The sequence below is a fragment of the Puerhibacterium puerhi genome, from assembly GCF_009846865.1.
Classification (GTDB): Bacteria; Actinomycetota; Actinomycetes; order Actinomycetales; family Cellulomonadaceae; genus Puerhibacterium; species Puerhibacterium puerhi.
This window is the reverse complement of record NZ_WUWN01000023.1, coordinates 1-50,020: the sequence shown is the minus strand read 5'-3', so window position 1 is coordinate 50,020 and position 50,020 is coordinate 1. Positions and strand designations below refer to the sequence as shown.

Below are 50,020 nucleotides of genomic sequence, written 5' to 3'. Positions count from 1 at the left end.
GGTCGCCGCGCAGCCCGCGCGTCTCGGTCGCGACGACGGCGTGCAGGCGCGCCCGCAGCGGCAGCGGGGCGGCGTCGGGCAGCGCGGCCAGCGTGCGCTCCGCGGCGGCCGCGACCGCGGCGGCCTGGGCGGGGTCGTCGGACCGGCTCCAGGTGCCCGGGACGTCGTAGGCGGTCAGCACGCGCGCGGTGAGCTCGGGGTCGCCGAGCTGCTCGGCGGCGTGCACGACGGCGACGCGCCCGCCCCGCGCCTGGGCCAGCTCGCCGGCGACCGCCAGGGTGCGCAGCAGGTCGGCCGACGCCTCCAGGCGCGCGCGGGTCCCCGGGCCGTGCGCGTAGGCGCCGGCCACCTCGTCCCAGACGTCGGCCGGCCCGGCGCCGACCTCGTGGCGCAGCAGCCGGGTCTCCAGCCGGGCCAGCTCGGGGCCGGGGTCGACGCCCAGCGCGTCGGCGAGCGCGGCGCGTGCCCGCCGCAGCACGGCGAGCGCGTCCGCCTGCCGGGCCGAGCGGTACAGCGCCAGGGCCAGGAGCCGCCAGCCCTCCTCGCGCCAGGGGTGCGCTGCGACGTGGCCGTCGAGGTCCGCGACGGCCTCGGCGCCCCGGCCCAGCGCGACCAGAGCCGCGGCCCGGCGCTCGACGGCGACCAGGCGCAGCTCGGTCAGGCGGGCCCGCTCGGCCCGCGCCCAGGCCGCGTCGATCCCGGCGTACGGGGAGCCGCGCCACAGCGCCAGCGCGTCGTCGACCCGCTCGAGCGCGATCCCCGGCGCGGCGCCGCGGGCGCCGGCGAGGGCCGCCTCGAGCCGCCGGGCGTCCACCGCGTCGTCGGGCAGGCGCAGGGCGTAGCCGGGGCCGTCGGTGACCAGGAGCCGGGCCGCAGCGCGCGGCGCACGGCCGGGCTCGAGCGCCCGCCGCAGCGCCGCGACGAACGTGCGCACCGCGGCGAGACCGTCCGCCGGCGCGCTGCCGCCCTCGAGGCGGCGCGAGCCTGCGCCCCACAGGTCCTCGACGAGCGTCGCCGCCGCGACCGTCCGGCCGCGGGCCGCCACGAGCCGGCCCAGGACCTCGCGGTGGCGCGGGCCGCGCAGCGGCGCCGGGGCGCCGTCGTCGGACCACGCGGCCACGGGCCCCAGGACGCCGACCCTGACCACCGCACCTCCGTCGCTCCTCGACGCCCTGCCGGCGTCGCTCGTCCGCTGCTCGTCGACTGCTCATCGACTGCTCATCGACGCGGCCCAGCCTAGGGGCGCCCGGATGGTGTCCCGCGACGCCCGTCGCCTCCGCGCCCCGTCCGGCCACGTCCCCTCAAGGAGGAACCATGACCCTCGAGATCCCCGGCTTCACGTCCCGCCGCGTGCAGGTGGCCGACGGCGTCGCGCTGCACGCGGCCGTCGGCGGCGCGGGCGACCCCGTCGTCCTGCTGCACGGCTTCCCGCAGACCCACCTGTGCTGGCGGCGGGTGGCCCCGGCCCTGGCGGCCGACCACACCGTGATCGTGCCCGACCTGCGCGGCTACGGGGCGAGCGACAAGCCGGCCGCGTCCGGCCCGGACACCTACTCCAAGCGCACGATGGCCGCCGACGTCGTGGCGCTCGCCGCGGCCCTCGGCTTCGAACGCTTCGCCGTCGCCGGCCACGACCGCGGGGCGCACGTGGCGATGCGCGCCGGCCTCGACCACGCCGACCGCGTCTCCCACGTGGCGCTGCTGGACGTGCTGCCGACCCCGGACATGTGGGACGTGCTGCACGGCGCGGACGCGGCAGTCGCGTTCCACCTGTACCTCATGGCCCAGCCGCCGGGGCTGCCGGAGGCGATGATCGCGGGCGCCGCCGACAGCTTCTTCGCCTTCTTCCTCGACGCCTGGACCGTCCCGGGAGCTCCCGCGCCGTTCGACGCCGAGGTCCGGGCCGCCTACCTGCGCGCGTGCCGCGAGGCGGTGCCGTCGATCGTCGCCGACTACCGGGCCTCGGCCGGGATCGACCTCGAGCACGACCGCGCCGACCGCGACGCCGGACGGCGCCTGGCGATGCCGGTCACCGTGGTCCAGCAGGACTGGGGCGCGGTGCTCGGCTACGACGCCGCGCAGCTGTGGCGCCCGTGGGCGGCGGACCTGGAGCACCGCACCACGCGCGCCGGCCACTTCATGGCCGAGACGGCTCCCGGCGAGGTGGAGGCCGCGCTGCGCGCGCTGCTGGCGCGCTGACACCCCGCGCTGACACCCCGCGCGGTGGAGCGCCGGTGCCCGCCGTGGTACGACGTCGGCATGCGCACGACGGCGGGCACCCTCCTCGCGACGTACCTGCGCGCCCAGGCCGCGGCCCTCGCCGCGGCAGAGGCCGACGTCGTCGCGGGCGGCCCCGAGTGCGTCCACGACACGCGCGTCGCGGCCCGCCGGCTGCGTACCGCGCTGACCGACCTGCCGCGGCTGCTCGACGGCGACACGTCCGCCGACCTGCCGGGCCGCCTGCGCGCGTGGAGCCGCCGGCTGGGCGACGTCCGCGACCTCGAGGTGCAGCTCGCGGCGCTGGAGGAGCTCGGCGCGGACGCCGCGCGTGCGCGGGCCCGCGACACGCTCGGCCCGCGCCTGGCCTCCGCGCGCGACGCCGTCGTCGAGCACCTCGCCACCCCCGAGCACCTGCGGCTGCGGGCCGACCTCGAGCACGTCGCCGCCGAGCCGCCCCTGTCGGCCAAGGCCGACCGCGCGTGGGAGGACGAGCTGCCGCGCCGCCTGGCGAAGGCCGAGCGCCGCGTGGCCCGCCGGGCCCGCCGGGCCGCATCCGCCGCCGGGCCCGCGCTGGACGACGCCCTGCACCGGGTCCGCAAGGCGGCCAGGCGCGCCCGGTACGTCGCCGAGGTGGCCGCCCAGGGCGACGGGGCAGCCGCCGACGCCGCCGCGAGCGCCGCCGCGCGTCACGAGGCCGTGCACGACGCGCTCGGCACGCACCACGACGCGGTCGTGCTGCGCCAGGTCCTGGCCGAGCTGCGCGACGACGCCGTCGCCGCCGGCGAGGACCCGCAGCCCTTCGACGCCCTGGCCGGCGCGGCGCGCGACCGGGCGTCGGCGGCGCTGGCCGCGCTCGCGCTCGTCGCGCGGGCCGGCACGCCGGGGGGCTGAGCGAGGTCGAGACCGCGACCGTGACTCACCCGCGCCGGGTGCTTCGCCGACGGGCGTCGGCTGGGACGATCGGCGCCATGACCGCCGTGGACTGGGTGGTGCGCGAGGTGGACGTGGCCGGCAGCCCGGTCACCGTGCGGGTCAGCCCGCCCGTCGCGGGGGCGGTCCCGCTGGTGCACGTGCACGGGTTCGCCGTGTCCGGCCGGTACCTCCTGCCGACGGCGGCGGCGCTGGCGGACCGGGCGACGGCGTACGTCCCCGACCTGCCCGGGCACGGGGCGAGCCCCGGCCCGCGGCCGCCCCTGTCCATCCCGCACCTCGCCGACGCCCTGCTCGGCACGCTGGACACGCTCGGCCTCGACCGCGTCGTGCTGGTCGGCAACTCGATGGGCGGGCCGGTGAGCCTGGAGGCGGCGCACCTCTCGCCCGACCGGTTCGTCGGCGTCGTGGTCGCCTCGCCCGCCGGCGGCGCGCACAACCAGCCGTTCGCGCGCGCCCTGGTCCAGCTCGCCCGGGACGCCGTGCGGGAGGACCCCCGCATCGCCCGGTACCAGGTGCCGGACTACCTGCACTACGGCCCGGTGGCGGCCCTGGCCGCGTTCCGCCAGCTGGTCCGCTTCCCGTCGCTCGAGCGGCTGCTGCGCACGCCGGTGCCGACCCTTGCCGTCGTCGGGTCCCGCGACCCGCTGATGCCGCCGCCCTACCGCGTCCGCGAGCTCGCCGCTCTCGGGCCCGAGCACCTGTCGGTCGTCGTCGTGCTCGGGGCGCCGCACGCCATGAACTTCAGCCACCCGGCGGAGCTCGCGCACGCGGTGCGCAGCTGGCTGGACGGGACGGCGGTCGGCGACGTCGGGCCGGCGGCGCGCACCCGGGTGGTCCGCACGGGCGTCGCGCCGCCGGTCACCCCGCCGGCGGTCTGAGCCCGACCGTCACCAGGGGGGCCGGGCGCCGGTCGTCCGGTCGTCCGCTCGCCCGGCCGGCGGCGGTGGCGGGCCGGCGGTCAGCCGTCCCCGGCGGTGGCGGGCAGGCACAGCCCCCCGGGGAAGATGTGGGAGCCGCCGTGCCGGCGGCGCTCGAGGCACTGGCCGCCGAACGCTCGGTGGCGGCACCGCTGGGCGTGGCACACCCAGCAGCGCGCCGTGCCGTCGCAGAGCTCCCAGACGTGCTCGCAGCCCATCGCACTTCCTCCTCGGGGTCGACCCCCTCGGCGATGAGCAGGCACTACTGGTTCGGGCCGACGCGCGCTGTCGGTCTCCTTGTCACTCTAGGCGCGCTCGCCCGCGCCGCATCCCGGGCCGACGGCCCCACGTTGCAAACCGGACATGTCATCAGAACACGGGCGAAACACGGCGTCCCTACTGTCGCGGCACCCGGCACGGCAGCCGGCCCGGCAGAAGGAGCACCATGACGACCTCCCCGCAGCACCAGATCGCCCGGACCCTCGTCGAGGGGCTCGGCCGCCGCACCTTCCTGCGCGCCGCGCTGGGCGCCGGCGCCGGCGCGGCGCTCGCCACCGGCACCGCCGCGAGCGCCACCGCCGCGACCGCGACCGCCGCGAGCGCGACGTCGTCGGGCCTCACCGGGGGCGCCGGCAGGGCCGGCCGGTACACGGGGGTCCTGCAGCCCGGCACGGGGCGCATCGCCGGCGACGTCTACCTCGGCTCGGAGGTGGACGAGGTGCTGTGGGGCTACGTGCCCTCGGTGCACGCCACCCCGGTGGCCCGTGTCCGCTCGGGCGGCACGGTCACCATCGACGCCGTCTCCCACGAGGGCATCCTGGAGGACCAGGGCCGCGACCCCGTCGCGTGGTTCGGCCAGCAGGGCGTCGGGCGCCGCGAGGTGCTCGACGACGCCGTCGCGATCGCGGCGGGCTACTCCCGGCACGAGCGCAGCTTCGACGTCGACGGCCCGCACGTCATCACCGGGCCGGTGCTCGTCGAGGGCGCCGAGCCGGGCGACGTGCTGAAGATCGAGACGCTCGAGACGACGCCGCGCGTGCCGTACGGCGTCATCTCCTCCCGGCACGGCAAGGGCGCCCTGGCCCGCGCGGCGGGCGGCGGCGCGCCGGCGGGCATCGGGCTCGACGAGGTCATGCCGCCCGTCGCCACCGACGGGCGCGCCACCGGCATCCCGACCGACTACGGCAACGTCTCGGTGTTCGCCCGGATCCAGGGCGACCACGCGGTCATCGGCTCCGGCCGGTCGCGCCTGCGCTTCCCGCTGCGCACCTTCTTCGGCACCATGGGCGTCGCCCGGGCGGAGAGCACCGGCCTGACCGCCCCGGAGGCGAACTCGATCCCGCCCACCCTCGGCGGCGGCAACATCGACATCTCCCAGCTCGGCACCGGCTCGGCGTTCTACCTGCCGGTCGCCGCCGAGGGCGCCCTGTTCTACGTGGGCGACCCGCACATGGCGATGGGCGACGGCGAGGTGGCTCTCACGGCGATGGAGGGGTCGCTGCGCGGGACCTTCCGGCTGACGGTGTGCAAGCCGGGCTCCGGCGACGCGCCGTCGGTGGCGTACTCCTACCCGTTCGCCGAGACGGACGAGGCGTGGATCCCGATCGGGCTCTCCGACCCGGACGGGTCGGTGGACGGCCAGTCGAGCGACCTGGACGTGGCCATGCGCCGCGCGGTCGTCAACGCCCTCGACTTCCTCGAGCACGACCACGGCGTCGACCGGACGGTCGCGTACGCGTACCTGTCCGCGGCGGCCGACTTCGTCGTCTCGCAGGTCGTCGACCGCACCGTTGGCGTGCACGGCCTGCTGCGCAAGGCCGACCTGGCCTGAGCCCACGGCGGCGAGCGCGGCCCGAAGGTGCGTACGGGGACCGGCGGCTCCCACGATGGCAGGACGGGTCCGAGGCCCCGGGCCCGTCCCTCCGACCGAGGAGCCCCCATGTCCGCTCTCCGTCGCACCCTCGCCGTTCTCGCCGCAGCAGCCGGTGCGCTGCTGCTCGCCGTCGGCCCGGCCACGGCCGCCCCCTCGGAGCAGGACCAGGAGTGGATGGTCGTCGCGCACCAGGGCAACCTCGCCGAGATCGCCGCGGGGCAGGCAGCCTTGCAGCAGGCGACGACCGACGTCGTGCGCCAGCACGGTCAGATGCTCGTCGACGACCACACGAAGCTCGACGCCGACCTGACCGCCGCCGCCGAACAGCTCGGCGTCACGCTGCCCTCCGAGCCGACCGAGGAGCAGCAGCAGACCCTCGCCTCCGTGAAGGCCCAGTCCGGGGAGGCGTTCGACACCGCATGGGTCGAGTCCCAGATCGCCTCGCACCGCGCGACGATCGCGGCCGGCGAGGAGGAGCTGGCCCAGGGCAGCGAGCAGTCGGTGAAGGACCTGGCGAGCGCTGCCGCGCCCGTGGTGCAGGAGCACCTCGACGCGCTGCTGGCCACCGCCCAGGACCTCGGCGTGCCCACCGGGGTTCCCGCCGGCACGGGCGGGCAGGCGGCGTCCGCCTCCCCGGTGCTCGCCGTCGCCCTCGTCGGCGCAGGCCTGGCCGCGGTGGTGCTCGCGGGCGTCGTCCTGCTCCGGCGTCGCGCGTGAGGCCGGACCGGGGCCGCAGGCACCGGCGCCCGGTCCCCGTTGCGGCGGCCCTGGTCCTCGCCGCGGCCGGGGCGGGGTGCGTCGCGGTGGGGACGGGCCTGCTGGCGAGAGCGCCCGCACTGTCCGTCCCGGACGTCGCCGTGGCCGGCCCCACCGCCGTCGCCCCGGTCGCGCCCACCCCGCCCCGCGCGCCACGGGACCCGTCCGCTGCGGGCGCCGAGGTGCGCCCGGCGGCGAGGCCAGCGGCACCGGCGGTGGCGGGGCCGGCGCGCCTGAGCGCGCCCGACGTCGACGTCCGCGCGGAGGTCGTCCCCGTCGGCCTCGCGCCGGACGGCGCGCTCGAGATCCCGCCGGACCCGGACGTGCTGGGCTGGTGGTCCGCCGGCGCCGTGCCCGGTGCGGCCGCCGGCGCGACCGTCGTCGCCGCCCACGTCGACGCCGCGGACGCCGGGACCGGCCCGATGCTCCGCCTGGTCGAGGCCCCGGTGGGCACCGTCGTCGACGTCACCACGACCGACGGCACCACGGTCACCTACCGCGTCGTGGAGCGCCGGTCCTACCCCAAGGCCGACGGCCTGCCGCGCGACCTCTTCGCCTCCGACGGGCCCCCGCGGCTCGTCCTGATCACCTGCGGCGGCGTCTTCGACCGTGCCGCTCACCACTACCGGGACAACGTCGTGCTCGTCGCCACCCCGGGACAGGAGCCCGGCGCGTCGGACGCCGCCGGCGGCTAGCGCTCCCGCCGCTCCCGCCGCTCGCGCTGCTCGCGCTGCTCGCGCTGCTCGCGGCCGACCCGGAGCAGGTTCGCCTGCGCCTGCGCCCGCCGCGCGGCGTCGACGGCGCTCTCGTGCCAGTGGGGGGCGGCAAGGGCTCGCGGCGGCCGCCGCGCGGCCCGGGGACCGGACCGTGCCTGGCCGGCCTCGAGCCGCTGGGCGACGGACGAGCCGACGCTCAGCACCGTCGGCGGAGCGGCCGGCGCGGGCCAGGCGACGAGCAGGTACTCCTCGCGCGGCCCTGTCGCCACCAGGTCGTACTCCAGGTCGCGGCCGCGGGCGTGCACCCGCAGCCGGAACCAGTCGGCCCCCGGCGGGTTGATCGCGAACCGTGCCGCCGGCGCGGCGTCGTACGTCCCCGCGGCCACGACGACGTCCTCGACGGCCCGGGCGCTGATCTCCACGACGTCCTGCCAGCCGTCGGCGACGTCACCGGGCGCCGCGTCGCGTCGCTCGACGGCCACCGCCACCGGCCCCATGACGATGCCCGTGACGATCCGCGGCTGCCCGGACGCCATGCCCGCGACGAGGCCGCCGACGACGTCGGCGGGACGGGGCCCGGCGGCGACGCCGCGCAGCTCGACGCTGCGCTCGTCCGCGCGGGTCACGTAGTGCATCGCCTCGTCCCTCCGAGCTCGCGCCCTCGGCCCCGACCTGGGCGGCGCGGTCCTCCCAGGATGCACCGGGCCACCGGTCGTCGTCGCACCGGGCGCGCGGACGACGTGGCACGTCACCCGAGGAGCCAGCCCTGGACCAGCGTCCCGGCGAGGTAGCCGAGCAGGGCGGAGGCCGCGAGGTCGACGACCAGCGCCGGGACGACGGCCCGCCTGGGGACCAGGCCCCGCTCGACGCCACGGCGGAGCGCGCGCTGGAGAGTGCACGCCGAGAACAGCGCGAAGAAGCCCGCCAGGAAGACCGGTGTCGACCCGACGCCGGGGGCCACCAGCAGGCCGACGACCGACAGCACCGTCACGCTGCCGAACGTGATCTGCATCGCCCGCACCGCGTCGGTCGGGTCGGTGTCATCGGCCACGAGCTTCCCCCTCGGTCCCGGGCTTGCCTGCGTCTCTCACCGGCCGCACGCTCCGGCCACGACGAGACCACCACGACGAGACCACCACGACGCCGCCGTGACGCCAAGGGCGGGGATGGCTCTTCACCCCCCGCTCAGGTCTCAGGACCGCCGGCGGAGACCGGCGCATCCCGACCGGACCCTCGTCCAGCGCTGCGGTACGTTGAGTGCGCGTCGGGCGCCTCGTGCGTCGACGACGTCCTGGAGCTCGCCCGACCTGCGCCGATGGGAACGATGACGAACAGCAGCGCGCCGCGTGCAGCAGTCCTGCACGTCCACGGGTACAACGACTACTTCTTCCAGGACCACCTGGCGCGGGCGTTCGCCGACGCCGGGTACGCGTTCTACGCCGTCGACCTGCGCGGCGCCGGCCGGTCCTGGCGCGCGGGCCAGGTGCCGCACTACGTGAGCGACCTGCAGGAGCAGGCCACCGACGTCGCGCAGGCGGCCCGCGCGGTCCGCGCCGAGCACCCCGACCTCCCCCTGGTCGTCCACGCCCACTCCACCGGCGGGCTCACCGCGAGCCTGTGGGCGCACGCCCACCGCCGTGCCACCGGCGCGGCGGCCGGTCCCGACGCGCTCGTCCTGGACGCCCCGTTCCTCGACCTGCCCGGCTCCCCGCTCACGCGCGGGGTCGGCACCAAGGTGGTCGACACCCTCGCCCCGCTGAGCCCGCTGGCGCCGCTGAAGCGCGAGCCCTCCTGGTACGCCACCCACCTGCTGGCCGACAACGGCGGCCGGTGGGCGTTCGACCCGCGCCTCAAGCGGCCCGAGGGCCTGCCCGTACGCGTGGGCTGGATGCGCGCGGTACGCCGGGCCCAGGCGCGCGTGGCCCAGGGGCTCGCGATCTCCGGCCCGGTGCTCGTCGCCGTCTCCGCGGCCTCCGGGCCGGACGCCGCCGACAACCCGCACCTCGACGCCCAGGACACCGTGCTCGACGTCGGCCAGATCGTCGCCGCGGCGCCACGGCTGGGCAAGGACGTGACGCTGCTGCGCGTGCGCGGCGGCGTGCACGACCTGAGCCTGTCCGCAGACGCGCCGCGCCGGGCCTACCTCGCGGGCGTGCTGCAGTGGCTCGACGCCCGCCTCCCCCGGCCGGCGGGCCACGAGGCGGCGCAGGCCCGCGGCGGGGCCGCCGCGTGACGCACCCGTACCTCGACACCCGCCTGCCGGACGGGCGGCCCGGCGTCGCCGCGCTGGCTCATCGCGGCTTCGCCCGGCCCGGCGGCGTCGACTCGGGCCTGGAGAACTCCCTGACCGCGTTCCAGGCCGCCGTCGACCTCGGCTACCGGTACGTCGAGACGGACGCGCACGGCACGGCCGACGGCGTGGCCGTCGCCCTGCACGACGCCGCGCTCGACCGCACCACCGACGCGCGCGGCCTCGTGGCCCAGCTGCCGTGGGACGTGGTGCGCCGCGCGCGCATCGGCGGGGTGGAACCCGTCCCGCGGCTCGAGGACCTGCTCGGCACCTGGCCGCACCTGCGGGTCAACGTCGACGTCAAGGCGGACTCCGGGGTCGCTCCCACCGCCGAGGCGATCGAGCGCACGGGCGCCCACGACCGGGTCTGCGTCACCAGCTTCTCCGCCGCCCGGCGCCGGGCCACGCTCGCCCGGCTGTCGCGCCCCGTCGCCACCAGCGCGGGCACCACCGAGGTCGCGGGGTTCCTCGCCGGGGCGCGCCTGCGCGTCCCGGCGATCGCGCGCGCAGCGCTGCGCCGGGTCGACGCCCTGCAGGTGCCGGTCGAGCAGCGGGGGCTGACCGTCGTCGACGCCCGCACCGTGGCCGCGGCCCACGCCGCCGGCCGGCACGTGCACGTGTGGACGGTCAACGACCCGGCGACCATGCACCGCCTGCTCGACCTCGGCGTCGACGGGATCGTCACCGACCGCGCCGACCTGCTGCGCGACGTCCTGACGGCCCGCGGCCTGTGGGCCTGAGCCGGCGGCCGGCCGCCGCGGCCGGCACCGAGCGGCCACGGCCGCCACGGGCGCCGGCGGGCGCGGCGGCCGTCAGACGCCCAGCTGCACCGGCACGCCCGGGCGTCCCGTCGGCGGCTCCTTGGAGATCTCGGCGTACGCGGCGGCCAGCAGCGCGGGGTCCGGCCCCTCGAGCCGGGTCGGCTTGGCGACGTCCTCGAGCACCACGAACCGCAGCAGGTCGCCGCGGGTCTTCTTGTCCCGGCGCATCGCGCCGAGCAGCTGCTCCCAGCGGTCCCCGCGGTAGGTGACGGGCAGCCCCAGCGAGGTGAGGATGGCCCGGTGCCGGTCCACGACCTCGTCCGGCAGGCGCCCGCCGAGCCGCGCGAGCTCGGCGGCGAACACCATGCCGACGGCGACCGCCGCGCCGTGGCGCCACTGGTAGCGCTCGGCGAGCTCGATGGCGTGCCCGAGCGTGTGGCCGTAGTTGAGGATCTCCCGCAGGCCCTGCTCGGTGAGGTCCTCCCCCACCACGCGCGCCTTGACGGCCACCGACCGCTCGACGAGCTCGGCGAGCACCGCCCAGGTCTCGTCGGCGGTCGGGCGGGTGCCCCACTCGCGCAGCGCGTCCGCGTGCTCCTCCACGAGCTCGAGGATGCGCGGGTCCGCGATGAAGCCCGTCTTGACCACCTCGGCCAGGCCCGCGACCAGGTCCCAGCGGTCCAGCGACTCCAGCGCCGCCAGGTCGCACAGCACGCCGGCCGGCGGGTGGAACGCGCCCACGAGGTTCTTGCCCTCGGCGGTGTTGATGCCGGTCTTGCCGCCCACCGCGGCGTCGACCATGGCCAGCAGCGTCGTGGGCAGGTGCACGACCTTGATGCCGCGCAGCCAGGTGGCCGCCACGAACCCGGCGAGGTCGGTGGTGGCGCCGCCGCCCACGGAGACGATGGCGTCCGAGCGCGTGAAGTCCGCCTGGCCGAGCACCTGCCAGCAGAACGCCGCCACCTGGGCGGTCTTCTGCTCCTCGGCGTCGGGCAGCTCGACGGCGAACGCCTCGTAGCCCTGCGCGACGAGGTCCTCGCGCACCGCCTCACCGGTCGCTTCCAGCGACGCCGGGTGCATCACCAGCACACGGCGCACGCCGCGCCCGAGCAGGCCGGGCAGCTCGCCGAGCAGGTGCCGGCCGATGACGACGTCGTAGGGCTTGTCGCCGTGCACGGTGACGCGGGCGGGGGACGTCATGCGGAGGGCTCCTCGGAGGTGGTGGGTGGGACGGCTGAGGGGTCGCGGGCCTGCTCGACCCGGTCGGCCACCTGCGCGGGCGTGAGCCCGTCGGTGAGCACCCGGACGGTCGCGACCCGCTCGTAGACGGGGCGGCGGGCCTCCATGAGGGCCTGCCACTGCGCCCGCGGGTTGCCGAGCAGCAGCGGGCGCGACCGGTTGAGGCCCACCCGCGGCGCGGCGTGTGCGAGCGAGACGTCGAGGAAGACGACGGCGCCGCCCGCGGCGGCGTAGGCGGCGAGCCGCTCCTGCGTGGCGGGGTCGAGGACGGCGCCGCCGCCGAGCGCCAGCACGCCGTCGTGCGCGCCGAGCGCGGCGGCGACCGCCTCGCGCTCCAGGGCGCGGAACGCCGGCTCGCCGTCGTCGACGAAGATGTCCGAGATCGGCTTGCCGGCCGTCGCCTCGACGTCGTGGTCGGTGTCCCGGAACGCCACGCCGCGGCGCGCGGCGAGCGTCTCGCCGACCGTCGACTTGCCGCTGCCGGGCGGCCCGACGAGCACGAGCACCGGGCGCACCTCGCCGGCGTCCGCCGTCCGGTCGGTCACCGCAGCAGCTCCGGCATAGCCTCGAGGTAGGCCTGAGCGTTGCGGCGCACCTCGGCCACCGAGTCGCCGCCGAACTTCTCCACGGCGGCGTCGGCGAGCACGAGCGCGACCATCGCCTCCGCAACGACCGCGGCCGGCGGCACGGCGCACACGTCCGAGCGCTGGTGGTGCGCCGTGACCGGCTCGCCGGTGGCCACGTCGACGGTGCGCAGGGCGCGCGGGACGGTCGAGATGGGCTTCATGGCGGCGCGCACGCGCAGCACCTCGCCGTTGCTCATGCCGCCCTCGACGCCGCCGGCCCGGTTCGACAGCCGGTGCAGGCGCCCGTCCTCGCCGCGCACGATCTCGTCGTGCGCCTCGGACCCGCGCCGGCGCGCGGTGCGGAAGCCGTCGCCGACCTCGACGCCCTTGATGGCCTGGATGCCCATGAGCGCCGCCGCGAGCCGCGCGTCGAGGCGGCGGTCGCCGTGCGCGTACGTGCCCAGCCCGGAGGGCACCCCGTAGGCGAGCACCTCGACGACGCCGCCGAGGGTGTCGCCGTCCTTGTGGCACTCGTCGATCTCGGCCACCATCGCCGCAGACGTCGCGGCGTCGAAGCAGCGCACCGGGTCGGCGTCCAGGCGCGCCACGTCGTCCGGCGTCGGCACGGGCGCGCCGTCCGGCACGTCCACCGGCCCGATCGCGACGACGTGGGACACCAGCCGCACGCCCAGCGCCTGCTCGAGGAAGCGCGCGGCGGCGGTGCCGAGGGCGACGCGGGTGGCGGTCTCGCGGGCGCTGGCGCGCTCCAGGACGGGACGGGCGTCGGCGAAGCCGTACTTGCGCATGCCGATCAGGTCGGCGTGGCCCGGGCGCGGGCGGGTCAGCGGCCGGTTGCGGGCGACCTCGCGCGCGTCGCCCGTGCCGGCGTCGACGAGCAGCGCCTCGGCGGGCACCGGGTCGGGAGCCATCACGTCGACCCACTTGGGCCACTCGGAGTTGCCGATCTCGATGGTCAGCGGGCCGCCCTGGGTGACGCCGTGGCGCAGCCCGGCGAGCACGCGCACCTCGTCCTGCTCGAACTTCTGACGGGCGCCGCGGCCGTACCCGAGGCGTCGGCGGGCGAGCGCCGCCTGGATGTCGGCGGTCACCAGCTCGACCCCGGCCGGCAGCCCCTCCAGCACCCCCACGAGCGACGGACCGTGCGACTCCCCCGACGTCAACCAGCGCAGCATGCGCCGATTCTCCCACGGGTGTACCGCACCCCGGGCGACCGTCTCAGCCGGTCAGACGGCCGGGGCGAGCTCCGCGCGCAGCGCGGCGTCCATCGCCGCCAGCGGCGCGCGCCGCCCGGTCATGAGCCGCACCTGCTCGGCCGCCTGGTGCAGCAGCATCCGCTCCCCGCCGACGACGACGCCGCCGGCCCGCTCCCACGCCTGCGACAGGGCGGTGGGGCGCGGGTCGTACACCACGTCCAGCAGGACGCCGCCAACGCTCCCGGCCGGCCCGCGCCCGCGGGCGTCGAGCGCCTCGGCCAGCCCGTCGGCAGCGTGCGCGGGGGCGGTGGACACGACGACGTCCGCGGCGCGCAGCACCTCCTGGGAGCCCTCCGGGTCGAGCAGCGCGAATCGCGGCTCGACGCCGAGGCGCTCGGCCGCCTCCTGCAGCCCGGCGGTGCGGCCCAGCGAGCGGACCAGCACGTGCGGGCCGGCACAGCCGAGGTCGCGCAGCGCGGCCAGCGTGGACGCCGCGGTGGCCCCGGCCCCGACGACGACGGCCTCGCCCACGGGCCGCTCGCCCAGCCCTTCGCGCAGCGCGGCGACGAGCCCGTGCACGTCGGTGTTGGTGCCGGCCAGCACGACGCCGCACGCGGCGGGGCGCACGGTGACCGTGTTGACCGCCCCCGTGGCGCGGGCGACGTCGTCGACCTCGTCCAGCAGGGGGATCACCGCCTGCTTGAGCGGCATGGTGAGGCTCAGGCCGGCCCAGCCGAGGTCCAGCTCGCGCAGCACCCCGGCGAGCTCCTCCGTGGGGGTGTCGATCGCCGTGTACCGCCACCCGTCCAGGCCGAGGGCCGCGTAGGCCGCCGCGTGCAGCACGGGCGACAGCGAGTGGGCGATCGGGTGCCCGAGCACGGCGGCGCGCCGGCCGGGCGCGCCGCCGGCCGCGGGGGCGCCGGGCTCGCTCACCCCTGGTTCTCCTGCCACTCCTGGTACTCCTGCTTGAGCTGCTGGAACTCGTCGTAGTTGTCGGTGAACTTCGTCTCGCCCGTGTCGAGGTTGACCGTCACGTACCAGAGCCAGTCGCCGGCCGGCGGGTGCACGACCGCCTCGATCGACGCGCGGCCCGGGTTGCCGATCGGCGTCGGGGGCAGCCCCTGGTGCACCCGGGAGGCGTACGGCAGGTCGGGGTCGTTGAACTCGTCGCGGGTGATCTCGCTCGCCGGCTTGCGCAGGCCGTAGGCGTCGATGGCGTCCATGCCGAGCGGCTCGCCGCGCTCGAGGCGGTTGTCGATGACGCGCGCGACCTGGCCCCGGTAGTCGTCCGGCGCCTCGCGCTCGACGATCGAGGCCTCGGTGAGCACCTCGTGGCGGTCCTCGGCGGCGACGCCGAGCTCGTCGAGCTCCGAGACCGTGCGCGCGACCATCTGGCTCAGCAGGGTCTGCGCCGTGTCGTCCGGCTGCACCGTGTACGTGGCCGGCGACAGCCAGCCCTCCACCGTGCCGTCGGCCTCGGCGGGCAGCCCGATCGACGTGGGGTCGGCCACGGCCGCGTCGAGGTCGGCGCGCGAGATCGTGGTCACCGACGCGATGCGCTCGAGCACCTGCTCGGCCGTGAAGCCCTCCGGGATCGTCACCCGGGTCTCGAGCTTCTCGTTCTTGGCGAGCGCGGCGACGGCGTCCGACGCCTTCATCTCGGTCAGCAGCTGGTAGACGCCCGGCTGGATGCCGGCCGCCTGCGGGTTCTCGCCGAACGCCTGCTTGAACGCCTCCACGGACGCGACCACGCCGGCGTCCTTGAGCACCTGGCCCATCTCAGCGCCGGTGGCGCCGGCCGGGATCTCGACCTCCACCGCCTGGTCGCCCGGCCCGGGGAAGTCCTCCGCCTCGCGCGAGAACGGGTTGCTCAGCAGGCCCGAGACGTTGCCCCAGGTGACGTAGCCGACGGCGCCGACCACGAGGAGGCACGCCACGACGACGAGCGCGGTCCGGCGGCGACGGCGCCGCCGGCGCTTCGCCGCGGCCCGCTGCCGCGCGGCCGAGCGCCTGCTCGGCACGGGCTGCTGGAGGGCGGGGGGCTCGAAGAGGTCGGTCACGCGGGAGGTCCTGTTCGTCAGTCCTGCGTCAGGGGGTGGGTGCCTCGACGAGCTCGCCGGCGCGTGTCCCCGCTGCCCGCTCCACGTCGAGTGCAGATTGCAGAATGATAACGGCCGCCGCCTGGTCGATCACCGGGCGGTGGCTCTTGGTCTTGCGCCCGGCGGCGCGCAGCTGCGCGTGCGCGGCGACGGTGCTCATCCGCTCGTCGACGACGCGCACCGGCACGGGCGCGACCGCGGCGGCGAGCCGCGCGGCGAACCCTCGGGCGTCCTGCGTGGCGGCCCCCTCCGCCCCCGACAGGTGCCGCGGCAGCCCGACGTAGACCACCGCGGCGAGCCGCTCGTCGACCTCGGCGGCGATGCGCGCGACGTCCGCCGTCCTCCCCTCGCCCCCGAGCACCCGCGGCACCGTCTCCACCGGGGTGGCGACGAGACCGTCGGGGTCCGAGGCGGCCAGGCCGATGCGCGCCTTGCCGACGTCCACGCCGAGGCGGGCCCCACGGGCGACGCCCGCGGTGCCCGCCTCGGGTCCGAACGGCCGGGTCACGGCGGTCAGCCGACGATCCCGTCGCGGACGCCGTCGACGACGCCGGACAGCGCGGCCGGCAGGGCCGTCGCGTCGGAGCCGCCACCCTGGGCGAGGTCCGGCTTGCCGCCGCCGCCGCCACCGAGCACACCGGCGGCAGCCTTGACGAAGTCGCCCGCGCGCAGGCCCGCCTCGCGCGCCGGCGCGTTCGTCGCGACGACGACCAGCGGGCGGCCGTTCGACACGCCGCCGACCGCGACCAGCGCCGGGTCGGCGTCGCCGAGGCGGCCGCGCACGTCCAGCGCCAGCGCCCGCAGGTCGTCGGCCGAGGCGACCTCACCGGCGTCGTGCGTGACGACGCGCACGGCACCGACGCGCGGCGCCTCCGCCGCGAGCGTGCCGGCGGCGGACAGCAGCCTCGCCTGGCGCAGCGCGGCGAGCTCCTTCTCCGTCTCCTTCAGGCGCGCCAGCAGCGAGCCGACGCGCTCGCCCAGCTCCTCGGGACGCGCCCCCAGCATCCCGGTGAGCTGACCGACCAGCGCGTGCTCCTTGGCCTGGAAGCCGTAGGCCCCGTCGCCGACCAGCGCGTCGACGCGGCGCACGCCCGAGCCGATGGACGACTCGCCCAGCAGCGCGACGCGGCCGATCTCGCCGGACGCCTTGACGTGCGTGCCGCCGCACAGCTCGCGCGACCAGTCGCCGCCGATGGAGACGACGCGCACGATGTCGCCGTACTTCTCGCCGAACAGGGCCATGGCGCCCAGCTCGCGCGCCTGGTCCAGCGGCATGAGCTGGTCGGTGACGTCGAGGTTCTCGGCGAGGCGCACGTTGACGCGCTCCTCGATCTCCTGCAGCGCCGAGGCGGGCACCGCCGACGGCGAGCGGAAGTCGAAGCGCACGCGGCTGGGCGCGTTCTCCGAGCCCGCCTGCGTACGGTCCGGGCCCACGAGCTCGTGCAGCGCCTTGTGGATCATGTGCGTCGCGGAGTGCGCGCGGCTGATCGCCACGCGGCGCTCGACGTCGATCGTGGCGGTGCCGGGGTCGCCGAGCGCCACGGTGCCCTCCACGAGGCGGCCGCGGTGCACGTTGAGGCCCTTGATCGGCCGCTGCACGTCGTCGACCTCGATGGTCGCGCCGCCGTCGAGCACGATCGTGCCCTGGTCGGCGAGCTGCCCGCCGGCCTCCGCGTAGAACGGCGTGCGGTCGAGCACGACCTCGACGTCGGCGGGCGCCGTCGCGGCCGGCGCGGGCACGCCGTCGACGAGCAGGCCCGCCACGGTGACCGCGGCCTCCTGCTGGGAGTAGCCGAGGAACTCGACCGGCGCGGCCAGCTCGCCGGCGATCGTCTCGTAGGCGCGCAGGTCGGCGTGACCGGTCTTCTTGGCGAGCGCGTCGGCGCGGGCGCGCTGCTTCTGCTCGGCCATGAGCTCGCGGAAGGCCTTCTCGTCCACCTGGACGCCCTGCTCGGCCGCCATCTCGAGCGTCAGGTCGATCGGGAAGCCGTAGGTGTCGTGCAGCTGGAAGGCCTCGGAGCCCGACAGCGTGGCCGCCCCGGTCCCCGCGGCGGCCTTCGCCTTCGACACGGCGGTGTCCAGGATCGTGGTGCCCTGCGCGAGCGTGCGGCGGAACGCGTCCTCCTCGCCGTAGGCCACGTCGCTGATCCGGGCGAAGTCGGTCTCCAGCTCCGGGTAGGAGGCCTTCATCGCGTCCTTGGAGACCGGCAGCAGCACGGGCAGCGCCTCGGCGTCGTACCCGAGCAGGCGCACCGCGCGCACGGCGCGGCGCAGCAGGCGGCGCAGCACGTAGCCGCGGCCCTCGTTGGACGGGCGCACCCCGTCGCCGATGACCATGAGCGCCGAGCGGACGTGGTCGGCGACCACGCGCATGCGCACGTCGTCCTCGGGGTCGGCCCCGTAGCGCTTGCCGGACAGCTCCTCGACGGCCGCGATGACGGGGAAGACCTCGTCGATCTCGTAGAGGTTCTCCTTGCCCTGCAGCAGGTAGGCGATGCGCTCCAGGCCGGCGCCGGTGTCGATGCTCTTGTGCTCGAGCTCGCCCAGCAGCGGGTAGTCCTTGCCCTGCCCCTCCCCGCGGATGAACTGGTCGAACACCAGGTTCCACACCTCGAGGTAGCGGTCGCCGCCCGGGTCGACGTTGCCGCCCTCGGCCTCGGGGCCGTAGGCCGGGCCGCGGTCGTAGTGCCACTCGGCGCACGGGCCGGCCGGGCCGGGCTGGCCGGTGTCCCAGAAGTTCTCCTCGCGCGGCAGGCGCACGATGTGCTTGGGGTCCAGGCCGACGCCCTTGGTCAGCGCGTCGTACGCCTCGGCGTCCTGCTCCCAGATCGTGACCCACATGCGGTCGCCGTCGAACCCGTAGCCGCCCTTCGACTGCTCGGTGGTCAGCAGCTCCCAGGCGAAGTCGATGGCCTCGCGCTTGAAGTAGTCGCCGAACGAGAAGTTGCCGTTCATCTGGAAGAACGTGCCGTGGCGCGTGGTGCGCCCGACGTTCTCGATGTCGTTGGTGCGGATGCACTTCTGGACGCTGGCCACGCGCGGCCACGGCGCCGGCTCGGTGCCCAGGATGTAGGGGATGAACGGCACCATGCCCGCGATGGTGAACAGGATCGAGGGGTCGGGCGAGACCAGCGGCACGCTGGGGGCCAGGTGGTGCCCCTTGGAGCCGAAGTAGTCGAGCCAACGCTGGCGGATGTCGGCGGTGCGCATGGTGTCCTTCACGGGTGAGGGGTGGTGCCAGAGACATTCTCGCGCGCACGGCGCGCTGCTCCGAACGGGTGGTGCTCGCGGTGTGCCTCCCGCGAGGCGAGGGGTCTGTGGGTCCGGTCCGACGACGGCGCCCCCGCCCGACGGCACGGGCCGGGCGGGTCTGCCACCTGCCGGGCCGACGCCGAGCGGCTCAGGGGCTGCTCAGGGCTGCTCAGGGCTGCTCAGAAGGAGTAGCCGAGCTCGTCCTCGTCGTCGTCCGGACCGCCCGCGGCCGTGGCGCCGCGGGCGCCGGTAGCTCGGCGGGCACGGGTCTCGGCCGGATCGGCCTGCCCCTCGGCCAGGAGCGCCTCGAGCAGCTCGGCCTCGCGGGCGGCGCGCGCCTCGGTGAAGCGCGCGCGGAACTCCTGCGCGGCGTCGCCGGCGCGGCGGCCCGCCGCGGAGGCGGCGTGCTCGGCACGCTCGGCGAGGCTCGCGGGCACGTACTGGCGCACCAGGCGACGGCCGCGGCGGTAGACGACGACCGTGACGGCGACGCCGACCCCGACCCAGAACAGGCGGCGCATCAGCGGCCGCCCCGGTCGGTGGCCTTGCGGGCCGCGCCGGCGAAGGCCTGGCGCACGCCGTAGGAGAACGCCGCCACCTTCACCAGCGGACGGCCCAGCGTCGCGGCGTACAGGCCGGAGAGCGCGGAGACGTTCTCGCTCACCTGGGCGGCCGACGTCGTGATCGTGTCCACCTTGCCCAGCTGCGTGTTGGCGCCCGCGACGGTCGTGGCCGCCTCGTCGAGGATCGGCACGGAGTGCTCCGTGACCTCGCGGATCGAGCGCGTCGCCTCGTCCAGGACCCGGCCCAGCTTGACCAGCGGCACGGCCAGGGCGCCGACGAGCAGCACGAAGGCGATGGCGGCGATGAGCCCGGCCACGTCTCCCACGGTCATTCCGGTTCCCTTCCTCGCACGGACCTGCAGGGCCACGGCGACGGCCGCGCCGGCCCTGCGGGGGGCGCACGCCGTCGGCGTGCGCAGGTCACCCTATCCGACACCGGCCGCCGGGCCGGCCCTGCGGGCACGTCCCGGACGTGCGCGGACGCCCCGCCGCACGCTGCCGGAGGCAGGGCGACGGGGCGTCCGTCAGGTGCTCGCGCGGGCGTGCCGCGCGCGCCGCGTCAGCGGGCGTAGAACTCGACGACCAGCTGCACGTCGCAGGTCACGGGGACCTCGGCGCGGGTCGGGCGGCGGGTGAGCGTCGCCTGCAGCTTCTCGAGGTTGACGTCCAGGTAGCCCGGGACGGCCGGCAGGACGTCGCGGTGGGCGCCGGCGGCGGCGACCTGGAACGGCGTCGTGGCCTGGGACTTCGGCTTGACCTGGATGGTCTGGCCCGGCTTCACGCGGAACGACGGACGGTCCACGATCTTGCCGTCGACCAGGATGTGACGGTGGGTCACGGCCTGGCGGGCCTGCAGGATCGTGCGGCCGAAGCCGGCGCGCAGCACGAGGGCGTCGAGACGGGTCTCGAGGTCCTCGACCATGACCTCACCGGTCAGGCCCGGGTGCTTGCGGGCGGTCTCGTAGACCTTGACGAGCTGCTTCTCGCGCAGCGCGTACTGGGCGCGCAGACGCTGCTTCTCGCGCAGACGCACCGCGTAGTCGGACTCGGTGCGGCGGCGGGCGCGGCCGTGCTCGCCCGGCGGGTAGGGGCGCTTCTCGAAGTGCTTGACGGCCTTCGGCGTGAGCGCGAGGCCCAGGGCGCGGCTCAGGCGGACCTGGCGGCGCGAACGGGTCACAGAGGTCACTGTGCTTCCTGTCCTGTCGGATGGATGAGGTCACACCCGAGGCGAGGAGTCTCGTCGGGTGCGGGACCAGCCGTAGGGGCGCTGCTCCGGCTCGGAGCGTGCCCGCGGGGCCGAGGTCCCAGGGAGTCGCCGCGAACGGCAACCTGACCATGCTACCGCACCCGCCGCGTCCTTCCGGCCCACGACCTCGGCGGACGCCCCGACCACGGCGGCGGACGGAGCGACCACCACGGAGCGACTATCTCGGTGGGCGCGCCCGGCCGAGGATCTCGCGCACCCGCTCCAGCCGCTCGGCCACCTGCCGCTCGTAGCCGCGGTCGCTCGGCGTGTAGTACCGCCGGCCCACCAGCTCGTCGGGCAGGTACTGCTGCGGGGCGATCGCGTGCGGGGCGTCGTGCGCGTACTGGTAGCCCTTGCCGTGCCCCAGGCGCTCGGCGCCCGCGTAGTGGGCGTCGCGCAGGTGCGCCGGCACGACGCCGATGCGGCCGGCGCGCACGTCCTCCAGCGCCGCGCCGATGCCGGCGTACGCGGCGTTGGACTTCGGCGCGGTCGCGAGGTGGACCACCGCCTCGGCCAGCACGATGCGGCCCTCGGGCATGCCGATGAGCTGGACCGCCTGCGCCGCGGCGACGGCGGTCTGCAGGGCGGACGGGTCGGCCATGCCGATGTCCTCGGCCGCCGAGATGACGAGGCGCCGGGCGATGAACCGGGGGTCCTCCCCCGCGGCGACCATGCGCGCCAGGTAGTGCAGCGCCGCGTCGACGTCGGAGCCGCGGATGGACTTGATGAACGCGCTGACGACGTCGTAGTGCTGGTCGCCGTCGCGGTCGTAGCGCACCGCGGCGACGTCGACGGCGCGCTCCACCGTCTCGAGCCCGACGACGACGGGCTCGCCGGCGGCCACGGCGTCCGGCGCTGCCTCGGACAGCGCGGTGCCCGCCGCGGCCTCCAGCACGGTCAGCGCCTTGCGTGCGTCGCCCCCGGCCATCCGCACGAGCTGGTCCTCGGCCTCGGGCGCGAGCTCGACGGAGCCGCCCAGGCCGCGCTCGTCGGCCACCGCGCGGCGCACCAGCTCGCGCACGTGCTCACCGGTCAGCGGCCGCAGGGTGAGCAGCAGCGAGCGGGACAGCAGCGGGGAGTTGACCGAGAACGACGGGTTCTCCGTGGTGGCCGCCACCAGCGTGACCCACCGGTTCTCCACGCTGGGCAGCAGCGCGTCCTGCTGCGACTTGGAGAACCGGTGCACCTCGTCGATGAAGAGCACCGTCTCCTCACCGCTCGTGGCCAGCCGCCGACGCGCGTCGTCGACCACCTGCCGCACGTCCTTCACGCCGGCGGTGACGGCGGACAGCTCGACGAACCGGCGGCCCGAGACGGTGGCGACCAGGTAGGCGAGCGTCGTCTTGCCGGTGCCCGGCGGGCCCCACAGGATCACCGAGCCGGGCGCCGCACGGCGCGCGGCCTCGTCGGCGGGCTCCACGAGCCGGCGCAGCGGCGAGCCGGGCTGCAGCAGGTGCGACTGCCCGGACACCTCGTCCAGCGACGCGGGGCGCATGCGCACGGCGAGCGGCGCGCCGGACCCGGCCCGCTCCACCACCGGCGTGCCGTGCTGCCCCGTGGTGACGGCGTCGAACAGGTCCATGGCCCCAGCCTACGGAGCGGCGGGGACACCCCTGTCCGCCGCCTCCACCACCGCGGGCCACCCCGGGTCGTGCGCGCCCGGGCCGCACCCGCACGACTCGCGGTGCCGCAGCGACGGCGCGACCCGCTCGAGCACCGGGGGGTGGGCGTCCCCGGTCATCCGTCCCAGCAGCAGCTCGACGGCGCGCCGTGCCATGCCGTCGAGATCCTGGCGCACCGCGGTCAGGCGCGGGCGGAACAGGTCGGCCCACTCGAAGTCGTCGTAGCAGACCAGCGCGACGTCGTCCGGCACCGCCAGGCCGAGGTCGCGCAGTGCGCGCAGCGTGCCGATCGTCATGGCGTTGTTGAGCACCACGACGGCGGTCGGCCGGTCCGGCCCGGCGAACGCCCGGGCGACGGCGCGCTGCGCGTCGTCGGCCCGCGAGCGCCCGGGCAGCACCAGCGCCGGGTCGTAGTCGAGGCCGCGGCGGGCCACCACGGCGCGGTAGCCCTCGAGGCGCTCGGCCGTGGTGTCGAGGCCGGGCAGGCCCGCGACGGCCGCCACGCGGGTGTGCCGCCGGTCCGCGAGGTGCTCGACGAGGTGCTCCACCGGCTCCCGGTTGAGCGGCACCACCTGGTCGCACGCCGCGTCGGTGTGCCGGTCGACGAGGACCACCGGCACCCCCTGCGCCTGCACCTGCGGCACGACGCCGCCGCCGGCCGCCGCGGTCGGCGCCAGGAGCAGCCCGGCGACGCGCTGGTCGAGCATCCGCTCGACCACGGCCGCCTCGTGCGCGGGCTCGTCGCCCGTGTCCCCCACCAGCACCGTGTACCCGCGCCGCTCCAGCTCGCCGTTGAGCGCGGACACCAGCGGGCCGAAGTACGGGTTGGTCAGCGCCGACACGGCGACGCCGACCGTGCGGGTCTCGCGCCGCGCCAGCGAGCGCGCCAGGCCGTTGCGGCGGTACGCCAGGCCTGCCACCGCCGCTTCCACCCGGGCGCGCGTGTCGGGCGCCACCACCCGAGTCCCGTTGAGGACGTGGGACACGGTCGACACGGACACGCCCGCCGCACGGGCGACGTCGCCCATCGTCGCCATCGCACGCCTCCCTCTCCGCACCGCGGCGCCAGCGCCGCTGGGGCGCCACTACGCGCAAGCGCTTGCGCAAGCGCTTGCGGCGATCCTACTGTGATCGAGGTCACGCAACGACGCGCGACCACCCGGACGAAGGAGTTCGCCATGCTCTCGTCGCTCACCACCGCCGCTGCGCGGCCGGGACCCCGCCGCGGGCGCCGGCGCCGGACCGTCCGCACCGCCGTCGCCGGGCTCGCCGCCCTCGGCACAGCCGCCGCCCTGGCCGCCTGCGGCGGCGGGGACACCGGGGGCGGTGGCGAGACCGGCGACGAGGCCACCGGCGGCACGTCGGACGTCACCGTCGGCCTGGTCACCAAGACCGACTCCAACCCGTTCTTCGTGCGGATGCGGGAGGCCGCACAGGAGGCTGCCGAGGAGAATGGGGCCCGGCTCGTCGCGCTGGCCGGCGAGTTCGACGGCGACAACGAGGGCCAGGTCGCGGCCATCGAGAACCTCGTGACGCAGGGCGTCGACGGCATCCTCATCACGCCGAACTCCTCGACCGGCATCCTGCAGGCCATCGCCGACGCCCGGGCCCAGGGCGTGCTGGTCATCGCGCTCGACACGGCCACCGACCCCGAGGACGCCGTCGACGCGACGTTCGCGACCGACAACCGGGAGGCGGGCCGGCTGCAGGGCGCCTGGGTCAAGGGCGCCCTCGGCGACACGGCCCCGGTGCTGGCCATGCTCGACGGCACGCCGGGCGGCACCGTGGACACCTTCCGGCACGAGGGCTTCCTCGAGGGCATGGGGCTGAGCGAGAACTCCCCCGAGATCGCCGGCATGGAGAACACCAACGGCGACCAGACCAAGGCCCAGACGGCCATGGAGAACCTCTACAGCCGCAACACGGAGATCAACTCCGTCTACACCATCAACGAACCCGCCGCCCGAGGCGCCTACCAGGCGCTGTCCGACGCCGGGGCCGCCGACAAGGTGGTCATCGGGTCGATCGACGGCTCGTGCGACGGGGTCCAGGCGGTCAAGGACGGCGAGATCGGCGCCACGGTCATGCAGTTCCCCGACAAGATGGCCGCCGACGGCGTGGCAGCGGTCGTGCAGTACGCCCAGGACGGCACCAAGCCGAGCGGCTTCACGGACACCGGCTCGCAGCTCATCACGGACAAGCCGGTCGAGGGCCTGGAGTCTCAGGACACCGCCTGGGGCCTCGAGAACTGCTGGGGCTGACGTGGAGTCGGCCACCCGCGCCCGCACCCCGGTCGCGACGAGCTGGGACCACCTGCTGCGCAACCCGCTGGTGGGCCCGCTCGTCGCGCTCGTGGTCGCGGTCGTCGTCTTCAGCCTCGTCACCGACACGTTCCTGCGGCCGGGCAACCTCGCCCTGGTGCTGCAGCAGTCCGCCGTCATCGGCATCCTCGCCGTGGCGCAGACGCTCGTCATCCTCACCGCCGGGATCGACCTGTCCGTCGGCGCCGTGGCGGTCCTCGGCACGATCGTGCTGGCCAAGGTGGGCGGCACGGAGGGCGCGGCGGTCGGACTCCTGGTGACCGTGGCGGTGCTGGCGCTGATCGGGCTGCTCAACGGCGTGCTGGTGGCCGGGCTGCACCTGCCACCCTTCATCGTCACCCTGGGCATGTTCACCGCCGTGTTCGCCGCCACCCAGCTCTACGCGGGCTCGGCGACCTACCCGGTGGAACCCGGCCTGCTCACCTGGTTCGGCACCAAGGTGCAGCTCGGGGGGCTGGTCATCTCCACCGGCGTGCTGGCCATGCTGGCCCTGTACCTCGTCGCCTGGTTCGTCCTGACTCAGACCGCGGCCGGGCGCCACCTGTACGCCCTCGGCGGCGCGCCGGAGGCCGCCCGCCTGACCGGCATCCGCTCCGGCCGGGTGCTGGTGCTGGTCTACCTCACCGCCGGCCTCATCGCCGTCCTGGCGGCGTGGGCCGCCCTCGGGCGCATCCCCAACGCTGACCCCAACGCCTACCAGAACGCGAACCTGGAGACGATCACGGCCGTCGTCATCGGCGGCACCAGCCTGTTCGGCGGGCGCGGCTCGGTGATGGGCACCCTCGTCGGCACGCTCATCGTGGCCGTGCTGCGCAACGGCCTGACCCAGGCCGGCGTCGACAACCTGTACCAGAACATCGCGACCGGCGCGCTGGTCATCGCCGCCGTCGCCCTCGACCAGGTCTCGCGACGAAGGGCCCAGACATGACCACCACGACACCCGCCCCGGAGCCCGGCGCGGCACCCGCCGGCACCGCCGCCAGCGACGGGCGCGCTCCGGTGCTCGCCGCGAGCGGCCTCGTCAAGCGCTACGGCTCGGTCGTGGCGATGGACGGCGCGGACTTCGAGCTGCTACCCGGCGAGGTGCTCGCGGTCATCGGCGACAACGGCGCCGGCAAGTCCACTCTCATCAAGGCGCTGTCCGGGGTCGTGGTGCCCGACGCCGGCGAGATCCGCGTCGACGGCCGACCCGCGACGTTCCACACTGCCCGCGACGCCCAGGCGCACGGCATCGAGACCGTGTTCCAGGACCTGGCCCTGGCTCCCGCCCTCGACATCGCCGCGAACCTGTTCATGGGCCGTGAGCTGCGGCGTCCCGGACCGCTCGGGTCGGTGCTGCGGATGACCGACAAGCGGGCGATGCGCCGGCGTGCCGAGGAGCTGTTCGACTCGATGAGCATCCGGATCAAGTCGGTGACCCAGCCGGTCGAGAACCTGTCGGGCGGCCAGCGCCAGGGCGTGGCCGTGGCCCGGGCCGCCGCGTTCGGCAAGAAGGTGATCATCATGGACGAGCCCACCGCCGCCCTCGGCGTGCGCGAGTCCGGCACGGTCATCGAGCTCATCAAGGAGATCCGCTCGCGCGGCATCCCCGTGGTGCTGATCAGCCACGACATGCCGCACGTCTTCGAGGTCGCCGACCGCATCCACGTCCACCGCACCGGCCGGCGGGCCGCGGTGGTGCGGCCGTCGCAGCGCACCATGGCCGAGGTCGTCGCGCTCATGACCGGCGCCCTCGAGCCCACCGAGGAGGAGCGGCGTGGCGTCGCCTGACCCGACCGGCCCGGCCGGACCTGCGACGATCTGCCCCGTGACGACACCGCCCACGACACCGCCCGCCGCGGCGCGGCTGACGACCGCCGAGCTCGTCGAGCGCGCCGCCCGGCTCGCGGCCGCCGGCGGGCGGACCGTGCTCGGCCTCGTCGGCGCCCCCGGCGCCGGCAAGTCCACCCTCGCGCACGCGCTCGCCGACGCCCTGGGCCCGGAGCGCGCCGTCGTCGTCGGCATGGACGGCTTCCACCTGTCCAACGCCGTCCTCGAGGACCTCGGCCGGCGCGACCGCAAGGGGGCGATCGACACGTTCGACGACGCGGGCTACGCCACCCTGCTCGAGCGGATCGCCGCCCAGCGGCCCGGCGACGCCCCGGTGTACGCGCCGGTGTTCCGCCGGGAGATCGAGGAGCCGGTGGCCGCCGGCGTCGCGGTGGCCGCCGACGTCCCGCTCGTCGTCACCGAGGGCAACTACCTGCTCGCGCGCACGGGCGCCTGGCCCCGGGCCCGCGCGCGGATGCGCGAGGTCTGGTACCTCGAGCCGCCCGAGGAGCTGCGCCTGGACCGCCTCGTGGCCCGGCACGCCGCCTACGGCAGGTCGCCGCAGGAGGCGCGCGACTGGGCCCTGGGCACCGACCAGGCCAACGCCCAGCTCATCGCGACCACTCGGGCCGACGCCGACCTCGTGCTGGAGTGGGTGGACGCCGAGGCCTGAGGGCCCGGCGCCTCAGCGGGCGAGCCGCTCCACCACCGCACCGAACAGCCACGGCGCCGCGCCGGCCGCCGGCACGATGGCGCCGCGCGCCGGGCTGCCCGCCCAGGCGAGCAGCCCGCTCGTCAGGCGCCGGTAGTCGCGCGTGGCGGCGCGCCACGCCCGCTCGTACGCCGCCGGGTCGTCCAGGTGGCGCACGACGGCGTCCGCCTGGGCGAGCCCGACCCGCACCCCCTCGCCGGTCAGCGCGTCGACGTAGCCGGAGGCGTCGCCGACCAGCCGCACGCGGCCGGCGGCCCGGGCGCGAGAGCGCTGGCGCAGCGGGCCGGCGCCGCGCACCGGCCCCGCCGCCGGCGCGTCCCCCAGCCGCCCGGCGAGCTCGGGGAAGTCGGACCGCAGCAGCGCCCGGAAGCCGTCCGGGCCGCCCGCCCCGGGCGTGGCGGCGCGCGGGCCGAGCAGCGCGACCCCGACGACGTCGGGCGCCACGGGGGTGACGTACGCCTCGGCGCGCGGCGCCCAGTGCACCTCGACCAGGTCGCCCCAGGGCGCGACCCGGAAGTGCTGGCGCAGCCCGTACCGGGGCGCGCCGGCGCCGGGCGCGCGGCCGCCGGGCCGGGCGCCGCCGTCGGCCTCGAGCCGCGCGAGGCGGCGCACCGTCGAGTGCAGCCCGTCGCAACCCAGCAGCCACGCCGCGCGCAGCGTGGTGGCGTCGCCGCCTGCCAGCGCCAGGTCGACCGCGACGCCGCGGGCATCCTGCCGCAGCCCCTGGAGGCTCGCCTGCTCCAGCCGGACGCCGGCGTCGAGCGCGCGCTCGCGCAGGGCGGCGTGCAGCGTGGTCCGGCGCACGCCGCGGCCGGGGCCGGCGGCGAACCGGTGGTCGGCGTGCCGGCCGGGGCTGCGATAGCTGATGCCCGCCAGCGGGTGCCCGGCCGGGTCGACGCCGAGCCGGCGCACGGCCCCGAGCGCGCCGGGCAGCAGACCCTCCCCGCAGGCCTTGTCGAGGGTGCCGCCGCGCCGGTCGACGACCAGCACGTCGAGCCCGGCCTCGCGGGCGCGCACGGCGGCGGCGAGGCCGACCGGCCCGGCGCCCACCACGAGCACGTCGACGTCGACGCCGGGGCGCACGGCCGGGCTCGTCGTCGGGCTCGTCATCGGGCTCGTCGGGCTCGTCGGGCTCATCGCCGGGGTCGTCCCGCGGCGCACGGCGGCGCTCCGGTCACCGGGCGCCCGCCGCGCCGCCGGCCGCGAGCGCGAGTGCCCGCTCCTCCGCCGGGATCCGGAAGCGCAGCAGGAGCACGGCGTTGAACACGGTGAACGCCAGGGCGGTCACCCAGCAGGTGTGCACCAGCGGCAGGGCGAACCCCTCGACCACCACGGCCACGTAGTTGGGGTGGCGCAGCCACCGGTACGGCCCGCGGTCCACGAGCGGCAGGTCCGGCACCACGATGACCCGGGTGTTCCAGCGCGGGCCGAGCGTCGCGATGCACCACCAGCGCAGGCCCTGGCTCGCCAGCACGAGCACGACCATCGGCCAGCCCAGCCACGGCAGGAACGGCCGGTCGGCGAGCGCCGCCTCCGCCACGCACGCCACCAGCAGGCCCGTGTGCAGCGCGACCATCGCCGGGAAGTGCCCGCGGCCGGACTCCACGCCGCCGCGCGCGAACGACCACCGGGCGTTGCGCGCGGACACCACCAGCTCCGCGAGGCGCTCGAGCGCCGTCGCGCCCACCAGCGCCACGTACAGCCCGAGCACGTCAGCGCCCCGCGGCGGGCGATCCGGCGCCGGCCGGGACCGCGGCCGGCAGGTCCGCCGGCGTGTCGGCCGACGCCGCCGACACTGCCGACGCCGCCGCGTCGCAGCAGGCGCGGCCCTCGAGGCGCAGCAGCACCATCTCGGTGGCCACCCCGGGGCCGAACGCCATGAGCACGGCGGGCGACCCGGCCGGCGCGTCGCCCGCGCGCAGGGTGCGGGCGAGCACGTCGAGCACCGAGGCCGAGGAGAGGTTGCCCGCGTCCGTGAGGCTGGCGCGGCTGGCCCACAGGTCCTCCTCGGCGAGGGACAGGGCGTCGCGCACGGCGTCGATCACCTTCGGCCCGCCCGCGTGCACCACCCAGGTGGGCACGTCGGCCGGCGCCAGGCCGTGGTCGGCCAGCAGCCCCTTGACGTCGGCGAGCAGGTGGGCGCGCAGCAGCTCGGGCAGCTCGGACGACAGCACGATGCCGAACCCGCTGTCGCGCACGTCCCACCCGAGCGCGTCGACGGTGCCCGGGTAGAGCCGCGACCGGCTGTCGAGCACGGTGGCGGTGCGGCCCACGGGCTGCCCGACGGCGTCGCCGCGGTGGACCGGGCGGGCGAGGGGGTGCTCGTCCCCCACGACGACGACGGCCGCGGCGCCGTCACCGAACAGCCCGGAGGCCACGAGGTTGGCGGTGGAGTCGTCACCGTGCTGCAGCGTCAGCGAGCACAGCTCGACCGAGACCAGGAGCGACACGTCCCGCGGGCGGCCCAGCAGGTGGTCGTGGACGCGCGCGAGCCCCGCGGCGCCGCCGGCGCAGCCGAGCCCGAACGACGGCGTGCGGCGCACGTCGGTGCGCAGCCCGAGCCGGTCGGCGAGCAGCACGTCGAGCGACGGCGCCGCGACGCCGGTGACCGACGTCGTGAAGACGTGGTCGACCTCGTGCGGGTCGATGCCGGCGCTGGCCAGCGCCCGGCGCGCGGCCTGCTCGGCGAGGTCGACGCCCTCGTGCAGGAACACCGCGTTGGAGGCTCCCATGGAGTGGACGTCGGCGTACCGCTCGAGGGGCAGGGCCAGGTGCCGGCGCTCGACGCCGGCGTTGGTGTGCAGGCGCCGCAGCAGCGGGGCGCGTGCGGGGTCGGGCGCGACGAGCGGCCCGACGACTGCGGAGATCTCCTCCTGGGAGTACTGGTGCTCCGGGAGGACCGGTTCGACGGCCACGATGCGCGACATGGGTGCATGGTCACCCGAACCGGCGCAGTTCGCGCGGGCGGGCGCCCGCCTGCCCGCCGGGCTACGGTGCAGCGCATGACCAGCCCGCCCGCCACCGGCCGTCTGCTGCTCGGGCTGGTGCGCGCCACGCACGCCGCTCCGGCGGCCGTCGTGACCGGCCTGGCCGCGCTGCTCGCCGCCGCGCTCGGGTCCGGCGTCCCCACGACCGTGCTGGTCACGGCCGCCGTCGGCACGGGCCAGCTGTCGATCGGCTGGTCGAACGACTGGATCGACGCCGAGCGCGACCGCGCCGTCGGCCGCGCCGACAAGCCGGTCGTCGCGGGCCTCGTCACGGCACCGACGCTGCGCGCGTGCGCGCTGGCGGCGCTGGCCGCCTGCGTCGTGCTGTCGCTGGCGACGGGCCTGGTGCCCGGGCTGGTGCACGTGGTCGCCGTCGCCGGGGCCTGGGCGTACAACGCCGGGCTCAAGGCCACCGCGTGGTCGTGGGTGCCCTACGCCGTCTCGTTCAGCCTCATGGCCACCTTCGTGGTGCTCGCCGCGCCGGGCGACCGGGTGCCGGCCGGCTGGGTGGTGCTCGCCGTCGCCCTGCTCGCCGTCGGTGCCCACGTGGTCAACACGCTGCCGGACCTGGACGACGACGCCGCCACGGGCGTGCGCGGCCTGCCGCACCGGCTCGGCCGGCGCGCGTCGGGCGTCCTCGCGCCGGCCCTGCTGGTCGCGGCCACCGCGGTCGTCGTGGCCGGGCCGGCCGGCCCACCGGACGCCGGCGCCTGGGTCGCGGGCGCCCTGGCCGCCGTGCTCGCCCTCGCCGCCGGGGCGTGCGCGGTGTTGCGCCCGCGCAGCCGCGCGCCGTTCGCCCTGAGCCTCGGCGTCGCCGTGCTGTGCGTGGTGGTGCTGGGGCTGTCGGTCGGCGACGTCGCCGTCCCGCGCTGACCGGCCGCGACCGGCCGCGACCGGCCGCGACCGGCGCGGTCAGCCGACCGCCTTGCGGTGCCGCTCGGCCAGCTCCTGGTACTGCAGCGCGTTGCGCCGCACCCGCTCGCGGCCCGCCGCGTCGAGCTCGCCGCGCACCGTCGCCGGCACGCCGACGGCCAGGTGGTGCGCCGGGATCTCCTGGCCCTCCCGCACCAGGGCGCCGGCCGCGACGAACGCCCCGGTGCGCACGACCGCGTCGTTGAGCAGGGTGGCGCCCATCCCGATGAGGCACCCGTCCTCCACGGTGGCGCCGTGCACGACGGCCCCGTGGCCGATCCCGACCCCGGCGCCGATGTGCGTCGGGACGCCGGTGTCGGTGTGCACCACGCAGTTGTCCTGCAGGTTGCTGCCCTCGCCGAGCACGATCTCGTCCATGTCGCCGCGCAGCACCGCCCCGTAGAAGACGCTGGCGCGCGGGCCGATCCGCACCCGGCCGATCACGGTCGCCGTCGGGGCGACCCACGCGGTGGGGTGGATGTCGGGCGTGTGCCCGTCGAAGGTGATCACCGTGGCCATGGCCGGAGCGTACCGACCGCCGCGCGCGAGCGCGGCGGCCGGGACGCCGGGCGGCCGCCGTCAGCGGTGGCTCTCGAACTCCTGCGCGAGCTCGTACCCCAGGCGCGCGTACAGGCGCCGGGCGGTGTGGTTGTGCGCGTACAGGCCGAGCGTGACCATCGGGACCTCGGCGAGCCCGGCGCGGGTGGCGACGGCGGTCGTCGCCGCGGCGATGCCGCGGCCGCGCCAGGCGGGGTCGGTGCCGATCGAGCCGAGCACCCACGGCTGGCCCGGCACGCGCCGGCTGGCGCCGACCACCCCGCGCAGCACGCCGTCGTCGTCCCGCCAGCCCCACCAGCGCGAGCGCGGCTCCTCCACCGCCAGCTCGCCGTGCGGGTTCGCGCGCTCGCGCGCCGCCCGCGCCTCGGCGAGGCCGGCCGCGCCCACGAGCTCCTCGACGCGCTCCTCGCCGGGCTGCGCCGGCGGGGCCGAGGTGGTGCCCATCCAGTCCCAGGCCCCGTCCGTCGGGACGTCGAACGGCGCGGGCACCACGAGCGTCGGGTCGGCCACCGCCATCGCGGCGAGGGTCGCCCGGGTGCCGCGCGGCACCGACGACCGGCTCGCCGAGGCCAGGTCCGTGCCCTCCCGGGCGAGGTCCGCCGCGGCGCGCAGCAGCAGCCGCGCCGCGCCGTCGGACGACCCGACGGACAGCAGGCTCGCCGCCTGCGCGTCGTCACCGGCCTCCACGGCGAACGGCCGGTCGCCGTCGGTCCGCTCCCGCCAGCGCAGCCGCACGAGCAGCGCGTCGTCGTCGGACCACACGTGGGTGACGTCCCAGCCGCTGCGGGCGTTCTCCGCCACGACGACGGGGTGCCCCGCCCAGCGCGCCGGCAGCGCGACACCGGGCAGGGCCACCCGCTCGAGCAGCGAGGCGTCCAGGCTCACTCGCCGGGCACCGCGTCGACGCCGGCCTCCTTGCGCTGCTCCGGGGTGATCGGGGCGGGCGCCTCGGTGAGCGGGTCGAACCCGCCGCCGGACTTCGGGAAGGCGATCACGTCGCGGATGGACGGCGACTTCGTCAGCAGCGCGACGATGCGGTCCCAGCCGAACGCGATGCCGCCGTGCGGCGGGGCGCCGAACTGGAACGCGTCGAGCAGGAAGCCGAACTTCTCCTGGGCCTCGTCGTGGCCGATGCCCATGACGTCGAAGACGCGCTCCTGCACGTCCCGGCGGTGGATACGGATGGACCCGCCGCCGATCTCGTTGCCGTTGCAGACGATGTCGTAGGCGTACGCCAGCGCGTTGCCCGGGTCCTGCTCGAACTTCTCGACCCACTCGGGCGTGGGCGAGGTGAACGCGTGGTGCACGGCCGTCCACGCCGAGTGGCCCAGGTCGACGTCGTCGTCCTCGCCCGCCGGCTTGAACAGCGGCGCGTCCACGACCCACACGAACGCCCAGGCGTCCTCGTCGATCTGGCCGGTGCGCCGGGCGATCTCCAGCCGCGCCGCGCCGAGCAGCGCCCGGGCCTCGGAGGTCCGGCCGGCGGCGAAGAACACCGCGTCGCCGGGCTGCGCGCCGGTCGCGGCGGCCAGGCCCTCGCGCTCGGCTTCGGACAGGTTCTTGGCCACCGGGCCGCCGAGCGTGCCGTCCTCGGCGAACGTCACGTAGGCCAGGCCCTTGGCGCCGCGCTGCTTGGCCCACTCCTGCCAGGCGTCGAACTGCCGGCGCGGCTGGCCGGCGCCGCCGGGCATCACGACGGCGCCGACGTACTCGGCCTGGAACACGCGGAACGGCGTCTGCGCGAAGTACTCGGTGAGCTCGACCAGCGGGTTGCCGAAGCGCAGGTCCGGCTTGTCGGTGCCGTACAGGCGCATCGCCTCGGCGTAGGTCATCCGCGGGATCGGCGTGGTGACCTGGACGCCGATGAGGTCCCACAGCGCCACGAGGATCTTCTCGGCCAGGGCGATGACGTCGTCCTGGTCGACGAAGCTCATCTCGACGTCGAGCTGCGTGAACTCCGGCTGGCGGTCGGCGCGGAAGTCCTCGTCGCGGTAGCAGCGGGCGATCTGGTAGTAGCGCTCCATGCCGCCGACCATGAGCAGCTGCTTGAACAGCTGCGGCGACTGCGGCAGGGCGTACCAGGAGCCGGGCGACAGGCGCGCGGGCACCAGGAAGTCGCGCGCGCCCTCGGGCGTCGAGCGGGTCAGGGTCGGCGTCTCGATCTCGACGAAGTCGTGCTCGTCCAGCACGCGGCGCGCGGCCTGGTTGACCTTGGCGCGCAGGCGCAGCGCGTGGGCCTGCTGCGGGCGGCGCATGTCGAGGTAGCGGTGCTTGAGCCGCGCCTCCTCGCCGATGGTCTCGGTGTCCGCGAGCGCCGTGGAGACCTGGAACGGCAGCGGCGCGGACTCGTTGAGCACCACGACGTCCTTGGCGATGACCTCGATCTCGCCGGTGGCGAGGTTGGGGTTGGCGTTGCCCTCCGGGCGGCGGGCGACCTCGCCGGTGACCTGCAGCACGAACTCGGCGCGCAGCGGGTGGGCCACCGACTCGTCGCGGATGACGACCTGGGCGATGCCCGAGGCGTCGCGCAGGTCGATGAAGGCCACTCCCCCGTGATCGCGACGGCGGTCGACCCAGCCCGTGAGGGTGACGGTCTGACCGATGTGCTCGGCCCGCAGCGAGCCGGCCGTATGGGTGCGCAGCACGGAGAGGTCCTTCCTTGGGATCCAGGATGACGAGGGTGGGCGGCACGGGACCCGTGCGCCTGTGCGAGTCTATCCGTCGCACCACCGTCCCCGACGAAGGGTTTCCCATGCCGCGCAGGATCGCGACGAACACGACGGTCGACCGCGACGGGCTGCTCGCCGCGCTGCGCGAGCGCCGCAAGGGCGTGCTCGCCACGACCCGCGCCGACGGGCGCCCGCAGCTGAGCCCGGTGACGTTCGCGGTCGACGGCGAGGGCCGCGTGGTGATCTCCACCTACCCCGAGCGCGCCAAGGTGGCGAACCTGCGCCGCCGGCCGGAGGCGTCGCTGCTGGCGCTCGGCGACGACTTCGACGACGCCTGGGTGCAGGTGGACGGCACCGCCGAGGTGATCGACTCCCCCGAGTCCGTCGAGCCGCTCGTGGAGTACTACCGCGCCGCGGCCGGCGAGCACCCGGACTGGGACGAGTACCGGGCCGCGATGGTCACGCAGGGCAAGTCGATCGTGCGGATCACTGTCGAGCGCTGGGGACCGGTCGCCACCGGCGGCTTCCCCGCGCGGCTCGCCGACGCCTGACGCCGGCCCCCAGCCCCGGCCCCGGCTCAGAGCCCACGGCGCGGCTCAGAACAGCGTCTGGTCGGGGCCGGCGCCGGCGACCGTCAGGCCCGTGCCGTCGACCGGCATCCCGGCCAGCGCGCCGGCAGGCTCGACGATGGAGCCCGCCGGGTAGTCGCCGTCGTCGTGCGGCCGCAGCGTGTCGTGCGGCCGCCCGGTCGCGCCGGACCCGCGCCGGTGGCCCGAGGAGCCGAAGCCGCGCTCGTCGAGCAGCGGCTTGACCCGCTCCCACAGCCACTCCTGGTAGGCCTTGATCGAGTAGGTGCCGCGGCCGAAGACCCGCCCGTAGCCGGCGACCAGGCGCGGGTGGTCGCGCTCGAGCCATTGCAGGTACCACTCGCGGGTGCCGGGCTTGAGGTGCAGCGGGATCACCGTGACGCCGGTGGCGCCGGCCTCGGCGATCGCGTCGAGCAGCCGGCGCAGGTGGTCGCGCGAGTCGGTCAGCCACGGCAGCACCGGGGCGACCATCACGCCGCACGGCAGTCCCGCCGCGCGCACGGCGCGGATCAGGTCGAGGCGGGCGCGCGGCGTGGGCGTGCCGGGCTCCACCAGCTGCTGCAGCTCCTCGTCGGCGAAGGCGAGCGAGACGCCGAGGCCCACCTCGACCTTCCCGGCCGCCTGCGCGATCAGCGGCAGGTCGCGGCGCATCAGCGTGCCCTTGGTGAGGATCGAGAACGGCGTGCCGGAGTCCGCGAGCGCCGTGATGATGCCGGGCATGAGCCGGTAGCGGCCCTCGGCGCGCTGGTACGGGTCGGTGTTGGTGCCCAGCGCCACGGGCTCGCGCCGCCAGCTCTTCTTGGCCAGCTCGGCGCGCAGCACCTCGGCGACGTTGACCTTGACCACCACCTGGCTGTCGAAGTCCTTGCCGGCGTCCAGGTCGAGGTACTGGTGCGTGGGCCGGGCGAAGCAGTTGTGCGCGATCACCCCGTCGGCCACGAAGTCGCCGGTGCCGGTGGTGATGTCCACCATCTCCTGCTCGTAGCCGAGATCCTCCACGGCCACCACGCCGAGCGGGGCCGAGGTCTTGACCGCGGCCCCGGTGATGGCGAGCTTGCGGCTGATGGCCGGGTCGACGAGGTGGAAGAACCGCCTGCGGACGCTCTCGCCGCCGGTGACACGGATGGTTGCCACGCCGTTCGGCCGCGCTCGCTCCCGCACGTTCGGGATGGCGAACCGATCGAGCGCTGCGCTGGTGCGCCTCAGGATCTGTTCGTCCGCGTTCGACACCCGCAGCACCCCCCGGGAGCAGGAGCCTTCTGCGTCGAAGATGCCGGCGAGGAAGCCCCGGCTCCACTCGAAGCTGGCCTCGGTCGGCCACTCGCACAGCACATCGATGGCGGCGAGATCTCGCCGCCGTGAGGTATAGATCGCGGTGATCGGACGTCGCGTGGCCGAGGCGGGGCTGAACGGCCGCGTGGACGTCGGGATCCCCTCTGCCGCGAGGAGCTCGCGGGCTCGCGCAAGCGCCTCGTCGTCGGCGAGCGCAAGCCGGAAGATCGTGACTCGGTACGGCGCACCGGTGTCGCGTCGGCGGTACGTCTTGTCGATCCGCATGCCGTCGCCGCGGATCATCGCGGCCAGGTATCCGCGGCGATAGTCGGCACTCGCCGTCGGCTGGGCGTACGCCTCGCTCGCCATGCCGAGCCCGAAACCCATGAGCGCGTTGCGCGTGGTCAGGAACGGCCGCTGCCCCTCGCCCGGCTCCGCACGGGCGACATGCTTCCAGCCGCGCCCGGTGAGGAAGCGGTGGTCGCCGCTGGCCACGATCTGCGTGCCGTCCTGAAGGGTCACCCTGAAGGCGCGCTTGACGGTGCTCCACCGCCCCAGAACCTCGGTCTGGACGTACCGGCGATAGGTGCCGTCACGCCGCGTGCCGATGATCCGGTCCCCGACCACGAGGTCGCCGATCGGCTTCTGCCGGCCGTCGGCCATGAGCACGAGGGTCGTGGGGGCCACGCAGTAGGCGCAGGCATGGCTGCAGCCGCGGTACGGGTTGACCGTCCAGCGGAACGGCATCCGCGAGGCGGCCGGCACGTGCGACAGCGCGCTCTTGGCCGCCACCTCGTGGAAGGTGATGCCGGCGAACTCGGGCGTGCGCACGGACCGCATGAGGCCGATGCGCGACAGCGCCGGCCGCTCGAGCCCGGGCAGCGCGCCGTCGTCGGCCGTGATCGCCTGACCGTCCCACCGCATGCAGCCATTCGAACACGCGTTCGACGCCCGGGTCAACGCGCCCGACGGGAGGGGTCAGGCCTCCGCGGGGACCACCCGGGGCCACAGGTCCGCGGCCGGCGGCTCCCACGTCGCCGCGTCCGCGGGCGCCTGCTCGCCGGAGCGGATGTCCTTGACCTGGTCCGGCCCGCGCACCCCGTCCTCGCCCACCGCGCCGGGGAACCAGACGAACGGGATGCCGCGGCGGTCGGCGTACTTGATCTGCTTGCCGAACTTCGCCGCGGACGGGGCCACCTCGACGGGGATGCCGCGGGCCCGCAGCGCGGTGGCCACGGCGTCGGAGGCGGCGCGGTGCTCCTCGTCGACGACGGCGACCACGACGGCGCTGGGCACGCCGCGCGTGGCCCGCACCAGCCCGGCCGACAGCAGCCGCGAGACGAGGCGGGAGACGCCGATCGACAGGCCGACGCCCGGGTAGGTGTTCTTGCCGTCGGACGCGAGGGTGTCGTAGCGCCCGCCGGAGCAGATCGAGCCGAGCTGCTCGTGCCCCACCAGCACGGTCTCGTACACGGACCCGGTGTAGTAGTCGAGCCCGCGGGCGATCTTAAGGTCGGCGACGACGACGCCCGGCGCCCGCTCGGCGGCCGCGGCCACCAGCGCGCGCAGCTCCGCCAGCCCGGTCTCGAGCAGCTCGGTCACGGCGTCGTACGACGCGGCGAGCTCGCGCACGCGGTCGACCACCGCGACGTCCTCGCCACAGATCGCGGCGAGCTCGAGGCACGCCTTGGCCTGCTCCGGCGTGGCGCCCTGCTCGGCCTGCAGCAGCTCGGCGACGGCGTCCGGGCCGATCTTGTCGAGCTTGTCCACGTGGCGCAGCACGCCCTCGACGTCGTCCAGGCCGATGCCGCGGTAGAAGCCCTCGGCGACCTTGCGGTTGTTGACCAGCACGCGCACCGGCGGCAGGCCGATCTCGCGCAGCGCGCCGAGCGCCTCCGCCATCACCAGCGGCAGCTCGACCTCGAAGTGGTACGGCAGGTCGCCGGCGCCCACGACGTCGATGTCCGCCTGGACGAACTCGCGGAAGCGGCCGTCCTGGGGCCGCTCGCCGCGCCAGACCTTCTGGACCTGGTAGCGCTTGAACGGGAAGGCCAGCCGGCCGGCGTTCTCCAGCACGTACCGCGCGAAGGGGACGGTGAGGTCGAAGTGCAGCCCGAGCTGCTTGTCGCCGGCCTCGTCGGTCTCGGGGTCGGCCTGCAGGCGGCGCAGCACGTAGACCTCCTTGGAGGTCTCCCCCTTGCGCAGCAGCTGCTCGAGCGGCTCGACCGCGCGCGTCTCGATGCCGGCGAACCCGTGCAGCTCGAACGTGCGGCGCAGCGTGTCGAGGACGTGCTGCTCCACGACGCGACCGTCGGGGAGCCATTCGGGGAAGCCGGAGAGCGGGGCGATGCGAGCCATGCCCTCCATCTTCCCAGACCCGGGCCGGCCCGGGGCGCGCCGCCGCCCTGCGGACGGCCCGGCGTCAGCCCAGGAACGGGTTGGTCGCCAGCTCCTGGCCCACGGTCGTCGTCGGCCCGTGCCCGGGCACCACGGCGAGGCCCGGGTCCAGGAGCGCGACCACCTCGCGCAGCGTCGCCCGCATGGCCGCCGGGTCCCCGCCAGGCAGGTCGGTGCGGCCCACCGAGCCGGCGAAGAGCACGTCGCCGGCCAGCACCGCGTCCGGCGTGAGGAACAGCGTCGCGCCCTGCGTGTGCCCGGGCGCGTGCCGCACCTGCAGCCGCACGGCGCCGGCCTCGAGGGTGCCGGCGCCGTCGTCGCCCGCGTCGCCGAACGGCACGACGGCGGCCGGCGCGCGGTAGTCCTCGGGCGCCAGGCCCAGCGCCGCGACGGCCTGGCGCAGCGCGCCGCTCACCCCGCCGGCCGGTCCGAGCCCGAGGGTGCCGAAGGGGTCGGCGAGCCGGTAGGCGTCGGCCTGGTGGATGCGCAGCGGCACGTCGTAGCGGTCGCACAGCGCGGCGGCGTCCCAGGTGTGGTCCACGTGGCCGTGCGTGGCGAGCACCGCCCGCGGCGTCCAGCCGTGGTCCTCGACCAGCAGCGCGACCTGCGCAGCGACCCCCGCGCCGGCGTCGACGACGACGCAGTCGCCGCCGGCGACGACCACGCAGCAGTTCGTGGCGAAGACGGGCGCGACGACGACGTGGATCTCCATGGCGGGCACGCTACTGCGCCGTCGGGCACCGGCACGCCCGGGGCCGCGCGGCACGCCCGGCGGGACGGGCCGGGACGCCGCAGGCCGCGGTGCCTAGACTGTCCTCCGCACGCGTTCGCGCGCGTGCGGCAGCAGCGTGCGCCGACACCTGGCGCGCGGGACGAAGGGCTGGGGAGGAGCGACGTGGCGGCCACCAAGCGCGAGCGCGACTACGCGCGCAAGCGGCAGGCCAAGTGGGAGGAGCGCCGGGCGCGCGCCCGGGCACGCCGCCAGCGTGTCGCGGCGGTCGTCGCGGGCGTGGCAGTCCTGGCGCTCGTCGGCACGCTGCTCGTCGTCGGGCTCGCGGGCAACCGCAGCGCGACGGCGGACGACTCCGCCGCCCAGTCCCCCGCGGCGAGCCCGGCGGCGACCTCGGCCGCCTGCGCCACCGGGTCCACCGAGGCGCGCGAGGGCTTCTCGCTGCCCGACCCGTCGGCGGCCGAGGACCGCACCTGGACGGCCACCGTCGACCTCTGCGCGGGCGACGAGGAGTCCCAGGTGACCCTCGAGCTCGACGGCGCGAAGGCGCCGCAGGCCGTGGCCAGCTTCGTCTCGCTGGCCCGGCAGGGCTACTTCGACGACACCTCCTGCCACCGCCTCACCACCGACGGCATCTACGTGCTGCAGTGCGGCGACCCGACGGGGACCGGGAGCGGTGGGCCCGGCTACTCGTTCGGCCCGATCGAGAACGCCCCCGCCGACGACGTGTACCCGGCGGGCACCCTCGCCATGGCGCGCGTGGGCGGCGACGGGTCCTCGATGGGCTCGCAGTTCTTCCTGGTGTACCAGGATTCCACCATCCCGTCCGACGCTGCGGGCGGGTACACCGTGTTCGGACGCATCACGTCCGGCCTGGACGTCGTCCAGGCAGTCGCTGACGCGGGCGTGGCAGGCGGGCTGGCCGACGGGCCGCCTGCCGCCCCCGTCACCATCGAAGGAGTTGAGACCCAGTGAGCGAGAGCACCGCAGGCTCGAACGGCCCCCAGGACGTCCAGGCCGACGAGCCGCAGACGGCCGAGACTCCTGCCCCCGAGACCACCCCCGCGGCCGACGCCCCCGGCGCCGCGGCGGCCGAGCCCGAGGCCACGCCGGGCGAGGCGCAGGCCGCCGCCGACGCGTCGGAGTCGGCGGACGCCGACGCCGCGCCGGCCCAGGAGCCGGCCGTCGAGGCGCCGGCCGACGAGCCCACGGACGCGGAGGCGTCGGCCCAGGAGCCGGCCGCGGAGGCGCCTGCGCAGCGCCCGACGCCGAAGACGGCGCCCAGGCCGTCCGCGCCCAAGCCGTCGGCCCTGCCCAAGCCCTCGGCCCTGCGCCGGCCGGCGACCCCGGACGCCCCCGCGGCGCCCGTGGCCTCGGCTCCCGCCGCACCGGTGCCGCCGGCGCTGGACGCCGCCGCCGTCGAGGCGGCCGAGCAGTTCGGCCGCGTCGACGACGAGGGCACGGTCTACGTGCGCGAGGCGGCCGGCGAGCGCTCCGTCGGCCAGTTCCCCGGGGTCTCGGCGTCCGAGGCGATGAGCCTGTACGTGCGCCGCTACCTCGACCTCGTGGCCAAGGTCGCGCTGTTCGAGACGCGCCTGGACAGCGCCGACCTGTCCGTCAAGGAGATCGACTCCACCCTCGCCAAGCTGCGCGAGGAGACCGCCGAGCCCGCCGCGGTCGGCGACCTGGACTCGCTGCGCGCCCGGGTCGAGCAGCTCTCGGCGCGCGCCGCCGAGCGCCGCGCCGCCCTCGAGCAGGCCCGCGCCGCCGCCAAGGCCGAGGCCGTCGCCGCGCGCACGGAGATCGTCGAGGCCGCGGAGAAGATCGCCGCGACCGACCCGCAGCGCATGCAGTGGCGCCCGGCCGGCGAGGAGCTGCGCCACCTGCTGGACCGCTGGAAGGAGGCGCAGCGCTCCGGGCCGCGCATCGACCGGCCCACGGAGGAGGCGCTCTGGAAGCGCTTCAGCCACGCCCGCACGGCGTTCGACCGCGAGCGGCGCCACTACTTCGCCGACCTCGAGCAGCGCAACGCCTCGGCCAAGGCCGCCAAGGAGCAGCTGGTCGCCGAGGCCGAGGCGCTGTCGAGCAGCACCGACTGGGGCGCCACCTCGGCCGCGTACCGCGACCTCATGACGCGCTGGAAGGCCGCCGGCCGCGCCGCGCGCAAGGACGACGACGCCCTGTGGGCCCGCTTCCGGGCCGCCCAGGACACGTTCTTCGCCGCGCGCGACGCGCAGAACGCGGCGCTCGACGCCGAGTTCCGCGCCAACCTCGAGGTCAAGGAGGCGCTGCTCGCCGAGGCCGAGGCGCTCGTGCCGGTCCGCGACCTCGACGACGCCAAGCGCCGCCTGCGCGACATCCAGGAGCGCTGGGAGCAGGCGGGCAAGGTGCCCCGCGCCGACGTGCAGCGGGTCGAGGGCCGCCTGCGCGCCGTCGAGCAGGCGGTGCGCGACGCCGACCAGGCGAAGTGGCAGCGCACCAACCCCGAGACGCGCGCCCGCGCCGAGGGCGCCGCCGCGCAGCTCGAGTCGGCCATCGCCGGGCTCGAGGCGGACCTCGAGGCGGCGCGCCGGCAGGGCGACCCGCGCAAGGTCGAGGAGCTCGAGACGGCCCTGGCCGCGCGCCGCGCGTGGCTCGAGCAGGTGGTGCGAGCCGCGGAGGACACGCGCGGCTGACGCCTCCCCAGGGCGGCCCGCCGGCGGGTCGTCCACAGGCACGCACGACGGCGGGATCCCACGGCGCGGACGCGGCTAGCGTCCGGGCCATGGGACCCGCCGTCGTCGTCCACCGCCCCGTGCCGCCGTCGGGCGGCGAGCTGCCGCTGTCGAGGCTGTTGCCCCCCGCACCCGCCGCACGCGGTGGCCTGGTGCGTCCCGGGGACGTCGGCGGCCCGGCGGCCTGGCAGGCGCTCGTGCACGACGGCGTCCTGGTGCGGGTCCGTGGCGACGCGGCCGCGCCGTCCGGGACGCCCGTGACGCCCGAGGTGCGGGCCCGTGCGCTCGCGGTGCCGGCGCGCGCGGTGGTGGCCGGGCCGACCGCTGCCTGGGTGCACTGCGGCGTCGCGGACGGCGAGGTGCTGCACCTCGCCTACGTCCCCGGCACGCACCGCCCGCCGGCGTGGTCCGGCGTCCGCGCCTGGTCCGCGCCGGGCATCGCCGGTGACTGCCTGCCCCTCGGCGGGGTGCGGGTGGAGACGCCGGTCCGCGCCGCCGTCGACGTGGCGCTGCACCTGCCGGACGGCGAGGCCGTCGCCCTCCTCCTGGCGCTCGCGCGGGCCGGCGTGGACCTCGACGCCGCGGGGCGCGCCCTCGAGCTGCGGCTGCGGGTCGTGGGCCGGCCGCGGGCCCGCGCGGTGCTGGGCGCCGCCCGCCGCGCGCTCGCCGCCGACGCCCCGGGCTGACCCCGGGCCGGGCTCGCGGGCACGGCCGTGTCGCGGGGGCGCCCCCGCCGCCGGCGCCGTACGGTGTGAGCCATGGCACGCACCGCCGCCCCCGCCGTCGAGCTGGACGTCGCCGGACGCACCGTCCGCGTCTCGAGCCCGGACCGCGTCGTCTTCCCCGCCCGGGGCATCACCAAGCTCCAGGTCGTCGAGTACTTCGTCGCCGTGGGCGACGGGATCCTGGGCGCGCTGCTCGAGCGCCCCACCACCCTGGAGCGCTGGCCGAAGGGCGTGTTCGAGGGCGCCGTGATGGCCACCCGCGCCGACAGCCGCGGCGACGCGTTCTACCAGAAGCGTGTGCCGCAGGGCGCCCCGGACTACGTCGAGACGGCCACCATCGCCTTCCCGAGCGGCCGCACCGCCGACGAGGTCTGCCCCACGGAGCTGGCGGTGGTGGCGTGGGCGGCGAACCTCGGCACGCTGACCTTCCACCCGTGGCCCGTGCGCCGCGGCGCGGGCCCGGACAGCACGGAGAAGGTCGACCAGCTGCGCATCGACCTGGACCCGCAGCCGGGCACCGACTACCGCGACGCCGCGGCGGTGGCCCCGCACCTGCGCGAGCTCCTCGGCGAGCTCGGCCTGACCGGCTATCCCAAGACCTCCGGCGGCCGCGGCGTCCACGTCTTCGTGCCGCTGGCGCCCCGCTGGTCGTTCCAGCAGGCGCGGCGCGCGACGATCGCGATCGGACGCGAGCTGGAGCGGCGCCTGCCCGACCAGGTCACCACGCGGTGGTGGAAGGAGGAGCGCGGCGCCAAGATCTTCGTGGACTACAACCAGATGGCCCGCGACCGCACCATCGCCTCGGCCTACTCGGTGCGCTCCAACGCCCGCGCCACCGTGTCCACCCCGCTCGAGTGGGACGAGGTCGCGCAGGTGCACCCCGACGACTTCGACGTGCTCACCGTCCCCGCGCGGTTCGCGGAGCGCGGCGACCTCTTCGCCCCCCTGCGGGCCGACCGCGACCCCGCGCTCGACTGCGACCTGGAGCCCGCGCTGGAGCTGGCGCGGCGCGACGAGGAGGAGCACGGGCTCGGCGACCTGCCCTACCCGCCGGAGTACCCCAAGATGCCGGGCGAGCCCAAGCGGGTGCAGCCGAGCCGGGACCGGGACCGCCCCAAGGAGGACGCCTGACGGCACCCCGCGGGGCGCTCCGGGGGCGGCCCCGGGGGGGCGTCCGGCGGCGCCCCTCAGGCGCGCGCGTAGCGCAGGTACACGGTGCCGTCGGCGAACACCCGCTGGTCCGTCAGCCGCAGCGCGGTGCGGGCCGCCTCGGGCAGCACGCGGAGCCCGCCGCCGACGAGGTGCGGCACCACGAAGAGGCGCAGGTCGTCGACCATGCCGGCGCGCAGGGCCGCGGCGGCCGTCGTCGGGCCGGACACCTCGACCACGCCGTCGGTCGCGGCGACGATCTGCGCCAGCCGCGCGGTGGTGAGCCGTGGCTCGAGCGTCGTGCGGGGCGCGTCCAGGGCGGTCAACGAGTCGGAGCACACGATCTTGTCCGCCCCGCGCCAGATCTCGGCGAACTCGTCCTCGACGGCGCTCTCGCCGGCGGGCCACGTGTCCCACACCCGCATCGTCTCGAACATCCGCCGCCCCATGACGAAGACCCGCACGTCCTTCGTCAGGCCGTTGACGAACGCGTGCGCGTCGTCGCCGGGGGCGGTCCAGCCGATGCCGCCGTCCGCGTCCGCCGCGTAGCCGTCGACCGAGCAGCTCATGCCGTACCTGAGAGTTCCCATGGGGTCGGGACGGCGCGGCGCCGCCGAACTCATCGCCGCGGGGCAGCCGGGCCCGGCGACCGCAGCGGGCCTCAGGCGGTCCCGGGCGCCCCGGGCAGGAGCGCGGCCAGGTCGTACCCGACCGGCTCCTCGAGCTGGGCGTAGGTGCACGACGCCGGCTCGCGGTCCGGTCGCCAGCGCTTGAACTGGGCGGTGTGCCGGAACCGGGTGCCCTCCATGTGGTCGTAGCCGACCTCCAGCACGCGCTCGGGCCGCAGCATCGTGAACGACAGGTCCTTGCCGGCGCTCCAGCGCGACTGGGCGCCCGGGCGGCGCTCCCCCGCCGTGCCGTCGACCACCGCCGGGTCCTGCCAGTCGGACCACGGGTGGTCGGCCGCCTCCGGCGTGCCGGGCTCGACGACGAGCGGCTGCAGCTCGGCGTGCAGCGCGGCGCGCCGGGCGGTCGGGAACGACGCCGCCACGCCGACGAACTGCAGCCGCCCGTCGTCGTCGTGGATGCCGAGCAGCAGCGACCCGATGCGCGGCTCGGCGTCGGTCGAGGTCTTGTGCAGGCGGTAGCCGGCGAGCACGACGTCGGCGGTGCGGGCGTGCTTGACCTTCACCATCGCGCGCTTGTCGGGCTGGTAGGGCGCGTCGAGAGGCTTGGCCACGACGCCGTCGAGACCGGCGCCCTCGAACGCGTCGAACCACTCGCGCGCCACGGCGGGGTCGGTCGAGCGGGGCGTGGCGAAGACCCGCGGCCCGTCCAGCCGCAGGTCGTCGAGCGCCGCCAGGCGCCTGCGCAGCGGGCGGTCGGTGAGGTCCTCGTCGCCGACGGCCAGGACGTCGAAGACGACGAGGCTGGCGGTGGTGGTCTCGGCGAGCAGGCGCACCCGCGAGGCGGCCGGGTGGATGCGCTGCGACAGCGCGTCGAAGTCGAGGCGCGCGGCGGCGCCGTCGGGCCCGGGCCGCGCCACCACGATCTCCCCGTCGACGACGCAGCGGTCCGGCAGCTGGGCCCGCACCGCCTCGACGACGTCCGGGAAGTAGCGCTGCATCGGCCGGGCGTTGCGCGAGTCGATGCGCACGTCGTCGCCGTCGCGGTAGACGATCGCGCGGAAGCCGTCCCACTTGGGCTCGTACACCCAGGCGGCCGCGGCGCCGGCGTCGTCCGGCTGGTCGGGCACCGCGGGCACGGACTTGGCCAGCATCGGCAGGATCGGCGGGCTGATCGGCAGCGTCACGGAGCCGATGCTGCCACCTGGGCCCGACGTCGGCCCGCCGGCGCGCTGCTCAGGGCGCGGGCAGGTGCGGCGCCTCGGCCGCCTTGGCCCCCGTGATCCGGTAGACGTCGAACACGCCGTCGACCTTGCGCACGGCGCTGAGCACCTGCTGCAGGTGCGCCGGCTCGGCCATCTCGAACACGTACCGGGACATCGCGATCCGGTCGGAGGTCGTCGAGACGCTCGCCGACAGGATGTTGACGTGGTTGTCGGACAGCACCCGGGTGATGTCGGACAGCAGCCGCGAGCGGTCGAGCGCCTCGACCTGGATCTGCACCAGGAACGTGGCGTTCGCGCCGCTGCTCCAGGCGACGTCGACGATGCGCTCGGGCTGGGCGCGCAGGCCCTCGACGTTGGCGCAGTCGGCGCGGTGCACGCTGACGCCGGCGCCGCGGGTGACGAAGCCGATGATCTCGTCGCCCGGTACCGGGGTGCAGCACTTGGCGAGCTTGACCCACACGTCCTCGACGCCCTTGACCACCACACCCGGGTCGCCGGTGCGCGGCCGCCGCGCCGTGGTGGGCGCGCCCGGCACCGCGACCTCGGCGGTGTCCTCCGCGGTGCCCTCGGCGCCGCCGAGCGACTTCACGAGCAGGTCGACGACGTGCGGGGCCGACACGTGCCCCTCGCCCACCGCGGCGTACAGCGCAGACACGTCCGCGTACCGCAGCTCGGTGGCCAGGCCCACCAGGGCCTCGTGCGACAGCAGGCGCTGGATCGGCAGGTTCTGCTTGCGCATCGCCTTGGTGATGGCGTCCTTGCCCTGCTCGATCGCCTCCTCGCGCCGCTCCTTGGTGAACCACTGGCGGATCTTGTTGCGGGCGCGCGCCGACTTCACGAACGCCAGCCAGTCGTGGCTGGGGCCCGCCGTCTCGGCCTTCGACGTCAGGATGTCGACCACGTCGCCGTTCTGCAGCGTCGAGTCGAGCGGCACGAGCCGGCCGTTGACGCGGGCGCCCATCGTGCGGTGGCCGACCTCGGTGTGCACCGAGTAGGCGAAGTCGACCGGCGTCGCGCCCGAGGGCAGGGCGATGACCTCACCCTTGGGCGTGAAGACGTAGACCTCGGCCCCGCCGATCTCGTAGCGCAGCGAGTCGAGGAACTCCGTCGGGTCGGCGGTCTCGCGCTGCCAGTCGACGAGCTGGCGCAGCCAGGCCATGTCGTTGGCGCGCGGGTCGTCGCCGGCGCCCGGGCGGCCCGAGCGGGCGGACTCCTTGTACTTCCAGTGCGCGGCGACGCCGTACTCGGCGCGCCGGTGCATGTCGTGCGTGCGGATCTGGATCTCGACCGGCTTGCCGCCGGGCCCCACGACCGTCGTGTGCAGCGACTGGTACATGTTGAACTTCGGCATCGCGATGTAGTCCTTGAACCGGCCGGGGACCGGGTTCCACCGCGCGTGCAGGGCGCCGAGCGCCGCGTAGCAGTCCCGCACCGTGTCCACGAGGACGCGCGTGCCCACCAGGTCGTAGATCTCCGCGAAGTCGTGCCCGCGGACGATCATCTTCTGGTAGATCGAGTAGTAGTGCTTGGGCCGGCCCGTGACCGTGGCGCGGATCTTCGAGCTGCGCAGGTCGGCGGTGATCTGCTCGCGCACCACCGACAGGTACTCCTCGCGCGCAGGGGCGCGCTCGGCCACGAGGTGCACGATCTCGTCGTACACCTTGGGGTACAGGGCCTGGAACGACAGGTCCTCGAGCTCCCACTTGATGGTGTTCATGCCCAGCCGGTGGGCCAGCGGGGCGTAGATCTCGAGGGTCTCGCGGGCCTTGCGCTCCGCCGAGGAGCTCGGCACGTACTTCCAGGTGCGGGCGTTGTGCAGCCGGTCGGCGAGCTTGATGACCAGGACGCGGATGTCCTTGGCCATCGCCACGACCATCTTGCGGACGGTCTCGGCCTGGGCCGCGTCGCCGTACTTCACCTTGTCCAGCTTGGTGACGCCGTCGACCAGCATGGCGATCTCGTCGCCGTACTCGGTGCGCAGCTGCTCGAGGGCGTACTCGGTGTCCTCGACCGTGTCGTGCAGCAGCGCGGCGGCGAGCGTCGGGCCCTCGAAGCCCAGCTCGGCGAGGATCGTCGCCACCGCCACCGGGTGGGTGATGTACGGGTCGCCGGACTTGCGCTGCTGGCCGCGGTGCGCGCGCTCCGCCGTCGCGTACGCGCGCTCGATGACCGACAGGTCCGAGCGGGGGTGCGCGGCGCGCACCGCCTGCAGCAGGGGCTCGAGCGCGGGGCTCACGCTCGAGGTGCGCACGCCGAGCCGCACCAGGCGGTTGCGCACGCGGACACCCGTCCCGGACGGCGGCGGGGAGCCGAGCGCGCCCGGGGCACGCTGGACCTTCGCGTCCTCGCTCATGCGTGCCTCCTTCCACCAGCGGTCGGCCGGTTGACGGGTGGTGGGTCGCAAGTCTACGACCCGCTGTCCCCGTCAACGCGCAGCAGGGTCTCGACCTTCCGGCCGACGAGGCGGTCGCGGCCGCCCAGGCCGCCCAGCTCGAGCAGGAACGCCAGGGCGACGACCTCGCCGCCGCAGCGCTCGACGAGCTCGGCGGCCGCCGCGGCCGTCCCGCCCGTGGCGAGCACGTCGTCGAGGACCAGCACGCGGGCGCCCGGGCGCAGCGTGCCGCTGCGCAGCTCGATCGCCGCCGAGCCGTACTCGAGGTCGTAGTCGGCCCGCTCCACCGGCGGCGGCAGCTTGCCGGCCTTGCGCAGCGGGAGGAAGCCCACGCCCAGGCGCAGGGCCAGCGGGGCCCCGAGCAGGAAGCCACGGGCCTCCATGCCGGCCACGACGTCCACGCCGCCGTCGGCCTCCACGAGGCGCGCGAACGCCTCGATGACGTCGGCCAGCGCCGGCCCGTCGGCCAGCAGCGGCGTGATGTCGCGGAACACGACGGGCTCGTGCGGGTAGCCCGGCACGTCGCGGATGAGGGCGCGGATCTCCGCCGCCCGCTCGGCCCCGAGGCCGGTCAGGGCGACGAGCGCGATGTCGTCGGTCATGCGGTGGTGCTGTCTCTCAGATCTCTCGGCGCGCCGGGCGGCGCGGGGCTGGTGTGCCGGCGCGGACGTGCGCGCGGCTCAGTGCGAGCGCTTGCGCCGCGGCTGCGCCGCGTGCCCGAGGTGCTGGCCCGGCGTGAGCTGGACCGAGCCGGCGCCCGCCGCGGCGAGCTGGGCCGCGTCGGCGTCCGACACCGCCCCGGCCCGCGCCTCGAGCACCTTGGCGGTGTGCGCGGCGATCTTCGGCTCCCGCTCGCGCAGCGCGACGTCGAGCGGCGTCGCGAGGAAGATCGACGAGGCGGCACCGACGGCGATGCCGACGAACAGCGACAGCGAGATGTCCCGCAGCGTGCCCGCCCCGAGCAGGAGCGCACCGACGAACAGGATGCCCGCCACCGGCAGCAGCGCGACGACCGAGGTGTTGATCGAGCGCACCAGCGTCTGGTTCACGGCGAGGTTGGCCCGCTCGGAGTACGTGTTGCGGCTCTGCTCGAGCACGCCGTCGGTGTTCTCGCGCACCTTGTCGAAGACGACCATCTTGTCGTACAGCGAAAAGCCCAGGATGGTCAGGAAGCCGATGATCGTCGACGGCGTGACCTCCCAGCCCACGAGCGCGTACACGCCCGCGGAGATCAGCAGGTCGGCCAGCATGGCCACGATCGCGGCGACGGACATCCGCCAGGCGCGGAAGTAGACGGCCATGAAGGCGGCGGCGGCCACGACGAAGACCACGACGCCCCACAGGGCGCGCATGGAGACCCCGGAGCCCCACGTGGGCCCGACGAACGAGCTGGACACGTCCTGCGCCGGGTCGACGCCGTAGGCGTCGGCGAGCTCCTGGGCGAGCTGGGCCGTCTGGTCCTCGGACAGCTGCACCGTCTGGATGCGCAGCGCGTTGCTGCCCACGGTCGCGACGCGCGGCTCCTCGCCCGGCACGACCGCGTGCACCGCCTCGACGGCGGGACCCTGGTCGGTGGACTGCACGTCGGTCACGTGGACCTCGGTCCCGCCGCGGAAGTCGATCCCGAGCGAGAGGCCCTTGACGGCCAGCACCAGGATCGAGGCGACCGCGAGGGCGGCGATCACCGTGAACCAGCGCTTGCGGCGCTGCACGATCGGGTAGGAGCGGCGACCGGTGTACAGGTCGTTGCCCCACGCGGCGAAGTTGAGCCCGGCCATCAGTGGTTCTCCTCGTCCTGGCCGCCGGCGGCCGGCGCGTCCTCGTCGGTGCGGGCGTCGTCGCCGGCACCCGCCCTGCGCTCCGCGGCGCGCCGCTCGGCGATCGTCAGGCGGCGTCCCGTCTCGTCGGTCGCCGGCGCGGGCACCGGGCGCCGCGGCGCCGACGGCCGCGGCGCGGGCGTGGCGTCC

The 50,020-nt window shown here is 76.1% G+C and carries 49 protein-coding genes; 18 read left to right on the top strand and 31 right to left on the bottom strand.

Going from position 1 to position 50,020, the window contains the following annotated elements:
• Positions 1-1,147 (bottom strand): AfsR/SARP family transcriptional regulator (locus GSF02_RS12730; protein WP_268892884.1); only part of this gene is annotated, 1,147 nt, incomplete at its 3' end.
• 167 nt (positions 1,148-1,314) lie between these two features.
• Between GSF02_RS12730 and GSF02_RS12725 the strand changes: the two genes are divergently transcribed.
• The 3 genes from GSF02_RS12725 to GSF02_RS12715 all read left to right on the top strand — a co-directional run bounded on the left by GSF02_RS12725 (position 1,315) and on the right by GSF02_RS12715 (position 4,031).
• On the top strand, positions 1,315-2,199 hold the full coding sequence (locus GSF02_RS12725) for an alpha/beta fold hydrolase (protein WP_159796994.1): 885 nt from the start codon (positions 1,315-1,317) through the stop codon (positions 2,197-2,199).
• Positions 2,200-2,259: 60 nt separating this feature from the next.
• On the top strand, positions 2,260-3,111 hold the full coding sequence (locus GSF02_RS12720) for a CHAD domain-containing protein (RefSeq protein ID WP_159796991.1): 852 nt from the start codon (positions 2,260-2,262) through the stop codon (positions 3,109-3,111).
• Between the two features lie 77 nt (positions 3,112-3,188).
• Positions 3,189-4,031, top strand: coding sequence for an alpha/beta fold hydrolase (locus GSF02_RS12715; protein WP_159796988.1), 843 nt, complete (start codon positions 3,189-3,191; stop codon positions 4,029-4,031).
• An 80-nt stretch (positions 4,032-4,111) separates the two neighbouring features.
• Here GSF02_RS12715 and GSF02_RS12710 read toward each other — a convergent pair whose 3' ends face one another.
• The gene (locus GSF02_RS12710; RefSeq protein WP_159796985.1) at positions 4,112-4,288 is read right to left on the bottom strand and encodes a hypothetical protein; all 177 of its coding nucleotides are present in this window, start codon (positions 4,286-4,288) and stop codon (positions 4,112-4,114) included.
• Between the two features lie 227 nt (positions 4,289-4,515).
• Between GSF02_RS12710 and GSF02_RS12705 the strand changes: the two genes are divergently transcribed.
• The 3 genes from GSF02_RS12705 (at position 4,516) to GSF02_RS12695 (ending at position 7,394) form a co-directional block, all read left to right on the top strand.
• The gene (locus GSF02_RS12705; protein ID WP_159796982.1) at positions 4,516-5,901 is read left to right on the top strand and encodes an acetamidase/formamidase family protein; all 1,386 of its coding nucleotides are present in this window, start codon (positions 4,516-4,518) and stop codon (positions 5,899-5,901) included.
• A 108-nt stretch (positions 5,902-6,009) separates the two neighbouring features.
• Positions 6,010-6,660, top strand: coding sequence for a DUF4142 domain-containing protein (locus GSF02_RS12700; RefSeq protein ID WP_159796979.1), 651 nt, complete (start codon positions 6,010-6,012; stop codon positions 6,658-6,660).
• Positions 6,661-6,746: 86 nt separating this feature from the next.
• The gene (locus tag GSF02_RS12695) at positions 6,747-7,394 is read left to right on the top strand and encodes a class F sortase (protein ID WP_159796976.1); all 648 of its coding nucleotides are present in this window, start codon (positions 6,747-6,749) and stop codon (positions 7,392-7,394) included.
• On the opposite strand, the gene GSF02_RS12690 is transcribed toward GSF02_RS12695, so the two are convergent.
• Both GSF02_RS12690 and GSF02_RS12685 read right to left on the bottom strand, forming a co-directional pair.
• Positions 7,391-8,050: a hypothetical protein gene (locus GSF02_RS12690; RefSeq protein WP_159796973.1), complete on the bottom strand. Its 660-nt coding sequence runs from the start codon at positions 8,048-8,050 to the stop codon at positions 7,391-7,393. The two genes, GSF02_RS12695 and GSF02_RS12690, sit on opposite strands and share 4 nt — an antisense overlap.
• Before the next feature lie 113 nt (positions 8,051-8,163).
• Positions 8,164-8,466, bottom strand: a complete 303-nt coding sequence (locus tag GSF02_RS12685; protein WP_159796970.1) for a hypothetical protein — start codon at positions 8,464-8,466, stop codon at positions 8,164-8,166.
• A 273-nt stretch (positions 8,467-8,739) separates the two neighbouring features.
• Here GSF02_RS12685 and GSF02_RS12680 point away from each other — a divergent pair, with 273 nt between their 5' ends.
• Complete coding sequence (locus GSF02_RS12680) at positions 8,740-9,648, top strand: alpha/beta fold hydrolase (RefSeq protein ID WP_235915541.1); 909 nt, start codon at positions 8,740-8,742, stop codon at positions 9,646-9,648.
• Positions 9,645-10,445, top strand: a complete 801-nt coding sequence (locus tag GSF02_RS12675) for a glycerophosphodiester phosphodiesterase family protein (RefSeq protein ID WP_159796964.1) — start codon at positions 9,645-9,647, stop codon at positions 10,443-10,445. The genes GSF02_RS12680 and GSF02_RS12675 overlap by 4 nt, the downstream gene beginning before the upstream one ends.
• A 72-nt stretch (positions 10,446-10,517) precedes the next feature.
• On the opposite strand, the gene aroB is transcribed toward GSF02_RS12675, so the two are convergent.
• From aroB to GSF02_RS12615, 12 genes are all read right to left on the bottom strand, one after another.
• Positions 10,518-11,666: a 3-dehydroquinate synthase gene (aroB, locus tag GSF02_RS12670; RefSeq protein WP_159796961.1), complete on the bottom strand. Its 1,149-nt coding sequence runs from the start codon at positions 11,664-11,666 to the stop codon at positions 10,518-10,520.
• Entirely contained in the window at positions 11,663-12,250 is a 588-nt protein-coding gene (locus GSF02_RS12665; protein ID WP_235915540.1) for a shikimate kinase, read from the bottom strand. Before GSF02_RS12665 ends, aroB begins: the two co-directional genes overlap by 4 nt.
• The gene (gene aroC, locus GSF02_RS12660; protein WP_159796958.1) at positions 12,247-13,464 is read right to left on the bottom strand and encodes a chorismate synthase; all 1,218 of its coding nucleotides are present in this window, start codon (positions 13,462-13,464) and stop codon (positions 12,247-12,249) included. Before aroC ends, GSF02_RS12665 begins: the two co-directional genes overlap by 4 nt.
• A 51-nt stretch (positions 13,465-13,515) precedes the next feature.
• A complete protein-coding gene (locus GSF02_RS12655) occupies positions 13,516-14,418 on the bottom strand; it encodes a shikimate dehydrogenase (protein ID WP_159796955.1) in 903 nt (300 codons plus the stop codon).
• Complete coding sequence (gene mltG, locus GSF02_RS12650) at positions 14,415-15,545, bottom strand: endolytic transglycosylase MltG (protein ID WP_159796952.1); 1,131 nt, start codon at positions 15,543-15,545, stop codon at positions 14,415-14,417. The genes GSF02_RS12655 and mltG overlap by 4 nt, the downstream gene beginning before the upstream one ends.
• A gap of 28 nt (positions 15,546-15,573) precedes the next feature.
• Positions 15,574-16,092, bottom strand: a complete 519-nt coding sequence (gene ruvX / locus GSF02_RS12645; protein WP_159796949.1) for a Holliday junction resolvase RuvX — start codon at positions 16,090-16,092, stop codon at positions 15,574-15,576.
• Between the two features lie 5 nt (positions 16,093-16,097).
• A complete protein-coding gene (alaS, locus tag GSF02_RS12640) occupies positions 16,098-18,794 on the bottom strand; it encodes an alanine--tRNA ligase (RefSeq protein WP_159797000.1) in 2,697 nt (898 codons plus the stop codon).
• Between the two features lie 221 nt (positions 18,795-19,015).
• Positions 19,016-19,357 (bottom strand): hypothetical protein, encoded by a 342-nt coding sequence (locus GSF02_RS12635; RefSeq protein WP_159796947.1) that lies wholly within the window; start codon positions 19,355-19,357, stop codon positions 19,016-19,018.
• On the bottom strand, positions 19,357-19,731 hold the full coding sequence (locus GSF02_RS12630; RefSeq protein ID WP_159796944.1) for a DUF948 domain-containing protein: 375 nt from the start codon (positions 19,729-19,731) through the stop codon (positions 19,357-19,359). The genes GSF02_RS12635 and GSF02_RS12630 overlap by 1 nt, the downstream gene beginning before the upstream one ends.
• Positions 19,732-19,958: 227 nt before the next feature.
• Positions 19,959-20,585 carry a 30S ribosomal protein S4 gene (gene rpsD, locus GSF02_RS12625; RefSeq protein ID WP_159796941.1) on the bottom strand — a complete coding sequence of 209 codons (627 nt, stop codon included), beginning with the start codon at positions 20,583-20,585 and terminating at the stop codon, positions 19,959-19,961.
• Positions 20,586-20,823: 238 nt separating this feature from the next.
• Positions 20,824-22,227, bottom strand: coding sequence for a replication-associated recombination protein A (locus GSF02_RS12620; protein ID WP_159796938.1), 1,404 nt, complete (start codon positions 22,225-22,227; stop codon positions 20,824-20,826).
• 9 nt (positions 22,228-22,236) lie between these two features.
• Positions 22,237-23,304 carry a LacI family DNA-binding transcriptional regulator gene (locus tag GSF02_RS12615; RefSeq protein ID WP_159796935.1) on the bottom strand — a complete coding sequence of 356 codons (1,068 nt, stop codon included), beginning with the start codon at positions 23,302-23,304 and terminating at the stop codon, positions 22,237-22,239.
• Between the two features lie 141 nt (positions 23,305-23,445).
• On the opposite strand from GSF02_RS12615, the gene GSF02_RS12610 reads away from it, so the two are divergent.
• Genes GSF02_RS12610 through GSF02_RS12595 form a run of 4 tightly spaced genes read left to right on the top strand, consistent with a single transcriptional unit; the run spans position 23,446 to position 27,070 of the window.
• Positions 23,446-24,528, top strand: a complete 1,083-nt coding sequence (locus GSF02_RS12610) for a substrate-binding domain-containing protein (RefSeq protein WP_159796932.1) — start codon at positions 23,446-23,448, stop codon at positions 24,526-24,528.
• 1 nt (position 24,529) lies between these two features.
• Positions 24,530-25,516 (top strand): ABC transporter permease, encoded by a 987-nt coding sequence (locus GSF02_RS12605; protein ID WP_159796929.1) that lies wholly within the window; start codon positions 24,530-24,532, stop codon positions 25,514-25,516.
• Entirely contained in the window at positions 25,513-26,358 is an 846-nt protein-coding gene (locus tag GSF02_RS12600) for an ATP-binding cassette domain-containing protein (RefSeq protein WP_159796926.1), read from the top strand. Before GSF02_RS12605 ends, GSF02_RS12600 begins: the two co-directional genes overlap by 4 nt.
• A 37-nt stretch (positions 26,359-26,395) precedes the next feature.
• Positions 26,396-27,070, top strand: a complete 675-nt coding sequence (locus tag GSF02_RS12595; RefSeq protein WP_159796923.1) for a nucleoside/nucleotide kinase family protein — start codon at positions 26,396-26,398, stop codon at positions 27,068-27,070.
• A 12-nt stretch (positions 27,071-27,082) separates the two neighbouring features.
• Here the strand turns inward: GSF02_RS12595 and GSF02_RS12590 are convergent, their stop codons facing one another.
• The 3 genes from GSF02_RS12590 to GSF02_RS12580 all read right to left on the bottom strand — a co-directional run bounded on the left by GSF02_RS12590 (position 27,083) and on the right by GSF02_RS12580 (position 30,036).
• Positions 27,083-28,219 carry an NAD(P)/FAD-dependent oxidoreductase gene (locus GSF02_RS12590; RefSeq protein WP_159796920.1) on the bottom strand — a complete coding sequence of 379 codons (1,137 nt, stop codon included), beginning with the start codon at positions 28,217-28,219 and terminating at the stop codon, positions 27,083-27,085.
• A gap of 64 nt (positions 28,220-28,283) precedes the next feature.
• A complete protein-coding gene (locus GSF02_RS12585) occupies positions 28,284-28,820 on the bottom strand; it encodes an isoprenylcysteine carboxyl methyltransferase family protein (RefSeq protein ID WP_159796917.1) in 537 nt (178 codons plus the stop codon).
• Between the two features lies 1 nt (position 28,821).
• Positions 28,822-30,036, bottom strand: coding sequence for a type III polyketide synthase (locus tag GSF02_RS12580; RefSeq protein WP_159796914.1), 1,215 nt, complete (start codon positions 30,034-30,036; stop codon positions 28,822-28,824).
• A 75-nt stretch (positions 30,037-30,111) separates the two neighbouring features.
• On the opposite strand from GSF02_RS12580, the gene GSF02_RS12575 reads away from it, so the two are divergent.
• On the top strand, positions 30,112-30,969 hold the full coding sequence (locus GSF02_RS12575; RefSeq protein WP_159796911.1) for a UbiA family prenyltransferase: 858 nt from the start codon (positions 30,112-30,114) through the stop codon (positions 30,967-30,969).
• Positions 30,970-31,008: 39 nt separating this feature from the next.
• Here GSF02_RS12575 and GSF02_RS12570 read toward each other — a convergent pair whose 3' ends face one another.
• Genes GSF02_RS12570 through aspS form a run of 3 tightly spaced genes read right to left on the bottom strand, consistent with a single transcriptional unit; the run spans position 31,009 to position 34,211 of the window.
• Entirely contained in the window at positions 31,009-31,527 is a 519-nt protein-coding gene (locus GSF02_RS12570; RefSeq protein ID WP_159796908.1) for a gamma carbonic anhydrase family protein, read from the bottom strand.
• A 60-nt stretch (positions 31,528-31,587) separates the two neighbouring features.
• Complete coding sequence (locus tag GSF02_RS12565; protein ID WP_235915539.1) at positions 31,588-32,451, bottom strand: GNAT family N-acetyltransferase; 864 nt, start codon at positions 32,449-32,451, stop codon at positions 31,588-31,590.
• Positions 32,448-34,211, bottom strand: coding sequence for an aspartate--tRNA ligase (aspS, locus tag GSF02_RS12560; protein WP_159796905.1), 1,764 nt, complete (start codon positions 34,209-34,211; stop codon positions 32,448-32,450). Before aspS ends, GSF02_RS12565 begins: the two co-directional genes overlap by 4 nt.
• A 107-nt stretch (positions 34,212-34,318) precedes the next feature.
• Between aspS and GSF02_RS12555 the strand changes: the two genes are divergently transcribed.
• Positions 34,319-34,786, top strand: coding sequence for a PPOX class F420-dependent oxidoreductase (locus GSF02_RS12555; protein WP_159796902.1), 468 nt, complete (start codon positions 34,319-34,321; stop codon positions 34,784-34,786).
• 45 nt (positions 34,787-34,831) lie between these two features.
• On the opposite strand, the gene GSF02_RS12550 is transcribed toward GSF02_RS12555, so the two are convergent.
• The 3 genes from GSF02_RS12550 to GSF02_RS12540 all read right to left on the bottom strand — a co-directional run bounded on the left by GSF02_RS12550 (position 34,832) and on the right by GSF02_RS12540 (position 39,203).
• Positions 34,832-37,018, bottom strand: a complete 2,187-nt coding sequence (locus tag GSF02_RS12550; protein WP_159796899.1) for an intein-containing Rv2578c family radical SAM protein — start codon at positions 37,016-37,018, stop codon at positions 34,832-34,834.
• A 54-nt stretch (positions 37,019-37,072) separates the two neighbouring features.
• Positions 37,073-38,452: a histidine--tRNA ligase gene (gene hisS / locus GSF02_RS12545; RefSeq protein WP_159796896.1), complete on the bottom strand. Its 1,380-nt coding sequence runs from the start codon at positions 38,450-38,452 to the stop codon at positions 37,073-37,075.
• Positions 38,453-38,516: 64 nt separating this feature from the next.
• Complete coding sequence (locus GSF02_RS12540; protein ID WP_159796893.1) at positions 38,517-39,203, bottom strand: MBL fold metallo-hydrolase; 687 nt, start codon at positions 39,201-39,203, stop codon at positions 38,517-38,519.
• Between the two features lie 183 nt (positions 39,204-39,386).
• On the opposite strand from GSF02_RS12540, the gene GSF02_RS12535 reads away from it, so the two are divergent.
• The 4 genes from GSF02_RS12535 to ligD all read left to right on the top strand — a co-directional run bounded on the left by GSF02_RS12535 (position 39,387) and on the right by ligD (position 43,791).
• Complete coding sequence (locus tag GSF02_RS12535) at positions 39,387-40,196, top strand: peptidylprolyl isomerase (protein ID WP_159796890.1); 810 nt, start codon at positions 39,387-39,389, stop codon at positions 40,194-40,196.
• The gene (locus GSF02_RS12530) at positions 40,193-41,896 is read left to right on the top strand and encodes a DUF349 domain-containing protein (protein ID WP_159796887.1); all 1,704 of its coding nucleotides are present in this window, start codon (positions 40,193-40,195) and stop codon (positions 41,894-41,896) included. The genes GSF02_RS12535 and GSF02_RS12530 overlap by 4 nt, the downstream gene beginning before the upstream one ends.
• Positions 41,897-41,985: 89 nt before the next feature.
• Positions 41,986-42,621 carry a hypothetical protein gene (locus GSF02_RS12525; RefSeq protein WP_159796884.1) on the top strand — a complete coding sequence of 212 codons (636 nt, stop codon included), beginning with the start codon at positions 41,986-41,988 and terminating at the stop codon, positions 42,619-42,621.
• 72 nt (positions 42,622-42,693) lie between these two features.
• Positions 42,694-43,791 carry a non-homologous end-joining DNA ligase gene (gene ligD, locus GSF02_RS12520; protein WP_159796881.1) on the top strand — a complete coding sequence of 366 codons (1,098 nt, stop codon included), beginning with the start codon at positions 42,694-42,696 and terminating at the stop codon, positions 43,789-43,791.
• 56 nt (positions 43,792-43,847) lie between these two features.
• Here ligD and GSF02_RS12515 read toward each other — a convergent pair whose 3' ends face one another.
• The 6 genes from GSF02_RS12515 to GSF02_RS12490 all read right to left on the bottom strand — a co-directional run.
• Complete coding sequence (locus GSF02_RS12515; RefSeq protein WP_159796878.1) at positions 43,848-44,399, bottom strand: dihydrofolate reductase family protein; 552 nt, start codon at positions 44,397-44,399, stop codon at positions 43,848-43,850.
• Positions 44,400-44,470: 71 nt separating this feature from the next.
• Positions 44,471-45,622, bottom strand: coding sequence for an ATP-dependent DNA ligase (locus GSF02_RS12510; protein WP_159796875.1), 1,152 nt, complete (start codon positions 45,620-45,622; stop codon positions 44,471-44,473).
• A 49-nt stretch (positions 45,623-45,671) separates the two neighbouring features.
• On the bottom strand, positions 45,672-48,014 hold the full coding sequence (locus tag GSF02_RS12505; RefSeq protein WP_159796872.1) for a RelA/SpoT family protein: 2,343 nt from the start codon (positions 48,012-48,014) through the stop codon (positions 45,672-45,674).
• Positions 48,015-48,067: 53 nt separating this feature from the next.
• Positions 48,068-48,655, bottom strand: a complete 588-nt coding sequence (locus tag GSF02_RS12500) for an adenine phosphoribosyltransferase (protein ID WP_159796869.1) — start codon at positions 48,653-48,655, stop codon at positions 48,068-48,070.
• 78 nt (positions 48,656-48,733) lie between these two features.
• Entirely contained in the window at positions 48,734-49,831 is a 1,098-nt protein-coding gene (gene secF / locus GSF02_RS12495; RefSeq protein ID WP_159796866.1) for a protein translocase subunit SecF, read from the bottom strand.
• Positions 49,831-50,020, bottom strand: a 190-nt coding sequence (locus GSF02_RS12490) for a hypothetical protein (protein WP_201308915.1), incomplete at its 5' end; no start/stop codon positions are given. The genes secF and GSF02_RS12490, both read right to left, overlap by 1 nt.

Coding starts and splice junctions, on each gene's coding strand:
- GSF02_RS12630 (WP_159796944.1), bottom strand. CDS start 19,731: ATGACCGTGGGAGACGTGGCCGGGCTCATCGCCGCCATCGCCTTCGTG.
- ligD (WP_159796881.1), top strand. CDS start 42,694: ATGGCACGCACCGCCGCCCCCGCCGTCGAGCTGGACGTCGCCGGACGC.
- GSF02_RS12575 (WP_159796911.1), top strand. CDS start 30,112: ATGACCAGCCCGCCCGCCACCGGCCGTCTGCTGCTCGGGCTGGTGCGC.
- aroC (WP_159796958.1), bottom strand. CDS start 13,464: ATGCTGCGCTGGTTGACGTCGGGGGAGTCGCACGGTCCGTCGCTCGTG.
- GSF02_RS12680 (WP_235915541.1), top strand. CDS start 8,740: ATGACGAACAGCAGCGCGCCGCGTGCAGCAGTCCTGCACGTCCACGGG.
- GSF02_RS12500 (WP_159796869.1), bottom strand. CDS start 48,655: ATGACCGACGACATCGCGCTCGTCGCCCTGACCGGCCTCGGGGCCGAG.
- GSF02_RS12610 (WP_159796932.1), top strand. CDS start 23,446: ATGCTCTCGTCGCTCACCACCGCCGCTGCGCGGCCGGGACCCCGCCGC.
- GSF02_RS12600 (WP_159796926.1), top strand. CDS start 25,513: ATGACCACCACGACACCCGCCCCGGAGCCCGGCGCGGCACCCGCCGGC.
- GSF02_RS12525 (WP_159796884.1), top strand. CDS start 41,986: ATGGGACCCGCCGTCGTCGTCCACCGCCCCGTGCCGCCGTCGGGCGGC.
- GSF02_RS12615 (WP_159796935.1), bottom strand. CDS start 23,304: ATGGCGACGATGGGCGACGTCGCCCGTGCGGCGGGCGTGTCCGTGTCG.
- GSF02_RS12700 (WP_159796979.1), top strand. CDS start 6,010: ATGTCCGCTCTCCGTCGCACCCTCGCCGTTCTCGCCGCAGCAGCCGGT.
- GSF02_RS12590 (WP_159796920.1), bottom strand. CDS start 28,219: ATGACGAGCCCGACGACGAGCCCGGCCGTGCGCCCCGGCGTCGACGTC.
- GSF02_RS12570 (WP_159796908.1), bottom strand. CDS start 31,527: ATGGCCACGGTGATCACCTTCGACGGGCACACGCCCGACATCCACCCC.
- GSF02_RS12725 (WP_159796994.1), top strand. CDS start 1,315: ATGACCCTCGAGATCCCCGGCTTCACGTCCCGCCGCGTGCAGGTGGCC.
- hisS (WP_159796896.1), bottom strand. CDS start 38,452: ATGGCTCGCATCGCCCCGCTCTCCGGCTTCCCCGAATGGCTCCCCGAC.
- GSF02_RS12635 (WP_159796947.1), bottom strand. CDS start 19,357: ATGCGCCGCCTGTTCTGGGTCGGGGTCGGCGTCGCCGTCACGGTCGTC.
- GSF02_RS12620 (WP_159796938.1), bottom strand. CDS start 22,227: ATGGACCTGTTCGACGCCGTCACCACGGGGCAGCACGGCACGCCGGTG.
- GSF02_RS12705 (WP_159796982.1), top strand. CDS start 4,516: ATGACGACCTCCCCGCAGCACCAGATCGCCCGGACCCTCGTCGAGGGG.
- GSF02_RS12550 (WP_159796899.1), bottom strand. CDS start 37,018: ATGCGGTGGGACGGTCAGGCGATCACGGCCGACGACGGCGCGCTGCCC.
- alaS (WP_159797000.1), bottom strand. CDS start 18,794: ATGCGCACCGCCGACATCCGCCAGCGTTGGCTCGACTACTTCGGCTCC.
- secF (WP_159796866.1), bottom strand. CDS start 49,831: ATGGCCGGGCTCAACTTCGCCGCGTGGGGCAACGACCTGTACACCGGT.
- GSF02_RS12710 (WP_159796985.1), bottom strand. CDS start 4,288: ATGGGCTGCGAGCACGTCTGGGAGCTCTGCGACGGCACGGCGCGCTGC.
- GSF02_RS12720 (WP_159796991.1), top strand. CDS start 2,260: ATGCGCACGACGGCGGGCACCCTCCTCGCGACGTACCTGCGCGCCCAG.
- aroB (WP_159796961.1), bottom strand. CDS start 11,666: ATGACGTCCCCCGCCCGCGTCACCGTGCACGGCGACAAGCCCTACGAC.
- GSF02_RS12505 (WP_159796872.1), bottom strand. CDS start 48,014: ATGAGCGAGGACGCGAAGGTCCAGCGTGCCCCGGGCGCGCTCGGCTCC.
- GSF02_RS12515 (WP_159796878.1), bottom strand. CDS start 44,399: ATGGGAACTCTCAGGTACGGCATGAGCTGCTCGGTCGACGGCTACGCG.
- GSF02_RS12540 (WP_159796893.1), bottom strand. CDS start 39,203: ATGGAGATCCACGTCGTCGTCGCGCCCGTCTTCGCCACGAACTGCTGC.
- GSF02_RS12690 (WP_159796973.1), bottom strand. CDS start 8,050: ATGCACTACGTGACCCGCGCGGACGAGCGCAGCGTCGAGCTGCGCGGC.
- GSF02_RS12715 (WP_159796988.1), top strand. CDS start 3,189: ATGACCGCCGTGGACTGGGTGGTGCGCGAGGTGGACGTGGCCGGCAGC.
- GSF02_RS12555 (WP_159796902.1), top strand. CDS start 34,319: ATGCCGCGCAGGATCGCGACGAACACGACGGTCGACCGCGACGGGCTG.
- GSF02_RS12580 (WP_159796914.1), bottom strand. CDS start 30,036: ATGTCGCGCATCGTGGCCGTCGAACCGGTCCTCCCGGAGCACCAGTAC.